General features: G+C 70.9%; 34 protein-coding genes and 2 pseudogenes. 19 read left to right on the forward strand and 17 right to left on the reverse strand.

The features are described 5' to 3' along the window. Positions 1-578 (reverse strand): cellulose-binding domain-containing protein (locus FYX01_RS03715; RefSeq protein WP_190394164.1); only part of this gene is annotated, 578 nt, incomplete at its 3' end. A 451-nt stretch (positions 579-1,029) separates the two neighbouring features. Between FYX01_RS03715 and FYX01_RS03720 the strand changes: the two genes are divergently transcribed. Then, positions 1,030-1,650, forward strand: a complete 621-nt coding sequence (locus FYX01_RS03720) for an FMN reductase (protein WP_150237560.1) — start codon at positions 1,030-1,032, stop codon at positions 1,648-1,650. Positions 1,651-1,712: 62 nt separating this feature from the next. On the opposite strand, the gene pdxA is transcribed toward FYX01_RS03720, so the two are convergent. Beyond that, entirely contained in the window at positions 1,713-2,735 is a 1,023-nt protein-coding gene (pdxA, locus tag FYX01_RS03725) for a 4-hydroxythreonine-4-phosphate dehydrogenase PdxA (protein WP_150237562.1), read from the reverse strand. A 212-nt stretch (positions 2,736-2,947) separates the two neighbouring features. Between pdxA and FYX01_RS03730 the strand changes: the two genes are divergently transcribed. Both FYX01_RS03730 and dhaL read left to right on the forward strand, forming a co-directional pair. Beyond that, a complete protein-coding gene (locus FYX01_RS03730) occupies positions 2,948-3,946 on the forward strand; it encodes a dihydroxyacetone kinase subunit DhaK (protein ID WP_150237564.1) in 999 nt (332 codons plus the stop codon). Between the two features lie 36 nt (positions 3,947-3,982). Continuing rightward, a complete protein-coding gene (gene dhaL / locus FYX01_RS03735; RefSeq protein WP_150237566.1) occupies positions 3,983-4,621 on the forward strand; it encodes a dihydroxyacetone kinase subunit DhaL in 639 nt (212 codons plus the stop codon). An 886-nt stretch (positions 4,622-5,507) separates the two neighbouring features. Here dhaL and FYX01_RS03740 read toward each other — a convergent pair. Continuing rightward, positions 5,508-6,029 (reverse strand): hypothetical protein, encoded by a 522-nt coding sequence (locus tag FYX01_RS03740; RefSeq protein ID WP_150237568.1) that lies wholly within the window; start codon positions 6,027-6,029, stop codon positions 5,508-5,510. A 36-nt stretch (positions 6,030-6,065) separates the two neighbouring features. On the opposite strand from FYX01_RS03740, the gene FYX01_RS03745 reads away from it, so the two are divergent. The 8 genes and pseudogenes from FYX01_RS03745 (at position 6,066) to FYX01_RS03775 (ending at position 23,127) form a co-directional block, all read left to right on the forward strand. After that, positions 6,066-6,443, forward strand: coding sequence for a hypothetical protein (locus FYX01_RS03745; RefSeq protein WP_150237570.1), 378 nt, complete (start codon positions 6,066-6,068; stop codon positions 6,441-6,443). 124 nt (positions 6,444-6,567) lie between these two features. Beyond that, positions 6,568-9,804, forward strand: a complete 3,237-nt coding sequence (locus FYX01_RS03750) for a DUF6603 domain-containing protein (protein WP_150237572.1) — start codon at positions 6,568-6,570, stop codon at positions 9,802-9,804. Beyond that, entirely contained in the window at positions 9,801-12,281 is a 2,481-nt protein-coding gene (locus FYX01_RS03755; RefSeq protein WP_150237574.1) for a hypothetical protein, read from the forward strand. The genes FYX01_RS03750 and FYX01_RS03755 overlap by 4 nt, the downstream gene beginning before the upstream one ends. Next, positions 12,278-16,087 (forward strand): hypothetical protein, encoded by a 3,810-nt coding sequence (locus FYX01_RS03760; RefSeq protein ID WP_150237576.1) that lies wholly within the window; start codon positions 12,278-12,280, stop codon positions 16,085-16,087. Before FYX01_RS03755 ends, FYX01_RS03760 begins: the two co-directional genes overlap by 4 nt. Then, positions 16,084-17,430, forward strand: coding sequence for a hypothetical protein (locus tag FYX01_RS03765; RefSeq protein WP_150237578.1), 1,347 nt, complete (start codon positions 16,084-16,086; stop codon positions 17,428-17,430). Before FYX01_RS03760 ends, FYX01_RS03765 begins: the two co-directional genes overlap by 4 nt. Before the next feature lie 419 nt (positions 17,431-17,849). Further along, complete coding sequence (locus FYX01_RS03770) at positions 17,850-19,355, forward strand: hypothetical protein (protein ID WP_150237580.1); 1,506 nt, start codon at positions 17,850-17,852, stop codon at positions 19,353-19,355. A 302-nt stretch (positions 19,356-19,657) separates the two neighbouring features. Further along, positions 19,658-19,756 (forward strand): annotated as a pseudogene (locus tag FYX01_RS27345) (IS982 family transposase); the annotation flags it as partial. A gap of 392 nt (positions 19,757-20,148) precedes the next feature. Beyond that, complete coding sequence (locus tag FYX01_RS03775; protein ID WP_223830295.1) at positions 20,149-23,127, forward strand: AfsR/SARP family transcriptional regulator; 2,979 nt, start codon at positions 20,149-20,151, stop codon at positions 23,125-23,127. Positions 23,128-23,152: 25 nt separating this feature from the next. Here FYX01_RS03775 and FYX01_RS03780 read toward each other — a convergent pair whose 3' ends face one another. From FYX01_RS03780 to FYX01_RS03800, 5 genes are all read right to left on the reverse strand, one after another. Then, entirely contained in the window at positions 23,153-24,427 is a 1,275-nt protein-coding gene (locus tag FYX01_RS03780; RefSeq protein WP_150237582.1) for a glutamate synthase-related protein, read from the reverse strand. After that, a complete protein-coding gene (locus FYX01_RS03785; RefSeq protein ID WP_223830296.1) occupies positions 24,424-25,437 on the reverse strand; it encodes an asparagine synthetase A in 1,014 nt (337 codons plus the stop codon). Before FYX01_RS03785 ends, FYX01_RS03780 begins: the two co-directional genes overlap by 4 nt. A 37-nt stretch (positions 25,438-25,474) precedes the next feature. Further along, positions 25,475-26,728, reverse strand: coding sequence for a methylaspartate mutase (locus tag FYX01_RS03790; RefSeq protein WP_150237584.1), 1,254 nt, complete (start codon positions 26,726-26,728; stop codon positions 25,475-25,477). Beyond that, positions 26,725-27,078, reverse strand: a complete 354-nt coding sequence (locus tag FYX01_RS03795) for a cobalamin B12-binding domain-containing protein (RefSeq protein ID WP_223830297.1) — start codon at positions 27,076-27,078, stop codon at positions 26,725-26,727. Before FYX01_RS03795 ends, FYX01_RS03790 begins: the two co-directional genes overlap by 4 nt. Before the next feature lie 206 nt (positions 27,079-27,284). Continuing rightward, positions 27,285-28,562, reverse strand: coding sequence for a helix-turn-helix domain-containing protein (locus FYX01_RS03800; protein ID WP_190394165.1), 1,278 nt, complete (start codon positions 28,560-28,562; stop codon positions 27,285-27,287). Between the two features lie 385 nt (positions 28,563-28,947). On the opposite strand from FYX01_RS03800, the gene FYX01_RS25990 reads away from it, so the two are divergent. Next, positions 28,948-29,097, forward strand: coding sequence for a hypothetical protein (locus tag FYX01_RS25990; protein WP_190394166.1), 150 nt, complete (start codon positions 28,948-28,950; stop codon positions 29,095-29,097). A gap of 110 nt (positions 29,098-29,207) precedes the next feature. Here the strand turns inward: FYX01_RS25990 and FYX01_RS03805 are convergent, their stop codons facing one another. The 7 genes from FYX01_RS03805 to FYX01_RS03835 form a co-directional block, all read right to left on the reverse strand. Then, positions 29,208-30,176 (reverse strand): zinc-binding dehydrogenase, encoded by a 969-nt coding sequence (locus FYX01_RS03805; protein ID WP_150237590.1) that lies wholly within the window; start codon positions 30,174-30,176, stop codon positions 29,208-29,210. A gap of 8 nt (positions 30,177-30,184) precedes the next feature. Then, entirely contained in the window at positions 30,185-31,225 is a 1,041-nt protein-coding gene (locus FYX01_RS03810; RefSeq protein WP_150237592.1) for a 3-oxoacyl-ACP synthase III family protein, read from the reverse strand. A 44-nt stretch (positions 31,226-31,269) separates the two neighbouring features. After that, positions 31,270-32,256, reverse strand: a complete 987-nt coding sequence (locus FYX01_RS03815) for an aspartyl/asparaginyl beta-hydroxylase domain-containing protein (protein WP_150237595.1) — start codon at positions 32,254-32,256, stop codon at positions 31,270-31,272. Between the two features lie 32 nt (positions 32,257-32,288). After that, positions 32,289-34,094 (reverse strand): non-ribosomal peptide synthetase, encoded by a 1,806-nt coding sequence (locus FYX01_RS03820; protein ID WP_150237597.1) that lies wholly within the window; start codon positions 34,092-34,094, stop codon positions 32,289-32,291. Then, positions 34,091-35,089 carry a TauD/TfdA family dioxygenase gene (locus FYX01_RS03825; RefSeq protein ID WP_223830298.1) on the reverse strand — a complete coding sequence of 333 codons (999 nt, stop codon included), beginning with the start codon at positions 35,087-35,089 and terminating at the stop codon, positions 34,091-34,093. Before FYX01_RS03825 ends, FYX01_RS03820 begins: the two co-directional genes overlap by 4 nt. A 75-nt stretch (positions 35,090-35,164) precedes the next feature. Then, positions 35,165-35,932: a thioesterase II family protein gene (locus tag FYX01_RS03830; RefSeq protein ID WP_223830299.1), complete on the reverse strand. Its 768-nt coding sequence runs from the start codon at positions 35,930-35,932 to the stop codon at positions 35,165-35,167. Between the two features lie 2 nt (positions 35,933-35,934). Beyond that, complete coding sequence (locus FYX01_RS03835) at positions 35,935-36,144, reverse strand: MbtH family protein (RefSeq protein ID WP_150237603.1); 210 nt, start codon at positions 36,142-36,144, stop codon at positions 35,935-35,937. A 246-nt stretch (positions 36,145-36,390) separates the two neighbouring features. Between FYX01_RS03835 and FYX01_RS03840 the strand changes: the two genes are divergently transcribed. The 4 genes from FYX01_RS03840 to FYX01_RS03855 all read left to right on the forward strand — a co-directional run bounded on the left by FYX01_RS03840 (position 36,391) and on the right by FYX01_RS03855 (position 48,616). Continuing rightward, the gene (locus FYX01_RS03840) at positions 36,391-45,288 is read left to right on the forward strand and encodes a non-ribosomal peptide synthetase (protein ID WP_150237605.1); all 8,898 of its coding nucleotides are present in this window, start codon (positions 36,391-36,393) and stop codon (positions 45,286-45,288) included. A 34-nt stretch (positions 45,289-45,322) separates the two neighbouring features. Then, complete coding sequence (gene gntD / locus FYX01_RS03845) at positions 45,323-46,342, forward strand: guanitoxin biosynthesis L-enduracididine beta-hydroxylase GntD (RefSeq protein WP_150237607.1); 1,020 nt, start codon at positions 45,323-45,325, stop codon at positions 46,340-46,342. Positions 46,343-46,387: 45 nt separating this feature from the next. Further along, complete coding sequence (locus FYX01_RS03850) at positions 46,388-47,128, forward strand: SDR family NAD(P)-dependent oxidoreductase (protein WP_150237609.1); 741 nt, start codon at positions 46,388-46,390, stop codon at positions 47,126-47,128. Between the two features lie 252 nt (positions 47,129-47,380). Beyond that, entirely contained in the window at positions 47,381-48,616 is a 1,236-nt protein-coding gene (locus tag FYX01_RS03855; RefSeq protein ID WP_150237611.1) for an MFS transporter, read from the forward strand. Positions 48,617-48,638: 22 nt separating this feature from the next. Here the strand turns inward: FYX01_RS03855 and FYX01_RS25995 are convergent, their stop codons facing one another. Further along, positions 48,639-49,034 (reverse strand): nuclear transport factor 2 family protein, encoded by a 396-nt coding sequence (locus FYX01_RS25995; RefSeq protein ID WP_190394167.1) that lies wholly within the window; start codon positions 49,032-49,034, stop codon positions 48,639-48,641. Positions 49,035-49,625: 591 nt separating this feature from the next. Between FYX01_RS25995 and FYX01_RS03865 the strand changes: the two are divergent. Both FYX01_RS03865 and FYX01_RS03870 read left to right on the forward strand, forming a co-directional pair. After that, positions 49,626-49,985 (forward strand): annotated as a pseudogene (locus FYX01_RS03865) (transposase); the annotation flags it as partial. Between the two features lie 431 nt (positions 49,986-50,416). Then, positions 50,417-52,027, forward strand: coding sequence for a BCCT family transporter (locus tag FYX01_RS03870; protein ID WP_150237615.1), 1,611 nt, complete (start codon positions 50,417-50,419; stop codon positions 52,025-52,027). Between the two features lie 140 nt (positions 52,028-52,167). Here the strand turns inward: FYX01_RS03870 and FYX01_RS03875 are convergent, their stop codons facing one another. Next, entirely contained in the window at positions 52,168-53,256 is a 1,089-nt protein-coding gene (locus tag FYX01_RS03875; RefSeq protein WP_150237617.1) for an LLM class flavin-dependent oxidoreductase, read from the reverse strand. A gap of 253 nt (positions 53,257-53,509) precedes the next feature. Between FYX01_RS03875 and FYX01_RS03880 the strand changes: the two genes are divergently transcribed. Beyond that, entirely contained in the window at positions 53,510-53,698 is a 189-nt protein-coding gene (locus FYX01_RS03880) for a hypothetical protein (protein ID WP_150237619.1), read from the forward strand. Positions 53,699-54,031: the final 333 nt, after the last annotated feature.

The following is a 54,031-nucleotide window of genomic DNA, read 5'->3' on the forward strand; positions in this document are numbered from 1 at the left end:
GCGGCGTTGGCCGACCAGATCGGGTTGACGTAGACGTCGGCGCCCACGTACGGGTTGTCCACCCGCTCACCCGGATCACCCGGATCGCCCGGGTCGCCCGGGTCACCGGGGTCGCCCGGGTCACCGGGGTCGCCGGGGTCGGTGTCGCCGGTGCAGGCCACACCGTTGAGGGTGAACTCGGTGGGGGCGGGGTTGCTTCCGGAGTAGGTGGCCTGGAAGCCGAACTCCGTGCTGGCGTTGGTGGCGAGGGCGGCGTTGTAGCCGGTGTCGGTGGCGGTCACGCTCTGCCCGGACTGGGAGACCGTGCCGTTCCAGGAGTTGGTGACCTGTTGATTACCGGCGTAGTCCCATTCCAGGGTCCAGCCGTCGACCGCGTCGCCGAGGTTGGTGATGCTCACGGCCGCGGTGAAGCCCGATCCCCAGTCGTTGACCTGGTAGTCGACCTCACAACCAGCAGCCGCACCGGCGGAGGCCGGTAGAGCGACGGCCAGGGCGGTGCCGACGATCAGGGCGGATGTCACGGCCAAGCCGCGCCGTGCACTCGGACGTCTGCCCGGTGCACGCAGGATTCTGTTCATCTCTTGCTTTCCTCATGGTGGGGGGTGTGCCAGAGGGCCAGAGTGTCGGGACATGAGAGGCGGTCACCGACTGACGTGTGGAATCCGTGGGGAGCGGGGGGTGTGGAGGTGCACGGGGCACGCGATCTCCAGGGCGTCGCGAGGGGATTCTCCGCTGGCTGGGAGCGCTCCCAGCTCAGAAGCGAAAGTGGGGTGCCGTAGGGGATGGACTAGATGCGCCGGTTGGCTGTACACGCTTCCGGATGTGATCCAGCTCATTCGGGAGCGCTCCCATGAGAGTAACCTCCCCCGGTTTCCGTGTAAACACCCCGTAAAGAACCGCATTCCCTACGGAGTGGAGCCCCGCCCCGCCGAGGATCCGTGGCCCCGGGAGCCGGAATAGCCCCGCTCCCGCACCCGTTCACTGGGATAGCTTAAATTACTTCTCAGGAAGCTTTTTCTAGGGGGACAGATGGCGACCCGCACACTGGTGACCGTCTCGGCGGGGCTGAGCACGCCGTCCTCGACCCGTCTGCTCGCCGACCGGCTCACCGCCGCCGCGGCACGCTCGCTGGAGGAGCGCGGGGAGGACGTGGAGATCCGTACCGTGGAGCTGCGCGAGGTGGCGCACGACATCGTCAACGCGATGGTCACCCGCGTGCCCACCGGTGAACTGCGCGCGGCGCTGGAGGACGTCTCCCGCGCCGACGCGGTCATCGCCGTCACCCCGGTGTTCAACGCCTCCTACAGCGGCCTGTTCAAGTCGTTCTTCGACGTGGTCGACTCCGAGGACATGGACGGCAAGCCGGTGCTGATCGGCGCGACCGGGGGCAGCCCGCGCCACTCGTTGGTGCTGGAGCACGCCCTGCGCCCGATGTTCGCCCACACCCGCTCGGTGGTCGCGCCCACCGGCGTGTACGCGGCCTCGGAGGACTGGGGCGCGGGAGAGGGCGGCGGCCGTGAACTCTCCGCGCGCATCGACCGCGCCGGGCGCCAGCTGGCGGCGCTGGTGGACGAGCGCGTCCCCGGAGCCGGTGACCCCTACGAGGAGCCCACCCCCTTCGCCGACCTGATGTCGGGCCTGGGCAGCTGACGCACGACGACGTCCCCGTGCGCGCGGCGCACGGGGACGTCGTCGTGCGCGGCTCCGGCCCGTCAGCTTCCGTACTCGGCGCGGACGCGGTCGGCGAAGCGGGCGAAGTCGGCTCCGTGCAGGAAGGCCGAGCGCATGGTGCCGTGCTCGGCCACTCCCCCGCCCGCGATGTCGAAGGCCGTGCCATGGTCCACCGACGTGCGCAGGATCGGCAGTCCCACCGTCACCGAGACCGTCCCGTCGAAGTCGAAGGTCTTGGCGGCGATGTGGCCCTGGTCGTGGTACTGGGACAGCACCCCGTCGTAGTGGCCGGTCAGCAGGCGGTGGAAGACCGAGTCCGCCGGGACCGGCCCCACCACGTCCGCACCCGAGGAGCGCACCCGCTCCACGGCGGGGGCCAGGTGGCGGATCTCCTCGTCGCCGAAAGCGCCGTTCTCCCCGCCGTGCGGGTTGATCGCCGCCACCGCCAGGGTCGGCTCGTCGTGGCCGAACACGCGCAGCGCGGTGAGCGCCTCGGTGATGGCCCCCACCTGCTGTTCCTCGTCGATCAGGTCCAGAGCGCCGCGCAGGGAGACGTGGCGGGTGGCGAAGAAGATCTTCCTGCCCCGCACCACGAACATGGTGTTCTGACGGATGGCGCCGGTCAGCTCACCGAGCATCTCGGTGTGGCCCAGGTGGCGGCTGCCCGCGGCCCAGACGGCCTCCTTGTTGATGGGCCCGGTGACGATCCCGTCGACGCGCCGCTCCATGGCCGCCCGCGTGGCGACCTCGATCGCGCGGACCGCGGCGGCCCCCGCCCGCGCGTCGACCCTCCCCCACTCCAGTCGGGTGTCGCCGAGCTCGCCGATGTCGAAGCAGTCGATCACCCCCTCCTGTTCGGGAGGCAGGTCCCAGCTCGTGGTGGCGCGCACCTCGGTGTCCAGGCCCAGGACGCCGACCGCGCGGCGCAGCACGGCGGGGTCGGCGACGACCACCCCGCGGGCCGGGGCGGTGGCGCCGACCTCGGCGAGGGTGCGCACGGTGATCTCCGGACCGATACCGACCGGGTCTCCGGCGGTGATGGCCAGGATCGGGCGTTCAGTCATGTTCTCTTCCTTGGTTCGGGATCCGCGCGGACATGCCTGGCAGCCTGTCGTGGACCATCGCATGCGTGGGCCATGGGACCCCCTTCCCAGGACCGGGGCGGCCACGCCCGGCAGTGGAAGGTCGGGACGGCGCTCCCCGGGACGTTTGGAGGGCGCGGCCCACGGCTATGAATGAGCCGCCGAACACCGTCGCCGGACCGCGGAGCGTGCCCTTGAGAAGACAGTTCCTGAACGAGCCGGGCGACGTCGTCTCCGAGGCGTTGGAGGGGTTCGCCGCGGCCTGGCCGCACCACGTGCGCCTCAACAGCGATCCCGACTACGTCGTCCGCGCCCGTCCGGCCACCGACAAGGTCGCGGTCGTCTCCGGCGGCGGTTCGGGGCACGAGCCCCTGCACACCGGCTTCGTGGGCACCGGCATGCTCGACGCCGCCGTGCCCGGAGCCGTCTTCGCCTCCCCCACCGCCGTGCAGATCAGAGCCGCGTCCATGGCCGCCGACACCGGCCGCGGCGTCCTGCACGTGGTCAAGAACTACACCGGCGACGTGCTCAACTTCCGCATCGCGGGCGAACTCCTGGCCGACGAGGGCGTGCGCAGCGACATCGTCCTGGTCGACGACGACCTGGCCACCGACACCGGCGACTCCGACGGTCCCGGGCGGCGCGGCACGGCGGCGGTCGTGGCGGTCGAGAAGGTCTGCGGTGCCGCGGCCGAGCGTGGCGCGGACCTGGAGGCACTGACCGCGCTCGGACGCAGGGTCGCGGCCCACAGCCGCACCCTGTCCGTGGCGCTGGCCGCGGGCGCCCACCCCGGGCAGGCCCAGCCCTCCTTCGAACTGCCCGGAGACGAGGTCGAGTTCGGGGTGGGCATCCACGGCGAGCGGGCCCGGGAGCGGCGCGCGTTCGGGCCCACCAGCGAGATCGTCCCCCAGATGGTGTCACCGCTGGTGGAGGCCCTGGAGTTGGTGCGCGGCGAGCGGGTGATCGCCATCGTCAACGGCCTGGGGGCCACCCACGACCTGGAGCTGTACGGCGTGTTCGGCGAGGTACGGCGGTTCCTCGGGGGCGCCGGGATCGACATCGCGCGTCCACTCGTGGGCTCCTACGTCACCTCCCTCGACATGGCGGGCTGCTCGGTCACCCTGGTACGTGCCGACGAGGAGGTCCTGGAGCTGTGGGACGCTCCCGCCGCCACCCCGGCGCTCACCTGGTAAACCCCGTCCACCACAGTCCGCACAGGAGTACCGGCCATGGCAGACCAACTCAGTCCCGCCCGCGTCGAACGGTGGGTCCACGGCTTCGTCGACGCGGTGGAGGAGTCGGGCGAGTACCTCACCGACCTGGACCGCCGTAGCGGCGACGGCGACTTCGGGACCAACATGGTCACCGCGCTGCGCCGCGTACGGGAGGCTTTGGCAGGCGCCGAACCGGCCGCGGCCGGGAGCCCCTTCCAGGTGATGGGCGAGACCTTCCTCGCCCACAGCGGCGGCACCAGCGGCCCGTTGTTCGGGATGTGGTTCCGCGACTTCGGCAAGGTGGGAGCCGACACCGGGGCCTTCACCCTGGCGATGCTGGCCGAGGCCACCGCGAACGGGTGGGCGACCGTGGCACGGCTGGGTTCGGCCGGGGTCGGGGACCGCACCATGGTCGACGCCATCGCCCCGGCGTCGGAGGCCCTGGACAGGGCGGTCGACGCCGGTTCCGGCCTGGCGGAGGGACTGCGGTCCGCCGCGGAGGCCGCGCGCGGGGGAGCCGAGGGCACCAGTGACCTCCTGGGCCGCCGGGGGCGCACCAGCTACGTGGGCGAGTCGGCTCTGGGCAGCCCGGACCCCGGCGCCGTGACCATCGCCCTGTTCTACCGGGCGGCGGAGAGGGCCGCCGCCGACTGACACCCGTGGGCGCGGGACGCCCTCGCTGTGACGGCCCCGCGCGCCGCGGCGCCGGCGCTGTCCCCTCTCACACGGGCACGCTTCCCGGCCCGTGGCACACCGGCCCCTGGGTCCTGGCCGTGAGCGGCCCGCTCACGGCCGCGTTCGTCGTGGCCGCGCTCGCCGCCCCGAGGCGGTCGGCACCGTCGTGAATGTGGCCTTCACCTGGCCCGCCCACTGGTTCGGCGCCTGGCGGCAACTCCTGGTGCCGGTCACCGGCGCCCGGCACGAGAGCGGTGGGCCCCGTCGCCTTGGAGCTTGACCGGACGCCGCCGACAGGGACCGCGGCGTGAGCACACGGTGGGGCCTCCTCGGACCAGGGGTGGGAGTGCCTCATCGTCGTTGACGTTGGCTGCGGAGATCGCACAGGTCAGCGACATCGAGCACACAGGACACCGATGAGCCGGTGCGGACGGACCCCGGAAGACACCAGAACGAACCGGCCCACCCCTGTCCGTGGTGATCCCGAAGGTCGGCGCCCGTGGCAGCCGGGCCCGAAGCCTCTGGCGCGGGGAACCCCTCCCCTCCGGTCACGTTCTGGTACACGACGACGCTGCTCGGCCCAACCGCACGACGACCGGGGCTACGGCCGCGGCCACCCGCGCCGATGACCGCGCGGAAGCGGAATCGCACACCGCCTGGACCGCAAGGGCGTGAACCCTCCCGACGGTTGGGGCGACACCGGTGGCAGGTCGAGCACACCATGGCCCGGCTGGCCGGATGCCGACGTCCGCGCCGCGGGCACGAACGCGAGGCCGACCACCTTCCGGCCCTCGCTGGTATCGCCTGCACGCTGATCCGTTACCGCAGACCCACCACACGAGATGGGCTCCCAGAACACGAAGTCTCAGGAGCGAAGCGGATGCACCTGGTATTTTCGGTTCCTCTCGGGGGTTTTCTGCCACTTATCCCGATTGGTGATCACCGCTTCACTACCACCCTCCTTCTTGACCCAGTCCCATTTTCCCCTGTCGAACTTGCAGTATTCCGGAGAGTTGATGTTGAGAATGGAAACAAGAGAATCCACCCCCTTGTTCATAATCTTCCTGTTGATCTTCCTCTTTTTTATCAGTGCGTTTTGGGCTTCGGCGATCGCTTGGTTCAGAGAAGAGTGGACCCTCACGAGGCGAACCCAGTCATCTTTCTTTTCAATAACGTACACAGCAACGTCCTCAAAACCTTCCCTGGCGTCATCCACCCGCTTGTCACCACTCGGCCCAGGAAAAACGTCAACCGCAGGGTAGCTGTACAGCATATTCGCGTCATCGAGCATCGGAGCGAAGTCCCTATTGTGCTTGTTCCCCAGTTCGACAATGCCAACACCCGGCTTGAAATAACATGGTTTGATGGCATCGGAGAATTCCTTCATCGCTTCACTCCGCGCCCTGGTGAAGACCACAGGGTGGTGAGCGACACGATCCGCGAGCGCAGTAATGATACGCGCACACTGAACAAAAAGCCCATTCCTCACCAGATGGTTCCAGAAGGATTCCAGGACATTCCAGGGGACGATATGGTGTTGCGAGAACGACACTCCCACGCCATGCTCGAGAAAAAGATCGTGATCCCTGAAATCAACCGAATCCTGCCATGTGATGGTACCTCGACCTGTGAATTGGATATCGAGCCCTGTCAACCCTACCCCCTCGAACGCCTTCCCTTCATACATACACGCCAACGACTGACTTCGCACCCGACTCGCCCCACCGCCACCCATGGGCAGCACACCCATAAAAAGGGAGAAAACACGATCTTCCCATCACATACGGAATGGCTCCCATGAAAGAAATTCCGCTGACCGAAAGATTGCCCCTCCCCGTACAGACACTCCTCGGTTCCCGGGATGTCACCTCCTCCTGGACCTCCGTGCGAACATCATCTGGTCGGGAGACCCCGGAGGGAGCGCGGTGACGGTCACCTACGGCACTCTGAAGAGCTGGCTCAATACGATCAAAACAGGCGACAGACTGGACCTATCACCCAACCAACACAAAGCGGTCAAAGAAATCCTCGACCTGGTTGAGTTCTCCTTCATCGAGGAGGCGGCCCATGCCGTTGCCAGCGTCATCACGGTCACACAGAAGACCGACCTCTCCATCACCGGGAAACTCGGAGCCGGAATCAGCATCACCGTGGCCTTCGTCCCGGAGGCCCCGGACCCGACTGAGGCGACAGCGATCACCGGTATCGCCCTGGCCATCTCCCTTGACACATCGCATCCCGTGTGGGGGGTCCTCACGGAGATCGGCCTGGAGTCCCCCAAGGTCCTCTTCATGGCGGAAAAGCTCCACGACGGGGCCTGGAAACGCCTGGCTGTCGAGCTCACCATCAAGACGGACCCGAAGATCCTCGTATCGTGCGAACTCGGGTTCAAGAAGAAAAAGCCGTCCAGCTATCGTTTCCACGTCAGTCGGGAGGACGGCACCCCCTTCTCCCTCATCGACACCATGGAAAAGCTGGGCGTGGTCGGCGTGGCCGATTTCGGCCCCCTCCTGCCGCATGCGAGCAGCTTCTGGCTGGACTACGCCCCGGGACGGAACGGCGCCGAGGTCGTCCTCACCCCCGACTCCACCGACGAGGAGGGTGAGGCACCCGCAGGCTTCAACTGGGGACTGGCCGTCCTTGCCAAGAACAACGGCAAACGTCCCCTGGTCCTCACGGCCAGTTTCCCGCTCGGTACCCTGGCCCGCCTCTCCCAACTCGACCTCCTCAAGGGTCAGGTCCCCAAGGACTCCGACCTCGCTCTGGACGCGGTGAACGTCGTCGCGGCCACCGCCCAGGTCCCCAAGGCCACACTGACCCAGGTCAACACAGTCCTCGCCTCCCAAGGCGCACCCCCCGTTCCCGACGCCCAGGACCTCGCCAAAGGGGTACGGGTCAGCCTGGACGTCACGATCGTCAAGGACAAACGCACACTCGTCGTTCTGGGCCGGAAGGAGGGTCGCGACTCCCCCTACGCGGTCGAAGCCGACGATGTCCGGCCACAGGCCGACGATCCCGCTCCCCAGCCCAAGGATCCCTCGTCCGCCGAGGTCCAACGCGCGCTCGGTCCACTGCACATCAACCGTGTGGGCGCCCGACTCGTCGTGCCCCGCGGCGGTTCCGGCGCCACCCGCGTGCTGTTGGAGATCGACGCCGCGCTGACCGCCGCCGGCTTCGAGCTACACGCCACCGGCCTGGCCATCGGCCTGACCATCACCAAGGACCCGCACATCACGATCGACCTGGCCGGACTGGGCGCGGGCTTCTCCCGCGGCCCGGTGACCGTCGCCGGAGCCATCGCCAAACGCGACCGTACGGGCTACGAGTACGCCTACGAGGGCCTGCTCCTGGTCCAGGCCACCAAGTGGGGCCTGCTCGCGGTGGGCTCCTACGCCCGGATCAAGGACATCGCCAACCGGCCCGGGTACACCTCCCTGTTCGTCTTCGGTGGCCTGGCAGGCAAGATCGCCGGTCCGCCCCCCGTGGTCTTCACCGGCCTGGCCCTGGGCATCGGCTACAACAGCAAGGTCCGGCTTCCCGAGGCCAGTGGTGTGCCGGAGTTCCCGTTCATCAAGGCCCTCGCCGACATGAGGGGCTTTGCAGGAGATCCGCCCGACCCCGTCTCGACCCTGGAGAAGATCACCGGGGGTTCGGGCGACCCCGGCGACGCCGTGGTGGTGCCCGAGCCCGGGAACCTGTGGTTCACCGCGGGGCTGGCCGCCACCATCGCCGAGACCGTCGCCGTCCAGGCCCTGCTGATCGCGCAGTTCGGCGCGGACGATTTCTCCATCGCGCTGCTGGGCGCCATGAGCGCTGACTTCCCGCCGCGAGCCAAGGACGCGTTGAAGGGGGAGGACGCGGAGACCGGTGCCAAGGCCGCGCCCACGGCAGACGAGCAGCCCCGGGTCGCCCACGTCGAGCTGGGCTTCCGTGCCCTGTACGAGCACGCCAAACGCCAACTCTCGCTCACCGCGGCGCTCTCGGACAACTCGTGGATCGTCCACCCTGACTGCAAGCTCACCGGCGGTGCCGCGCTCTATGTCTGGTTTCCCGGCAGCGTCCATTCCGGCGACTTCGTGGGCACCGTCGGCGGTTACCACCCCGACTACCACCCACCGACCCACTATCCGCAGCAGGTACCGCGTCTGGGCGTCAGCTGGGCGATCAGCTCGACGGTGAGTGTCAAGGGCGAACTCTACGTCGCCGTCACCCCCAAGGTCGGCATGGTCGGTGGTCGCCTGTCGGTCGACTTCGTCTCCGGTGGCCTGCGCGCCTGGCTGAACGCCGGGTTCGACGCCATCGTCTGGTGGGCGCCGCTCTACTTCGACCTGCGGATGTGGATCAGCATCGGTGCCAGCTACACGGCCACCGTGCTGGGGTGGGATGTGACGATCCGGGCCGAGGTCGGCGCCTACCTCACCGTCTGGGGGCCGCCGACCGGTGGCACCGCGCGGGTCGAGGTCGGCCCGTTCTCCAAGAGCATCGACTTCGGCGAACCCAGGAACATCCGGCGTGAACCGCTCTCGTGGACGGACTTCCGGGCCAGACAACTCCCGGCGGATCCGCTCGGCCTCAGCCCCGTGTGCGGCCTGCTCACCGACCCCGCCAAGTCCAGGGGCACCAAGAGCGGGCGCTGGGTGGTCAGTACGGACGGTTTCTCGTTCAGCACACGCAGCGCTCTGCCCGCCACGACCCTGACCTGCAACGGCACTGACCAGACTCCCCACGGCCAACCACAGTTGAAGGTCGGACCCATGAACAACGCGGCGGTGACCATCACTCAGGAGGTGAAGGTCACCAGCGGCGGAACCACGGTCAGCGGGTGGACCGCCGCAGCCCTCTCGGGCGGCTTCCCCATGGCCCTGTGGGCGGCCAACAGCGGCACCACCCACGCACCGCCGGGCAAGGACGAGGCCCAGACGGTGGGCTACGCGAGCGGCGCTCAGATCACCGCGCCGCCGCCCACGACCAAGGGTCAGGAACTCACCGCCGACGGCAAGGCCGTGCAATTCGAGGAGGTCACCGAGCAGGCCAACCCGCTGTCCCTGACCACCCCCGAACACAACGAGGACGCGACGTCACCCGAACCGGACAAGGACAAGGCACGTGCCGCCCTCAAGGACAAGCTCAAGCGACTGAATCTTCTGGTGGAGCCGGTGTGACCGAGACCAGGAACCTGACCTTCCTCGACAACCTCGTGCCGAAAGTGACGGCCGACGACTACACGATCAAGGTCACCCAGACACCCAGCGGCGGCGACATCCCCGACGGCACGAAGTTCGAGCTGGCCCAGGAGCTCACCGTCACCGGCCTGCGACTGCGCGCGGAGACCAACGAGATCCACGGGGTCTATCCACCCGCCGGCACCGCGGGACGGTTCGCCCAGTACCTGCCGCACGTGGCCCTGGAGCGGCGCGGGGTGCCGTGGGAACGCAAGATCGCCTCCAACGACGACGGCACGACACCGTGGCTCGGCATACTGCTCTTCGCTCCGGGAGAGCTTCCCCACGACCCCAAGGCGCTCGGCGCGACCGAGGACGGCACCGCCGAATCCCTGCTCCTCTCGGAGGGGAACGACGTCAGCCTGCCCGACTTCACCACGGTCTCGGCGCTGACGGCGGAGGAGAAACAGCAGACCATCGCCACGATCCAGGTACCCAAGGCGGTGTTCACCCGGATCACGCCCACCTCCGCGGAACTGCCCCTCCTCGCCCACATCCGCACCCCTCTCGGCACGGAGCAGGATGACACCGCACGTCGGAAGGCCGAGTACGCCTACGTACTGGCCAACCGCCTCCCCGATCCGCTGGGTGGGCGCTACGTGGCTCACCTGGTCTCGTTCGAGGGGCACAAGGCCCTCCTGGACGACCCGACGAAGGTCAAGGACCACGTGCGCCTGGTCTCGCTGCACCACTGGTCGTTCGTGTCCGCGCCGGTCGAGGCCGGGGCGGCCTACACCGAGCTACGCGCCAACCTCACCAGGGGTCCCGTGCGCCCACACTTGCTCCAGCACCCGGGACCCGACGGGTACGGCAACGTCCTCGACGACTACACCAAGCACATCCGCTATCTCATCGGGACCGGGCACGTCGCGCTGGGCCACGTGCGGGCCGCCCGCGCAGGGGACTACGCCTTCTACCGGGGGCCGTTGACCCCCTACCCCGTCGCCAGGGTCACTCACCACGACAGGTGGTGGGAGGCGGTCGAGGACAGCTTCGGGGTCAAGAGCCTGGGCCACCACACGGCCTGGGCCTTGGGGCGCGGCCTGGCCCTGGCCGACCAGGAGTTCGCGGACGCGCTCGCCCGCGCGGTCGACGTGCGCCACGCCGTGGTCCGCAACCTCGTGCAGATCGTCGGTGGTCGGCGGGCCGTGGCCGCGGAACTGGACCGGAGCACCCTCGACAGGCCCCTCACCGACCCGGTGGGTGAACTGCTGCCCCCGCCCGAACGGCTGCGCCTGCCGTTCGAGGAAGCGTTCGCCGGGGCAGCGGTGGACGGGTTCGGGGCCGACGGGACGGAGAACGCGCGTGCCCTGGACCGTGTGCTGGCCGGGGAGCCGCCACAGTTTCACGCCCACGCCGTCCTGGCGGGGGCGGAGGTCACCGGGTTGGCCGACGACGAGGAGGAACCCGGAATTGAGCTGATCCCGATGGTCCGGGCTGGCGACCTGACCTTCCCGGCCGCCACCCCGTCCGCGACCGAGACCATGGCCGAGCTGATGGACGACCCCCGGGTACTGCGGCGCTTCGCCGCCCACGTCCTCGGACACACTGCCCAGGGGGCATCGGCCGCCGGGGGCGAAGAAGCCGTCTCCGCCGACGCCGGTGGAACCGCGAACCCTCCGACAGCACCGGTGGCCGAGCCCACGCTCACCTCGTTCCTGAACGGTCTGCGCCTGCTCAAGCGCGTACCGTTCGACCATCTGGTCCCCGATGCCAAGGCGCTGCCACCGGAGAGTATGCGCTGGTTCAGGGTCGACCCCGACTGGCTCGACGCATTGGTGCACGGCGCACTGTGGGCCGGCATCTGCGGTTCGCACGACGAGGGGACCGTCAAGGAGCTGGTTTCGGCCTACCTCGCCGCCTCACCGCCCACCCCCAAGTCCGGGCTGCTCATCCGTTCACGGCTGGTGGCCGACTACCCGGAGTTCGGTGTGGAACCGTCCAAGGAACAGGTCCTCGGCCCTGGTCTCGACTCTCCCAAGGTGCTGCGCCGTGCCGCGCTCTCACCCGACATCCTGCTGGTGCTCTTCGACGGGGTGCCCAAGGAGGTCCACATCACCGAACCCGACCAGGGTCTGCATCTTGGTGTCGCCACGTACGGCGGCGCGGAGAAGCTCACCCTGCGCGCGCTGAAGAGGGTCGGCGAAAAGGCGGTCGGCGACGAGGTCCCGGACAACGGCGGGGCCAAGCACGTTCCGGTGGTGTTCCGGGCCAACAGCCGGGTGCTCGACCTCAAGGGGGCGGGCAACCTGCTCGGAGCCGTTTGGGCCGCCCTTGGCGTCTACAAGCCCTCCGGTCGTGCGGCCCTGTCGCCCGGTGAGTTCGGGCTCCAGCTCGTGCGCTCACCGGAGAAGGCCGTTCTGCGGCCCCCCGCCGCCCTGCACGGAGACCAGTACGACGAGGAAGCCCGCCCATGACCAACCACGCCCTGCTCGTTCCGGTGCGCGTGACCGCTCTGATGGTCAACCCGACGGTCCGGGCGAGTTCACCGGACAACCTGAGCCGATGGCGGCTGGACTTCTCCAGGCCCTTCCACCAGGGGCCGGAGCCGCATCCCGCCAGCAGTCCCCTCAGCAAGAAGGACGACCCGCCCGACGGGGTGGTGCTGCACTGGGAGCCCCCCGCGGCCCTGCGCGACACCGACCCCTTGCGCGACGGTAGCGGTCCGTTGCGCGTGCCCGACCGGTGGATGGTGGTGCGTTACGCCAAGCAGAACGGTGTGAGGCGGGCCAAGGGATGGTTGGTGCAGGGTGACTGTCTCCGCAAGGCGAAGGACATCCCCGACCAGAGCGACAACTCCCCCTTCGGCGAGATCATGGACCCGAGTTCGGCCACCCCCAGGATCGTGCAGTGGCGGATCGGGCGGCAGTGGGAGCTGACCGCGAGCATCGAGGAGCCCACGGAGCAGCTCCCGCTCACCGCGTTCGGCCCGGGTGTACCGACGTTTTCCGTGTACCAGCCTTACAACCTGGGTGTCTTCTCCATGCACGACGACCTGGCTGGGCTGAGCGAGGAGACCGACGGGATCGATCTCAGTTACCAGGTGTTCGGCTGGTACAGCAGTACGAGCGCCGACCCCCTGGGGCGGGCCACGGCCGCGGAAGCCAAGGAGTACGAGAAGCAGTTGCGTGCGCTGTTGGAGCGGCTGCGGTGGCGGCTTCCCGGCAAGGTACCGGGAAGGATGCGTTCGGTGCACGTCGGCAGTGTGCACGGCCTCACCTGGAGGAGGAACGGCCAGGGCGCGGGAGACGAGAAACCCCAGCGGGACGACAGGACACGCAGGTGGAAGAACCTGCACCTGGGTATGGGCGAGGGGTCGAGTGAGGGCCTGAGCGCACTCGCGCAGAGGATCCCCGGTGTTTGGCCCGGTGATCCCGCGAAGCGGGCCGAATACCAGGCCCGGCTACAGGCCCTGCAGTACGGACTGCTGAACAGGTACGACGCGCCGGACGGCCGGGCCGAGGTCGCGCAGAAGGCGCACGAGGCGCGGTTCGAACCGGCCCCTGGAGGTTATACCTGGGACTTCGTGAGCAAGCCGTCCGCGCAGGGAAAGCCGCTGCCGCCACCGAACCTCCCAGAGAAGCAGAAAGAGTGGCTGAGGCGGCTCAACACCGATCAGAAGGCCCACGACGAGGCCCGGCGCGAGGTGACCCGGCTCCAGCAGCGCCTGCGAGATCTGTGGGGGTACTACCAGCACGCCGGGTACCTCGGCACGAAGGGCGGCCCCTTCGGGAACGAGGGGGCGAAGAAGATGGCGAAGCTCGCCACCACGATCAAACCCCAGTTCGACCGGAACAACGCGTCGTCCCTTGCCTGTCGGATCAAGACGTGCCTGGACGACCTGACGAAGAAACGCGCGATCCTCCGGGAGACCGATGAGGCCAAACTCAAGGACGCGATCGCGAAGGAACTCGAGAAACTGAGGGAGGAGCTCGGGAACGACCCCGTCGGGGTGCTCACCCGGTTCCCCCGGCCACCCTTCCAGAACGCCTCCGAACCGGTGGTTCTGCTGCGGGGCACAGGCGCCCGGCGCCTGCTCCGTGACAAACCGGGGGAACTCACGTGCCGCCACGGCGACCAAACGGTCACGAAGCTGGAGGGTGCCGCGCCCGGCACCGTCGCTCCGAACGGGTTCGACAAGGTCGTGCAGCAGCCCGGTTGGAAGAACGTCATGCCCGACGGCCTGCACACCGCGCTGCTCACCGAGTTCACCAGCCTGGACGACCACCGCAGGCCCAAGGACTCCACGATGGTGACCTTCGCCGACAGCGGGACCGCGGTCGCGTGGTCGAAGACCGATGAACCGCGGGTGGCGGCCGTCCGGTTCCAGACCGAATGGTGGACACAGCCATGGACACCGCTGTACCTGGTCTGGACCGCCGACTACTACCCCGTGGCCTACGAGGACCAGCGCCCCGAGCACAGGGGTAAGCGGAACTGGAGGTTCGACGGTCAGCTCTACCTGTGGCGCGGGGAGGGTCACGTCGCCAAGAAGGGAGACCGGCCGCCCCTGCACACGACGAGCGGACGGATCCTGCTCTCCCCGCATGCCGTCCACAACCTCGCCGATCGCTACCAGCACCTCAAAGAGGCGACGAGGGGCCAGGACCAGGGTTTTTTGGAGTTCGTCTCGAAGATCCTGGAGAACTTCCAGGACACTTCGAAGGGCACCGACGTGATCTCGCAGGCTCTCGACGGGTTCACCGAGCAGCTCACCGGCCGGGAGTCACTGCTGCGGCCGGTTCCGCAGCATCTGGGGGAACTGCTCGACCACGACAGCGCCTACACCACCCGTGAGTTCGGGACCGGTAAGAAGCCCGTGCCCCCGAAGGACCCGGAGAACCCGGAGGACTGGATCGTCCCGTTGCCCAGCGAGGGGCTGCGCGCCGGACAGTTCTTCCTCTCCCGTCTGGCGATCGTCGACCGGTTCGGACGATGCTGCGTAGTGGACAAGGAAGACGGGATGGGGCGACCTGACCTGAAGGTCGACCTGACCCGTTCGGCCACGACCACACCGGACGACAAGGAACCCGGGAGCGGCATGGGGGACGCGACCGTGCTGGCCGACTGGCTGAACGTCGACTGGTCCAAGCGGGTGGTGCACCTGCGGCCCCGCTTCCCACAGCCGGCCCGGCTGAACTTCACCGCGTTGCTCCGCGGCTCGGAGAACGAGCCACCCGTACGACCGACCGACGGCGACCAGATCCGCGCCTGGGTGGTGCCCAACTACCTGGACCAGGGCCTCCTCTGCTACTCCCACAACGGTGTGCTGCTGGGCGAACTACGGGCGTCGGGCAGCAGCGTGGTGTGGGAGGACGCGGGCAGCGGCGTGACACCCGATCCCGTGCTGACCGGCTTCCTCACCGGGTTGACGAACAGGGGCGCCACCGCTCTGACGGCCTTCCTCAAGGCGGTGGACCTGGCCCGGCTGACCATCAGTCCCGACCGGCCCACCGCCGGCCACCCGGCGCTGCGCATGCTCGGCCGCCCCATGGCGCTGGTACGTGCCCGGCTGAGCCTGGAACCAGACGCGGGGCCCGTCGTCCCGATCAAGTACTCCCAGCTCATCGCCACCGACCCCCGCCCCCTCTACATGGACCACACCTGGCCGGTGTTGTTGGGTTCCAACGCGGCGTTCAACGACGGGCTGGTCGGCTACTTCAAGGAGAGCGAGTACGGGACGTTCTACGCGGTTGCGCCGCCGAAGGAGAAGGGCGGGTACGTGGCCGACCGCGACAACGGGTCCGGGCTCACACTGCGGCTCAAGCGGGACGAGTTCGTGAAGGTCTCTTTGCTGCTGGACCCGTGGACGTCGGTGCACGCGACGACGCACATCCTGCCCGCTGCACGGCTGCGGCTGGAGCCGGAGGCAGTGGCGGAAGCGCTCACTCGGATGGAGGCGCTGTTCCACATCGGACCGAACCTGGGCAGTAAGCGCCCGGTCACGGTCGAGTCGGGCAAGGGCGTGCAGGCCGAGACGAAGGCTTTTCCCCTGCCTCTGCCGAAGGTCGAACACGGCGAGTGGGCCTGGGTCCCGGCAGCCGACCGGAAGAACCCGGTACCGGTGTGCGACGACGACGGAACGGCCCGCCTGGCCCCCGAGGCACCAACGCACCTGCGCACGGGGCTGCTGTACCTCAAGCGCGGTCTCGTCAGCGACGGCACGGCCCCGGAAGCTGCCGGGGAGACGGGCACGACAGAACGGGAGAAGGGGCGTTCATGACGGACACGACGAGGGGGGCCTCAGAGGACGGCGACCGGAAGGTACCGACGAAGGCGTGGACTGACCCGGCCTTTCCCCCCGAACTGAGCGTGGCGGTGGGGACCGACCCCGCTCCTTTGGTGGCCTCACCCCTGAACGGGGAACCGAACCGCGCCGGACTCCGCGTCCTGGTAACCAACGTCGACGACGACAAAGCGGTCGGGGCCCACCAGATCCTCGTCCAGCTCAAGGTCACCGCCGACAACAGCCCCAAGGAAGATCTCCTCAGTGAGAGCTGGTCCAAACGCGGCGAGACCGTCACCCACGAACCCGGCACACGCACGCCCTCCTCCGACGACACCGGAGGGTACACCTTCACCTACTTCGGGACGGACTCCGAGAAACCGTTCAAGCCCGGGGACTCGATCGCGCTCTTTGTTCACGATATCCCCGTCAGCGCCCAGGACGGAGCGACCGTTGTCGCTGTCGGCATCCAAGCCGGAGCGAAGAGCCAGCCCGTCTGGAAACGCGTCCCTCTGGGCAAGTTCCCGACCGGCTACTACCTGAGGGACCTGCGCGCAGACGTCAACCCGGTGGAATACAAAGAGCAGGCGGTCCTCACCTGGGTGGCGCCGCCGATCGACGGCATCGAATACACCCTGTACGCGAACGGCGCCCAGGTCCCCCTGAAACAGGGAAAACCGCAGCCAGCGAAGACCAACCCGCTCACCACCGACACCACCTTCGAACTGGTGCCCTCCTGGGCGACCGACGTTCGGCACAGACAACGGCTCCTGGTGCGCGTGTTGAACGGTGATATCTCGGCGAACAATGCGACGGTGAAGAGCACCTTCACCTCCGGCACCACAGGCGGCAAAAAAGATCCGGGCACCTTCGTCCTGAACTCCGGAAGCACAGAAGTATTCGACAGGGAGAAACACGATCTCATATATTTCGGCTACTCCAGCGACGGGGCCACGGGAGACAGAGAAGATTACTTCGGTGAGGTCGTCATCCCCTGGAAGGACCTCAGGACGAGCGGACTGCTTATCGGCACAGCACACCTGAACCGGTCTTCCAACCCGGAAGCGCGCGTCTGCATATGGGCCCACCATGAGGAGTGGAATGGAGCGACGGTCTCCGCCGCTGGCAACAACCAAGGCCCCACCCTCGCGACGTTCACCCTGCCGGTACTGCCTGGGAGGCCATTGACTATCGGCGTCCAAGCTTGGAGCGCAGGTTACTACAAATGGTGGACGACGTTCAGATGGCTACCTTTCGGCAAGGGTGGAAAAATCAAGGGATCCCCCTTCACCTTCACCAGGAAGAAAATACCAGAAGAACTCATCTGGCGTGTTGTATAAGTTGATAGCGGATTGTGGCCAGCGATTTTTCCGCAACCGGGCACCGAGCGGGTGAGAACCCCTGTTCGGGGCACCGCTGCCCCGAACAGGGACCGTGCACGTGCCGGACGACAAGTACCCCGAAGGGCTCTTTCCGCGTTCTCAGCCCCGGGCGCGGCGATCGAAAGCGCGGGCCGGGACGAAAGCTTTCCCCTCGCCTCTGCCGGAGGTCGAACACGGCGAGTGGGCCTGGGTCCCGGCAGCCGGCCGGAAGAACCCGGTACCGGTGTGCGACGACGACGGAACGGCCCGCCTGGCCCCCGAGGCACCAACGCACCTGTGCACGGGGCTGTCATGCCCCAAGCGCGACCTTGTCCGTGAGAACACGGATTCACCCTCTCTCCCGAACGCACGGAAACGACGAAGCAGAAAGAACGACCATGACGAACGCACCGGAAGAGAAATCGAAAGGGACCAAGGGGATCAGCCGGACTGACGCGAGCTTTCCCGGCGAGCTGAGTGTAGTGGTGGGAACCGACCCGTCACCGCTGGTGGCCTCACCCCGGAACCAGGAGCCAAACCGCGCCGCGCTCCGTGTCCTGGTGACGAACGTGAACAACGATTCCTCGGCCAAGGCGTACAAGATCATGATTCAGCTCAAGGTCGCCGACGACAACAACCCCAGCGCTGAACTCCTCAGCGAGAGCTGGTCCAAACGCGGGAAGGACATCACCCGCCAACCCGACACGCGAACGCCTTCCTCCGACAACACAGGAGGGTACGCGTTCACCTACTCCGGCGGAGAAGACGAAAATCCCTTCAAACCCGGTGAATCGGTCGCTCTCTTCATCGACGGCATCCCCGTCAGCGCCCAGGAGGGGGCGACCGCGGTCGCGGTCGGCGTCCAGGCCGACCAGAACGACGAACCCGCCTGGAAAATCGTTCCCCTCGGCAAGTTCCCCACCGGCTACTACCTGAAGGAACTCCGAGCGGACGACAACCCGGTGGACTACAAGGAGCAGGCGATCCTCACCTGGCTCGCTCCACCGATCGAAGGGATCGAGTACAAGCTCTACGCGAACGGCAGCGAGCTCCCCCTCGACAAGAACCATCCGCAGCCCGTGCACACCCCTCCGCTCACCACCGACACCACCTTCGAACTGGTGCCCTCCTGGGCGACCGACGTCCGACACAAGCAACGGCTGCTCGTTCGCGTGCTGAACGGTGACCTCACCACCCACAACGTGACCGTCAACGGGAACCTCGACGTCACCGGGAAAACCAATGCCCAGGGGGATCTCACAGTGCGGTACGGGGGCTCGACGAAGCTCAACACCTCCGGTGTCAGCGACGTGGAGTTCCCACGGGGGCTGACCTCCAGGAAGCGGCTCGACGCCAACGAGGGCATCCTGGTGAAGAACGGCGACGACGTCAAGATCACCACCACGGAGGGGACAGACGTCAAGTTCCCGCAGGGTCTGCGTGCGGACAGGCAGATCTACTCGACGGGGGACCTCGCGGCGAACGGCAGGGTCCTCATCGGGTACTCGGCCAACTACGACGGTATGTCACCGGGCGACATCTGGGTGATGAACAAGGCCACGATCGGATACAACGCCTCTCTCGACCTTCGGGGGAATCTGGTCAGCAACGTCAGCACCTACGACAAACCTACTTCGTTCAATGCGGGATGCGCGGGCATCCTGATCGGCTGGATCCAAGTCAGCCACGATACGGGGAAAGCCGCGAGCGCCGAGCTCAAGGCCACCGTGAAGCCCCCCGGGATGAGTTCCTTCGACATCACCGCGTGGGTGGACGACGACGGCAACGCGGGCAGTTTCAGCGTCCCTCTCAACAGGGGCACGGGCGTCACCTTCTCCGTCTGGAAGAGCAGCAACCTCGATTCCTCATGCGTCCACAAAGCTTTCTGGCTTCCCTTCGCCTGACACCCTCGCCGTGTCCGCCCCGAGTGAGTACGGGGGCGGACACGGCGCCGCACGAGCCGTCTCCTTCACAAGGAGAGCGATGACGTCAGAGGGTGCGTCAGGGTAAGGTCTTCGCTCCCGTTTCGGTGGTGATGAGCGACGGCCTCACCGCAGGGGACGCGATACCTGATCGGCGGCGTCCTGCTCACCCGGATCGCGCAACCGCCGGTGGAGACGGAGCATATTCGCCCTGCCTGGGACGTACCGCTGCCGTGCCGCGCGTTCCAAGGTGATCAGCGTGCCGGCCGGGATGACCGGTTCCGGGGCACATACTGATCCGCCCCGGGTTCAAGAGCGAACGCGAGCCTGCGGTGAAGGTGTTCCCGGGCTGGTTGCGTCAGCGGATCGAGGCGGTGATCTGGAGAGCCTCTGGTGAACAGTGAGGATGAGGGAGAGCCGCTCGGTGTGGGTCTGACTTCCTAAAAAACCGACGCATCTGACGGTGCTGCCCTGGCGGGAACCCGCCGGCTCTCACCGAGCGGCTCCCCAAGCGGTCCCGGCACGAAACACCTGAACAGTTACTCGATGCTGATGTCGAAGGGTCCCTTGCCCGCGCAACTCCGAATGTAGTAAGGGGAAAGGGATTTCCTCGCAGGATTTCGAGAGGGGTTCCAGAGAAAGTGGAGGTCTGCCACTTGATATCGGGAAAATTCGTTGCTTTGATGGAAAGCATTCGATGGAACCCCCGACCGGACCGTCTCGGTCCTGTGAGTAGGAGGCGGGCATCAGTACTTCTCATGTCTGGCCCGAAGGCATGGGGGAGCCTACCTTCAGGGTCCTGGGCCCTCTCCAGGTCCGGTCCCACGAGGCCCGGGTGCCGATTCCCCCGGGACGCCAGCAGGTGGTGCTCTCCGCCCTGCTGCTGGAAGTCGGCAAGGTCGTCTCCACCGACTACCTCATCGACGCCATCTGGGACGAGGATCCCCCCGACACCGCCCGGACCCAGGTGCAGATCTGCGTGTCCAAGCTGCGCAAGCGGCTCGCGCCCGCCGGGGTGGACCTCCTGACGCGCGTGTCCGGCTACATCATCGAGGTCGACCCCGGGAGGATCGATGCCGGACACGCCGAACGGCTGTCCGGCCGGGCCCACGCCGCCAGGCGGGACGGCGACACGGAGCGGGCCTCCGCCCTGTGCCGCGAGGCGACCCGTCTGTGGAGCGGCCCCGTCCTGAGCGGGGTGCCCAGCCGCCTCCTCGCCACGAAGGCCGCGCGGCTGGAGGAGAAGCGCGTCAACCTCGTCGAGACCTACCTCGACCTCGACCTCGGTCTGGGCCGCCACCAGGAGCTCGTCGGCGAGATCTCCGAACTGGTCAAGGAGCACCCCCTGCGCGAGCGCCTGCGCGGGCAGCTCATGCTCGCCCTCTTCCGCTCGGGGCGTCGCGCCGAGGCCCTGGAGTCCTACCGCAGGGGACGTGAACTCCTCCTGGAGGAACTGGGCCTGGACCCCGGGGAGGAACTCCGCGCCCTGGAACACGCCATCCTCAACGACGACAGCTCCCTGCGCCTGGAACCCTCCGCGCCGCCGTCGTTCCCGTCCCGGGCCTCCCCGGACGGCCACGACGGCGCGGACCGGGATGAGCCGGCCGCCGCGATGAGGGAACGGGCCCGTCCGAGCCAGCTGCCCGCCGACAGCGCCGACTTCGTGGGCCGGTCCGAGTGGATCGACGCCATCGAGTCGACCCTCACCACCACCGGCCCGGCCGTGGGCGTCGCGCTGATCGTCGGCCAGCCCGGCATCGGCAAGAGCAGCCTGGCGGTGCACGCCGGACACCGGCTGGGCGCGCACCGGTTCCCCGACGGGCAGCTCTACTGCGACCTGCGCGGCAGTCGGCGCGAGCCCGCCGACACGGCCGAGGTGCTGGGGCGCTTCCTGCGCGCTCTGGGCATCCCGGGCCAGGGCCTGCCGGAATCCACGGACGAACGCGCCGAGCTCTACCGCAGCCTCATGTCCGCCCGGAAGGTCCTGGTCGTCCTCGACGACGCCGCGTCGGAGCGGCAGGTGGCGGCGCTGCTCCCCGGAAGCCCCGGGTGCGGGGTCATCGTCACCAGCCGGGCACGGCTCACCGGCATCCCCGGAGCACGGGTCATCGGCCTCGACGTCCTGGGCGAGGACCAGGCGGTCGACCTGCTGCGTCGGGTCCTGGGACCGGAGCGGGTCGACGCCGAACCCGCGGCGGTCTCCGCGCTGGTCGCCTCCGTGGGGATGCTGCCCCTCGCGCTGCGCATCATCGCGGCCCGCCTGGGCGCGCGCGAGCACTGGTCGCTGGCCTCCATGGTGGACCGTCTGGCGGACGAGCGGCACCGGTTGGACGAGCTGGCCCACGGCGAGCTCACTGTGCGCGCCAGCATCTCGCTGACCCACGACGGGCTCCACGAGACGAGCCGCCGTCTCCTCGCCCTGATGACTTTGGCCGACGGCCCCCACCAGCCGGGGTGGGTCGCCGGCGCACTCCTCGGAGACGACGGGCCCTCCTCCCTGGACCTGCTGGAGCCCTTGGTGGACACCCAGATGATGGAGGTGACGGGAGTCGACGCCCAGGGGGAGCCGCGCTACCGCTTCCACGAGGTCATCAGGCTCTTCGCCAAGGAGCGCCTCGCCGAAGTGCCCGCCCGCGTCGGTGCCGAGGCGACCGCCCGCCTCGTCGGCGGGTGGCTCATGATGGTCGACGAGGCCAACCGGCGGGTCCAGGGCGGCGACTACCTCTTCCTGCACGGCAGCGCGCCCCGGTGGCAGCTGCCCCCGCGGGCGGTCTCCACGGCCCTGGCCCAGCCGATGGCCTGGCTGGAGGGCGAGCAGGCCAACATCACCGCCGCCGTCGACCTGGCGGCGGAGGCGGGGCTCGACGAGCTGTGCTGGGACCTGGCCGGCGCCCTGCGCCCGCACTTCAACCGCCGGGGGTGGCTGGACCAGTGGGAGGCCACCACCGAACGGGCCCTGGCCCTCGCCCGGGAGCGGAAGAACCAGGCGGGCATCGCCGCCCTCAGCTTCTCCCTGGGCTCGCTCAACCTGGACCGCCGCCGGTACGCGGAGTCCGGCCGCTGGATGACCCGGGCCCTGGTGGGCTTCGCCGAGCTCGGGGACGAGCTGGGCAAGGCCATGTGCCACCGTGAACTGGCCCAGCTGGCGCAGCTCGACGGCGACGACGAGGGGGCGCTGGACTTCTGCGCCCGGGCGTTCCGCGGCTTCCAGCTGGTGGAGGACACCGCCGGCCTGGGGCGCACACTGCTCCTGAGCGGGCACGTGCACACCCGTGCGGGGCACGTCGAACGGGGCATGAAGGAGCTGGACCGGGCGCTGCGCCACATGGACGAGGTCGGGGACCCGCGGGACCGGGCCCAGGTGCTGCGGCGCATCGGACAGTCCCACCTCCAGCGGGGTGAGCACCGTGAGGCGCTGCGCAGGCTCACCGAGGCATTCGACCTCGTCCGAGGCCTCGGCGACCCGATCGGCGAGGGCTACCTGCTCCACGACCTCGGCCAGGTCCACGGTCTGCTCGGCCTGCACCAGCAGGCGTGCTCGTTCCTGCGCAGGTCCCTGGCGGTGCGCGAGCAGATCCTCGACCGCAGGGGCGCGGCGAAGAGCGGCGTGGCCCTGGCCCGCCAGCTGCTCGAACTGGGGGAGCAGGACCAGGCGGCCGAGCTCACCCAGTTCTCCGCCAGGGTCCTGGACGAGCTCAGGAGCGAGGACAGGCGGGCCGAGCCCACGGACTTCCTGGCCTCGTCCTGCCCGTAGCGCTCCCGGTCCCGTCATCCCCCTCTCAGGGCTCCGACAGCACGGTCGCGGCGGGGGCGTCCGCGGTGCCGGGCAGCAGGACGTCGTCGGGGGAAAGCGCGGCGGTCGAGTACCTCCCGAGCGCGCTGACCAGCAGACGGGCCTCCATGGCCAGGGCCTCGACCAAGCGCACCAGGCCCTGCTCGGAGTCCTCGTCTACCGCGACCAGCGCCGCCCGGCCCAGGCCGACCGCCCTGGCACCCAGGGCGAGGGCGACCACGGCGCGACCGGCCTCCCACATCCGCCCCGAGACGAGCAGGCATCCCCCGGGGGAGCCGATCCGGCGCAGGCACTCGCCCAGGGGCAGGCCCACCCTGCTCAGGAAGACCGACGGGGCCCAGCCCGTCCCGCCCTCGGCCCCGTCGACGGTGACCGAGTCCGCACCGGCCGCCCAGGCGACCCGGACCACCTGGGCGATGTCCCGGCCTGGCGGCAGCTTCGCCCAGACCCGGGCCCGGGGGAAGTTGTTACGCATGAACCGGATCTGCTGGTGGAGGATCTCCTCGGTGAAGGTACCCGGGCTGGAGCTGCGCAGACACAGCCCGCCCTCACCGCCCAGGGACGCGCTCACGTCGTAGCGGTCCGCGAGCCTTCCCCCGGCGTCGTCACCGACCATCGTCATGCCGCCGAGCCCGGGCTTCCCTCCCTGACCGACCTTGAGCTCGAACCCCAGGCGGCCGGACTCCACCAGGCGCGTCACCGCGGGGTCGGAGTAGACCTGGTTCCACACCTCGGCGTCGGCGTCCTCCGTGCTCTGCTGCACGACGACGCCGCCGACGCCGTCGGGGACCTGCGCCTCGTAAGCCTCCAGCCTGCGCAGGACGGAGGCGTCGGCGCGGTACCCGCTCACCGGGGCGACGTTCTCGCCGATGACCATGGGTACACCGAGCCGCCCGGCCTGGCCTGCCGCGGCGAGCGCGAGACCGGAGCCGACCTGGGTGGAGCCGAAGGCCGACACGTACAGGGGCAGGGCTGAGGCGAACCCGCCGATGTCGGTGCGCAGGTCCACGTCGGCGAAGAGGGGCTCCCGGCCCAGGTCGATGAGCTTCTCCAGCCGCTCGGGCATGAACACCGGCGGCACGAGCCGGGCGCCCTCCAGCGGGTCGTCGGCCGGGTACCCGGTCCCGGCCGTGGGCTCCGCGCCGGCGCCGGTCACGGTGGCGCCGTAGTCGGCGTCGGGAGGGAAGAGGGCGGCGGGGCCGCGTCGGGCTCGCTCCCGGACGGCCTCCTCCGGGAAGCCGCCCGCGTGCAGGTTCCTCACGGGGTCACCACCCCGGGGAGCTTGGGGTAGGCGCTGACCTGCCACAGGGAGTCCAGCCCGGTCAGGTAGCGGGTGACCCTCTCCAGTCCCATGCCGAACCCGGCGCTGGAGGGGATGCCCCGGCGCACCTCCTCCAGGTACCAGTCGTACTTTCGGGGGTTCTCGCCGCTCTCCCGGATGCCGATGACGATCGACCGGTGGTCGGAACGGCGTTCGCCGCCGCTGACCAGCTCCCCGTAGCCGCCGTGGGCCAGGAGGTCGAAGTTGCGCAGGGTGCCCGGCCGCTCCGGGTCCTCCCGGTCGTAGAAACCGCGCGAGCCCTTGGGGTAGTCGGTGACGAAGAAGGGGCGGTCGGCCTTGTGCGAGACGAGCGCCTCGCCCTCCCAGTCGATCTCGGAGCCGCCGTCCTGGGCGTGGCCCATCCCCGTGAGGGTCTCCACGACCTCGGCGTGCGAACGCCTCTCCCACCCGCCCCGGAGCAGCTCCTGGAAGAAGACGGGGTCCCGGCCCAGCGCGCGGAGGATGTCGGGCAGGTTCTCGACGACCCGGCGGACCACGTGCACGAGCAGATCGGCGGCCACGGCCATCGCCCCGTTCCGGTCGGCCCCGGCGATCTCCACATCGATCTGGTGGAACTCGAAGAGGTGGCGGCCGGTGGAGGCGGTCTCCGGCGGCTCCGCGCGTACGTTCGGCGCCACGTAGAAGAGCTTGGGGAAGGCGTTCAGCGACACCTGCTTGTAGAGGATGGCGCTGGTCATGAGCTTGTAGCGGTGGCCGTAGAAGTCCACGTCCAGTTGTTTGGCGCCGCGGCCGCCGGGGTCGGTGACCGGTCCGGTCAGCGGCGGGAGGAGTTCGGTGAACCCCTCACCGCGCAGGTGTTCGCGGGCTGCGGCGAGCACCTCCTGCTGGACGAGCATCGCGTTCCTGGTCCGCGGGGAGGTGAGGTGTTCGCCGAGCGGTGGGATCACCGGGGTGTCCGGTCCGGCGGCGCGGTCGTGTTCCTCGTGCACGGTCTTCTCCGTTTCCGGTGGTGGTCGGGGCGCGGCCTCAGGAGGCCGTGTCGTAACGTTGTTCGACGTGGTGGAGCATGGCGAGCAGGGTGTCCGCGGTGAGCTCTCCCCGGGACAGGCGCCTCGGCCCGTGCGCGATCGGCATGTCGCCGACGGTCAGCCACTGCAGGCGGCCGTCGTCGATACGGCTGCGCGCACGGCCCTGGTTGGCGGGGTGCAGGCAGAAGGGGATGTCCAGCAGGCCCCGTTCGAAGGCCTCGGGCAGGGCCCGTCCGACATCGGTGTCCAGGTCCAGGACGGCCTCGACGAGCGCTCGGGCCTCGGTGTAGGTCTCGCTGTCGGTCGGGTCCGCCGCGGACGCGGGCCGGGTTGCCTGGAGCGCGGCCGCGCGCGCGGTCCTCTCCAGGGCGCGGACGTTCTCCTCGACGGTGGGGATGCGGTGTGCCTCGGCCTCAGTCTTGACGATGATCCGGGCTGCGCCTGACCGGACGGCGGTGCGGGCGGCCTGCTCCATGAGGCGGGCGGCGCCCGCGGCGGTGCGCGGGTAGACGCCCATGTAGGCGTAGAACACCAGGTGCCACTGGGCGTCGGGGAGGAACTCGGCGGCCAGGCTCCGCAGGGCGAGCACCGCCTCCTCGTCCTGGGTCGGGCAGGTCTGCTGGGCGTAGCTCAGGGAGATGCTCCGGATGCCGTGCTGACGGAAGAAGAGCCCCTCCAGCAGGCTGATCGCGACGAGCAGGCCTGGCGGGCAGAGCTGCCCGAGCATGCAGCCGCCGAAGCTCTCGATGTGCGGGTTGGCCGTCTCGCCCATCTCCGCGAGGAGCTCGGTGCTGCGCACCCAGCAGTCCACGGCCTCGCGCAGGGGCGTGCGGCTGTAGGGCAGGCAGTAGGACACCGGACCGCCTTCGGTCGCCTCGAGGTCCAACCCGACCAGGGTCCGGAAGATGTCCTCGGGGAGCGAGGAGCCGTGGCGGACCTGGACGGGGAACGACGCGTCGCGCACGCCCCGCAGGAGGTCCGCGGTCTCGGCGTCGGGACGGGCCACGATGGGGTAGCCGTTGAGCTTCACCCCGTTCGCCAGGGCGCAGCGCGCCGCCTCGTGGTCGCCTGTGCGGGTGTAGCTGTCCAGGGTGAGGGTCCCGACGGTGAGCGCCTCGGCCTCCTTGGTGCGGACCAGGCCGTGCCGCATGCGCTCCAGGTCCCCGAACCCCATCCGGGGCTGGACGACGAGCCGCCCGGTGCGCTCTGCCTCGGCGACGAAGTCTCCGAACGTCACCGCGGCGGCGCTCACGCGGAGACCCTGAGGCCGCAGACCTCGACGAACGACCGGAAGGCGGGCAGCTCGTCGTCGCCGAACACCGCGTCGAAGCCCGCGTTGAGCAGCCTGCGGGTGAACCCGACGTCCCGGACGCCGTCCACGCTGAGCTTGCCGCCGATGACCATGCAGAGGTGTTCGAGGCCCGCGACGGAGCGCACGTGGCTAGCGATGCGCAGCCCGTCGTTGAAGCCGTGCCCGTTGACGCTGCTCACCACGAGCAGGTCGGGCTCGTGCCGCAGACACTCCTCTGCCAGGAGCTTCTCCGGGACACAGGCCCCGAGGTTGACCACGTCGTGGCCCATCTCCTCGAGGAGGAGCTGCATGTACACGAGGTTCCAGGTGTGGGAGTCCGACACCGTGCTCGAGACGACGGACGTCGGTCTCTTCCTCGGGGGCGTGCTGTTCGGCATTTCGTCAACCTCAATCGGGGCGGGAGATCGGCCGTCCCCGGCCTGCGCGCAGGAGGAACGGGTTCGGTCGTCAGTGGAGTGGTGGAGGGCGCCGCCGCGGTGGCCGCTGCACGGGGCGCTCACCGCGTGGGCACCGCGGCCGCTTGCAGGGCGCGCACCAGGTTGAGGGCGCGGAACCGCAGGGCGCCCGGTCCGGTGTCGCGGAGCACCAGCCCGCGTATGAGCAGGTCGTTCAGCGCGCGGCCGCTCTCGGCCGGGGAGAGCCCGCTGGCCTGGGCCAGCCCGTCGGCGTCCTCGCCGTCGGGGGAGGCGCAGAGGAAGCCGAGCAGAGCCCTCTCCGCCGGGGAGGAGTCCTCCAGCACCGTGTCGGAGAAGCAGCCCTCGCGGCCGACGCCCCCTCCCGGTAACGGGATCAGGAAGGGGAGGGGGTCGTCGCGCAGGTAGGAGAGCAGGGTCTCCTGGTCGTACACGGCCAGCCAGGAGGCGACCGCGCTGAGCGCCCCGGGCAGTCCGTCGAGGATGCGGCAGATCTCCGTCACGTCCGCGGACGGGGGCTCGTCTTCGGCCCGGTCCGGGTCCGTGTGCGCCAGGAAGGCCCTGGAGGCGTGGTCCGCGTCGAGCGGTCCGATCGGAACGACCCGCTCCGCCGGGTGCCCCAGGGGCCGCCGCCCGGTCGCGAGGACACGCAGTCCGGGACAGCCGGCCAGGAGTCGGTCGAACGCGCCCCGGTCGGCGGCTCCGTACCGGGGCACGTCCAGAAGCAGCAGCGCCGGCTGGTCCCCGACCGCGAGCGCCAGGGCGTCGAGCCCCGGCGATGCCTGGTCCGCGGACGCGGGGGCGAACAGCTCACGGGGAACCGTGCGCAGGACCTCGCCGAGTCCGCCCGTCCGGTGGGAGCCGGAGGCCGCGAAGTCCTGCCGGTGGTCCCCCGCCCCCAGGACCGGGACCCGTGCCATGCCGTGGACGCGTTCGGCGACCACCAGGGCCAGGCGGCTCTTGCCCGCGCCCGGGGCCCCGGTCACGCTGAGGACGCGCCGCCCGGCGGCAACGAGCTGCTGGACGAGGTCCTCCACCTCGCGGCCGCGTCCCACGAAGGGGGGCGACTCCGAGGGCGGCGCCGCCCCGACCATGTCGCCGACGCGGGAACGGGCCGCCCGGGCGGTGCGGTCGGCGACCGCCACGAGGTGCGACCGCTCCGCGTCGTCTAGGCGCAGCGCGTCCGCGAGGAGGTCGACCGTGGCCCTGCGGGGCCGGCGCGCCCTGCCCTGTTCCAGGTCCCGGATCGCCCGGACGCTGATCGTGGAGAAGTCGGCCACCTGTTTCTGCGTGCGCCCCTTGCGCAGGCGGTGCTCCCGGAGCACGTCCCCGAAGTCCTGGCTGGTCTCCCTGGTCAGCATCGCCGGATCCTTCCGCAGTGGTGGAGTTCCCATAGAGAGGATCATGTGGACTGCGGCTATCCCGGCAGTATTGCTCCGCTTATCACCGGCCCGTCCCCGCTCCCGCACCGCCGGGGGAGGCGCCGTCGGCCAGGCACCGCTCGGTCTCCGCCGCACCGGGTCCGCGGCGCAACGGACGAACCGTCCGTCGCGGGGTCCCGCCTCCCCGCGGCGCAAGCGCAACGGTGGCGGACGGCCCGGGCCGCGTGCGCGTCGTCCCCGACCGTCCCGGAGGGCACGGACCCGGTCCGCGGATAGAACGGTGATAGCGACAGGGCCGATGCCGTGATGGCGCGACTCCCTAACGTGACGGAGGTCAGCAGGAACAAGGAACTGGGAGACTCACATGCGCTTCGTCCGGACCCTCGCCGCCCCCGCCGTCGCCTCCCTGAGCGTCCTCACCGGGACCGCCGCCCGCGCCGGTGAGACCGACAGCCCGGCGGCGGTCCTCCAGAGCGTCGAGCAGGACGGCGGCAACTGGGACGAGTACGAGTAGGGGCCCGGTACTCCCCCACCCCCTCCCTCGGACCGGCCCGTCCCGCGCAGGCCGGTCGCGGTGCGCCGTCCCCGCCCCGGCACCCGGCGGTGGAAGGGGTTTGCACGTCCTCACGGGCGCACCACGATCTTGCCGAGCATGTCCCCCAGCTCCACGCTGGCGAGCGCGCTGCGCGTCTCCCGCAAGGACAGGACCCGGTCCACCACGGGGAGCACCTTCTCCCGCTCGCAGAACCGGAGCAGAGCGCTCAGCTGGTCGCGTGTGCCGAGCGTCGAACCCACGATGCTGATCTGGCGGTAGAAGAGCCGGGCCAGGTCCACCGGGGGCATGGTGCCGGTCGTGGCGCCGGCCACGACGACCCGCCCGCCGGGACGCACCGAGCGCAGCGAGTGGTCGAACGTCGCGGCGCCGACGGTCTCGATGACGGCGTCGACGCGTTCGGGCAGCCGTGCCCCGGGCTCGAACGCGTCGTCGACCCCGAGGGAGCGCGCCCACTCGCGGCGCGCCCCGCTCCGGCTCGTCGCCCACACCCGGTGCCCTGCCGCGGACGCGAGCTGGATGGCCGCTGTGGCGACCCCTCCGCCCACACCCTGCACCAGGACCGTGGAGCCCGGGTCGAGCCCGGCGTTCTCGAAGAGCATCCGGTACGCCGTGAGCCAGGCCCCCGCGAGGCAGGACGCCTCCTCGACGGGGATCGAGGGCGGCAGGGGGACGACGTTCTGCGCGGGGACGGTCACGAACTCCGCGAACGTCCCGTCGTACTCCTGCGACAGCATCCCCATGCGCGGGTCGAGTGTCGGGTCGCCCCTCCCCGCCGCCGCGTCCGCGACGACGGGGTAGACGACCACGTCGTTGCCGTCCTCGTCCACACCCGCCGCCTCCACGCCCAGCACGACCGGGTACCGCTCGGGGGCCAGTCCCACCCCCTTGAGGATCCAGAGGTCGTGGTGGTTCACGGCCGCCGCCCGGACCCTGACCCTGGTCCACCCCTCGGGGGGCTCCGGGTCAGGGCGTTCGACGAGTCGGAGTGCGGACAGCGGGTCCTCGGGGCAGGGGTGCGCTGCGATCGCGGCCAGCATGACGCCCCCTATCCGTAGCGGATCACGAGTGACCCGCAGATGAATCCGGCGCCGATGCCGGAGACGACGAACACGTCGTCGCGCTGGATCTTCTTGGCCATGACGACCTCGTGCAGGACGGTGAACACCGACGCGGCCGAGGTGTTGCCGAGCCAGTCGACGGTCACGCACGCGCGGTGGCGTTCGGCGCCCAGGGTGTCGAGGACGTGCTCGACGATGTTGCGGTTCGCCTGGTGGAGGACGAAGTGCCGCACGTCGTCCAGGTCGACACCGGCGCGTGCCACGGCGCTGCGGATCGACCGCGGGAGCATGTCGGTCGCGCGCTTCCACACGGCCTTGCCGTCCATCCGGAGGTAGTGCTCCCCCCGGTCGACGGTGTCGCCCGACGCGGGCAGGGCCGATCCTCCGGCCCTGATCTCGACGCTGTGGTCCAGCGCCGTCTCGAAGTCCCACGCGAGAATGCCGTATCCGGGCACGTCGCTGCGCCCGAGCACCACGGCGCCGGCCGCGTCGCCGAAGAACACGCGCGTCGTGCGGTCGGCCGGGTCGGTGATGCGCGACATGACGTCCGCGCCGATGACGAGCACGTGGCGGATCTCCGGCGACCGCAGCAGGCTGGCGCCGGTGTGCAGGGCGAGGACACCTCCCGCGCAGGCACCCTGGTTCAGGTCTAGGGGCAGGGCGCGGTGCGCCCCGATGGCGTCCATGACCAGTAGCGCGGTCGAGGGGATCGGCTGGTCGGGCGTCATCGTGGCGACCACGACAGCGTCCAGGTCGGCGGGGGTCAGTCCGCTCGACCGGAGCGCCTGCTGCGCCGCCTCGACGCACAGGTCCGAGGTCGTGCGCTCCGGTTCCAGGAAGCGGCGCTCCCGGATCCCGGTCCTCGATCGGATCCAGGCGTCGTTGGTGTCGAGGCCGGCCGTCAGGGCGTCGTTGCCCACGACCGTGGGGGGAACGCCGATGCCCGTTCCCAGAACGGTGTGCGACAGGGCCGGGTCCGGCGGTGCGAAGGCGGGCGAGGGTGCGTGCAGCGGTTCTGCGATGCTCATGGGTCCACTCGTTCGTCGTGTCCGATGGGTGTCGGCTGGGTCCCCTAGGCCACTGCCGTGGGGATGCGGGAGTCTCCCCTGCGGGTCTCCTCCGCGACGCGGCTGCCGTAGCGGACACGGAACCCCGCGGTGAGTCCGCCGTCGACCGGGTGGATGTGTACCGTGCGCTCGGTCGTCCAGCCGGCGGTCCGGAACAGGCCGCCCCCCACGTGCACGAGGGCGATCGCGTCGGCGCCCTCGACGTCGAGCAGCAGGCGGTCACCGTCCCGGCGCAGCTGCGCGGGCAGGTCGGGCGCGCCTCCGGCGATCAGCGCCTCGGGGCCGTCGCCCTGCAGGAACGCCGCCGGCACGCCCACGCGGCCGGTGCAGGCGTCCAGGTCCTCGGAGGACAGCGGGACCACGTCGGGGTTCAGGAGCACCTCGGTCCAGCGGATGTCGTTGCGGAACTCTTCGGGGAACAGGTCCAGGAGCGCGCGGTTGACGTAGCAGTCCACGACCAGGTGCACGCGGTTGGTCGTCCCACGGTTGTACACCGAGTGGGGCAGGGAGAAGTCGCCGTACCAGAAGGTGCCGGGCTGCCACTGCTGCTTCTGGCCGTCGATGACGGAGGCGGCCCGGTCGTTGGTCAGGATCGGCACGTGGAGCCGTACCCAACCCGCTCCGGGTCCGTAGGGGTAGTCGCGGTGCTCGTCGACCTCCGCGCCCGGCGCCAGCACCATCAGGCGGGCGGTGCGCAGGGTGGTCGGCAGGCTGTCGAGGATCGACGCCATGTACGGCGTCTCGCGGATCCAGGGCGTGTCGGCGTACTCGACCGTTCCGGGACCGCCGGGGTCCGTGCGCTCGGGGTCGCCCCCCGGGCTGCGCAGCGGCAGCACGCGCCAGTCGACGGTGGTGGCCGCCGTGACCCGGCTGCGATCGAAGGTGCGCTGGGCCTTGAACTGGCTCGTGCCGACCGCTTCGAGCTCCGCCTCGAGGCGCTGGACGTCGAAGCTTCCGGGCAGGCGGACGACGGCGGATGGGCTGCTGGTCATGGTGCTCTCCGTTCGTGGGGGCGGTCGGCGGTCTAGACGTATTCGGGTGCGGGCTCCGTGCGCTCGGCGGCGTCGGCGAGCTCCTGGATGCGGTCGGCGAGGTCCCGCAGCACGGGGTGGCGGTAGACGAGCCTGGTCGGGACGGTGACGCCGAGTTCGTGTTTGACGCGGGCCACGAGGCGCAGGGCGACGAGGGAGTGGCCGCCCAGGGTGAAGAAGCTGTCCGTGGCGGCGACGCCCTCGGTGCCGAGCACGTCGCTCCAGCACTCCGCGATGAGGCGTTCGAGCGGTGTGGCGGGGGCGTCGCCGGGCTCGCCGGGCTCGGCGGCTGCCGCCGCTGCCGCTGCCGGCGCCGGCAGCGCCCGCTCGTCGACCTTCCCGCTCGGGGTGAGCGGCAGGGAGTCCAGGACGACGACGGTCGGCACCATCACCTTCGGCAGGAGGGACGCGGCGTGCGCGCGCACGTCCTCCGACACGAGCGGGCCTGCCGAGGGGGTGCAGTACGCCGCGAGGCCGCGGCCGCCCGGAAGGCCGTCGCGGACGGTGACGACGGCCCGGGCCACGCCGGGGCAGTCGCCGAGGGCCGCCTCGACCTCCTCGAGCTCGACGCGGTGTCCGCGCAGCTTCACCTGGCGGTCCGTGCGCCCGAGGTACTCCAGCGCACCGTCGGCAGCGCGGCGGACCCGGTCCCCGGTGCGGTACATGCGGGTCCCGTCCGCGGCGAAGGGGTCGCAGACGAACCTGCTCGCGCTCTGGCCGGGGCGGCCCACGTAGCCGACCGCCACCCCGTCGCCGGCCAGGTAGAGCTCGCCCTCCTGCCCGTCGTCCACGGGTCGCAGGTCGCCGTCCAGGACGTGGGCGCGCGTACCGGGCAGCGGCGTGCCGATCCGCGGCGACTCCCCGACCACCGGCGCGGTGGTCGCGTCGACCGTGCACTCCGTCGGGCCGTACATGTTGTGCGCCTCGACGCTGCCCGCGCGCCGGAGCGCGGCGAGGTCCCGCCACAGCGCCGGGGTGAGGGACTCCCCTCCGATGAGCAGGCGCAGCGGCGCCGTGCGGGCGGACCGCGCGACGGCGGGGCCCAGGAACTGCCAGTGGGAGGGGGTGGCGTCCAGGTCGGTCACGCCGGTGCGGTCCAGGTGTGCGGCCAGCGCCTCCGGATCGGTGCGCATGTCCTCGCCCAGGACGACGATCGTGTCCCCTCGGCAGACGCGGACCCACTGCTGGACCGAGGCGTCGAAGGAGGCGGCCGCGTTGCAGGCGACGACGCGCGGTTCGGGCGCGTACAGCCCGCGGCTCTCCAGTGCCCGGACCAGGTGGGTGACGGACCCGTGCGTGACGAGCACGCCCTTGGGTCGGCCGGTCGAGCCGGACGTGTGGATGACGTAGGCCGGGTCACCTGGCGCGGTCGGCGGCCACGGGCGCGGGTCCCGGGAGGGGGAGGCGTCCCGCGGGTCGAGCACCAGGACCCTGCCGGGCCAGACCTCCCCGTCCGCGTCCCGGCCGAGGACGACGCGCACGCCGCACTCCTCGACGATGACGGCACGCCGAGAGGGCGGGTGGGCGGGGTCGAGTGGCACGTAGGCCGCACCGGCGCGCCAGATGGCGAGGAGCGCCACGGGCAGGTCGGCGGACCTGGGCACCGCGACCCCGACGACCGCTCCCGGGGTCACCCCGTGCTCGCGCAGGTCGGCCGCGACGGCGGCCGAGCGCGCGTCGAGCTCGGCGAAGGTCAGGCTGCCGTCGGGGGCTGCGACGGCGGTGGCGTCGGGACGCTCCCGGACCGCTGCGGCGAACCGCGCGGCGAGGTCGGGGGCGGTGGACCGTTCGGCGCTCATACGGCGATCTCCCTCGTCCTGCCGGGAGCCGGTGCGACGGTGGGCGCACAGGACTCCACGTGCAGGGGCTCGCCCATCGCGACCGCGATCCTGCGGTCCCCCCGGAACGGGTCCCGGCCGTGGGTGGAGAGGACGTTGTCGACGATGAGCAGGTCGCCGGGGGCCCACCGGCGCCGGACGGTCGCCTTCTCGTAGGCCCGGTTGAGCTCGCGGACGTCGTCGGGGCTCAGCGGGGTGCCGTCCCCGAGGCTGGTGTTGAACGGCAGGCCCTGCGGTCCGGCCTCCGAGACCAGGACGTCGCGCACCTCGGGGTCCAGCGACCACTCGTTCCAGAACGCGGCGTGGTTGAACCACACCTCCTGCCCGGTCCTGGGGTGGGTGACGACGGCCGACCGGAGCTGGCTCGTGCGCAGGTCGTCCTCGCCCGTCCACTGGTAGCCGATGCGGTTCTCGTCGCAGTACCGCTCGACCTGTGCCTTCTCGGTGGTCGCGAAGGCCTCGCGCCAGCCGAGCGAGATGCAGTCGGAGTAGGTGCGCTCGAGCAGCCACCCGTGTTCGCGGAAGCGCCGCACGAGGTGCTCGGGCAGGTGCGCGAGGACCTCGCGGCAGTCGGCGACGGGGGTCGCGCCGCCCTCCTCGGGGGCCTCCAGGCAGCAGAAGAGCAGCAGGCCCGGGAACGTCAGGGTGTAGCTGTTCTCGTTGTGCATGCGGATGGCCTGGGCCGGGGGCAGGTCCGTCGACGAGAAGACGTCGTTGCCGAACGCGCTGCGCGGCGTCGCCTTCTCCTTGTACCCGGCGCGTTCGTCGACGAGCGCGTCCCGCACCGTCGCGAAGTCCTCGGTGTCCTCGATCGGCAGTCCGCTCAGGGACAGGGCGCCGTGGCGGTCCAGCAGCGAGCGCAGGGCGGGCCGCGCCTCCTGGAGCCAGGCGCAAGCGTCGGCGAGACCGGTGAGGGCCGGGGCCCGCAGCGTGGCGGGCCTGCCCGGTTCGATCACGGGTCGCAGTGGGTCAGTGGGTCCGGGTACGTGGGGCGTCATGGTTACTCGCTTCGGTCCGGGGATGGAGGAGGGTCAGTCGGCGACAGTGGCCGGCAGCCGGAAGTGGCGGGGTAGGGACTGCCAGATCTCTTCGGTGTAGAAGTGGCCGCCCGGCAGCTCGTCGACGTGGCAGCGGCCGGCGGTGACGGCGGCCCACTGCTCGGCCACGCCCGGGTCGATGACCTCGTCCCGGGCTCCGTGCAGGACCTGCACGTCCACACCCGTGCGCAGGCCGTGTTCGGGCCGATAGGTGTCGCGCACGCCGATGTCGGCGCGCATGAGTTCGAGGGACATCTCGCGCAGGTCGGGGTCGCCGAGCACGTACTCGGGCAGAGAGCCGGTCGTGCGCATCCAGGAGAGGAGGCGGTGGTCGGTGTCGTCGTCCCTCGGGAACCTGTCGCGCTCGGTCAGGCCCCGGTTCGGGGCGTTGCAGGACGACACGATGAGCCGGTCCGGGGCGGTCGGCCCCCGGTGCTCGATCCGGGTGGTGACGCTGTAGGCCATCCACCCGCCCATGCTGTGTCCGAAGAGGACGTAGGGGCGGTCGACCACCGAGAGCACGGTCTCGGTCGTGTCGTCCACGAGCTCGTCCCAGGAGCCGGCGAACGGTTCGCAGAAGCGCCCCTCACGGCCCGGGTAGCACACGAGGGCCAGGTCGGTGTCGTCGTCGACCCAGTCGGTCCAGCGGCGGTAGGCGCCGGTTCCGCCGCCGCAGAAGCCGAGGCAGACGAGGACGCGGTCGGCGTCGTGGCGTCCGAGCGGCCGGATGACCCGGGGGTCCTGGCGCGATGTCGGATGCACGGTCATCCCACGTGTCCGGTCTCGCGGGGCGCACCGAGCCGCAGGCCGTCCCAGTTCTCCTCGACGTAGCGTAGGCAGGCCTCACGGGAGTCGGGGCCGAAGGCCCGCTCCCAGCCGGCCGGGCGGTCGAGGCGGGCCGGCCACAGGGAGTGCTGCCCCTCGTCGTTCACGAAAACCACGAATTCACCGTTGGGGTCGTCGAACGGATTCATTGGTCCTTCCCTTGTTCGAGCGGGTCGGGTGATTTCCGAATGTAGGGAACGGCCGCCGACCGCAAGGGCAGTTTCCACGGCAGGTCGGCGGCAGATGCGCTGCGGGGCAGTGGGGCCGGGCAAGGAATTCTGCCGTCCTTCTGCCGCCCGAACCGCCTTTCGCGGTTATTCGAGGATGGTTGTGTGGCGATGCGGAAAAACCCCGAAGCGAGCGAATGAACCACGGAGAGGCTGCCAGTGGAGAACGTGGCGCGTGACGACAAGCAGGAAGGTGCGGTGCGGCTGACCGGCGCTCAGACGGGCGCGTGGTTCGCCACCCAGCTCGCCGAGCCCGACGCGCTCATGCTCTGCGAGCACCTCGAGGTGCACGGACCCGTCCGGGTGGACCGCTTCGAGCAGGCGATCGCGCGGGCAGGGGCCGACGCCCCCACCCTCGGTGCGCGCTTCGCGACCGACGACCGGGGCGCCCCCGTCCAGGTACTGCCCACCGGGCCGGCACCGCGGTTCCGCGTCGTCGACCTGCGGGCCGAGTCCGATCCGCGGACCGCGGCGGAGGCGTGGATGCGGGCCGACCGCGCCCGGCCGGTCGGTCTCACGGAGGAGGGCCTCAGCGCCGAGGTCCTGCTGGTCCTCGCGGACGACCACCACTACTGGTACCGGCGGTTCCACCAGATCGTCATGGACGGCTACGGGCACGCGCTCTTCGTGCGCCGTGTCGCCGACGTCTACAACGCCCTGTGCGCCGACGAGCCCGTCCCGGCGTCCCCGTTCGGCACCCTGGACGACCTGCTCCATGAGGAGCGGGCCTACCTCGACTCCGAGGAGGCGCGGCAGGACCGCCGCTTCTGGGCGGAGCGGTTCGCGGACCGGCCCGCGCCGACCACGCTCGGCCGACCGACGGCGAGCGCGCCCATCAGCGCCCTGCGCCGGATCGAGAGCCTCACCCCGGAGGACCTGGAGCGGCTGCGCGGACTCGCCGCGGACCTCGGGGTCCGCTGGACCCGCCTCGCGATCGCCCTGGTCGTGCTCTTCGTGCACCGCGCGACCGGCGACGACGACGTCGTGCTCAGCCTGCCGGTCACCGGACGGGTGGACGACGCCGCCAGGCGCACCCCCGCCATGATGTCCAAGGTCCTGCCGCTACGGGTCCGAGTCGACGCCACGACCACCCTGGGCGAACTGGTGGAGTGCACCACGGCCGAACTCGCGGCCGTCCTGCGCCACCAGCGCACACCTGCGGCGGAGGTGCGGGGCCACCTCGACCTGCCCGGCGAGGGGACCTCCTTCTTCGGCCCGCTCGTCAACATCATGCGCTGGGAACAGAACGTGGAGCTGGACGGGGTCCCGACCACCCTGCGCCACTTCAACGTCGGGCGCGTGGAGGACGTGCAGTTCGTCTTCGACAGCCGCAACGCCCGGGCGGGGCTCGACGTGATCGTCGAGGCGAACCCCGACGCCTGCGACGACGGCGAACTGGCCGCCTTCGCCACGATGCTCCGGACGGTCATGGCGCACGTCCTCGCCGCCGGCCCGCACACGCGTGTGGGCGATATCCCCCTCCTCTCCCGTGAGGACGAGCACGCCCTGCTCACCGCGTGGAGTCCCCCGCCGCTCGACGAGCGGGTCCCCGCCGGCATCCCGGACGCGTTCGCCGCCCAGGCGGACCGGAGCCCCGGCGCCGTGGCAGTGGTGCACGGCAGCGAGAGCCTGACCTACCGCGAACTCGACCGGCGCTCGAACCGTCTGGCCCACCACCTGCGCTCCCTCGGCGCCGGCAGGGGCTCGGTGGTCGCGATCCAGCTCGACCGCGGCGTGGACCTGGTCACCGCCGTCCTCGCCTCGGCCAAGGCCGGGGCCGCCTACACGCTCCTCGACACCGCGTTCCCGCGGGCCCGCAGGAGGGCCGTGATCGCCGACGTCGGCGCGTGCGCGGTCCTGACCCGCACCGGGGAGGACGACGGGCTCGGCACGGCCGCCGACGCGCGGGGGCTTCCCCCTGTCGTCGACCTCGACACCGTCGCCGTTACGCTGCGGACCCTGCCCGGCACCCCGCCAGAGGTGGACGTGGCCCCCCACGACACCGCCTGCGTGATGTACACGTCCGGATCCACCGGGATCCCCAAGGGAGTGGCCGCCCCGCACCGCGCGGTGGTGGGCACCTTCGTGGGCCAGGACTACCTCGGCTTCGCCGCCGACGACGTCTACCTGCAGTCCTCTCCCGTGTCCTGGGACGCGTTCGCGCTGGAGCTCTTCGGGGCGCTGTTCCACGGCGGGACGTGTGTCCTGCCGACCGGGCCCCACACGGACATCGACGAGATCGCCGCGCTCGTCCACCGCCACGGCGTCAACGTGCTGCAGCTCTCCGCCAGCCTGTTCAACACGCTGCTCGACGAGCGCCCCGACGTGTTCGCCGCGCTGAGGACAGCCATGACCGCTGGCGAGACCGCCTCGGTCGCGCACGTCGCCCGCGCCCGCGAGCAGTACCCGCACCTGGCCCTGCGCAACGGCTACGGGCCGGTCGAGAGCATGGGTTTCACCACCTGCCACGCGGTCGGGGAGCCGACCGCCGCCGACCGGCGGTCGGTGCCGATCGGCACCCCGATCGCGGGCAAACGCGCCTACGTGCTCGACGCCGAGCTGCGCCCGGTGCCGACGGGCATCGTGGGCGAGGTGTACGTGGCCGGCGACGGGCTCGCGTCCGGCTACCTCAACCAGCCGGGACTGACGGCGGAACGGTTCGTCGCCGACCCCCACGGCCCCTCCGGCTCCCGTATGTACCGCACCGGCGACCTCGCGCGCCGCCGTGCGGACGGCACCCTCGACTACGTCGGGCGCCGGGACGGCCAGGTCAAGATCCGCGGGTTCCGCGTCGAACCCGTCGAGGTCGAGACGGCCGTGGCGCTCCACCCCGCCGTGGCCCAGGTCCGCGTCCTGGCCCGTCCCGTCCCCGGAGGCGGCAACCGGCTGGTCGCCTACGTCGTCGCCCGGGACGGCGCCGACGCGGACCGCGACTCGCTGCGGGCCCACACCGCGGACCGCCTGCCCGACCACCTGGTCCCCGGCGCGTTCGTGCTCCTGGACGCCCTTCCCATGACGCACAACGGCAAGCTCGACCACCGCGCGCTTCCGGAAGCGGTGTTCGAGGCATCCTCGCGTGCCCCCCGTTCGCTCCGGGAGGAGGTGCTGTGCGGGCTGTTCGCCGAGGTCCTGGGCATCGACCGGATCGGCGTCGACGACAACTTCTTCGACGCCGGCGGCCACTCGCTGCTGGCGACGCGGCTGGTGAGCCGGGTGCGGTCGGTACTCGGTGTGGAGCTGGGGATCCGGCAGCTGTTCGGATCGCCGACTGTCGGAGGGCTGGTGGAGCAGTTGGAGGAGGGCACGCGGCGTCCGGCCCTGGAGCCGGTGGAGCGGTCGGGACTGCTGCCGGTGTCCTTCGCCCAGTACCGGCTGTGGTTCATGCGGCAGTGGGAGGGGCCGAGCACGACCTACAACGTGCCCGTGGCGGTCCGGCTGACCGGTGGAGTCGACGCGAACGCGCTGACCGCCGCTGTGGAAGACGTGGTCGCACGGCACGAGAGCCTGCGCACGGTCTTCCCCACGGTCGAGGGAGATCCACGCCAGCGTGTGATGGACCCGCCGCCGGGCGCGTCCCTGGTACGGGTGGTGCACTGCGCCCCGGAACGCGCGGACGCCGTCCTGGACGAGGCCGCGGAGTACTGCTTCGACCTGGCGTGCGAGCCGCCGGTGCGGGTGACGCTCTGTGTGACCTCGCCGACGGAGGCGGTGCTGCTGGTGGTCCTGCACCACATCACCACCGACGGATGGTCCCTGGGCCCTCTGGGCCGGGACCTGGGCGAGGCGTACGCCGCACGCCGCGCGGGCCGCGCACCCGGGCGCGCTCCGCTGGCCGTGCAGTACGGCGACTACGCCGTGTGGCAGCGGGCCCTGCTCGGCGCAGCGGAGGACGAGGACTCGGTGACGACGCGCCAGACGGCGTTCTGGCGCGGTGCGCTGAAGGGCGTGGCGGACGAGGTCGCCTTGCCGCTGGACCGCCCCCGGCCGCCGGTGGCCAGCCATCGCGGGTCGGTGGTGCAGGTGTCCTTGGACGCGAACGTGCACGGGCGGCTGCTCGCCCTGGCCCGGGAACGCGGAGTGACGCTCTTCATGGTCCTGCAGGCCGGGCTGGCCGCGTTGCTGACCCGCACGGGCGGCGGCGAGGACATCCCCATCGGCACGGCCGTGGCGGGGCGGAACGACGAGGCGTTGGACGATCTCGTCGGCTTCTTCGTGAACACGCTGGTGCTGCGGACCGACACCTCCGGCCGGCCCTCCTTCACCACCCTGCTGGACCGGGTACGGGAGACCGACCTGGACGCGTTCGCGCACCAGGACCTGCCCTTCGACCACGTGGTGGAGGCCCTCAACCCTCCGCGCCACCCGGCCCGGCACCCGCTGTTCCAGGTGATGCTCGTGCTGCAGAACACGGAAGGAGACACGTGGTCCCTCCCGGGACTGGAGGTCACCGACCACCCCCTCGACTACCGCGTCGCAAAATTCGACCTGTCGGTACGCGCCGAGGAGCACCATCACGCCGACGGCCGTCCCGCGGGCATCACGGCCTCCGTCGACTACAGCACCGACCTGTTCGACCACGACACGGTCGCGGCCCTGGGCGAGCAGTTCGCGCTGCTCCTCCGGGCCATGGCCGAGGACCCCGACCAGGCCATCACGGACCTGGCGTTCGAGCCGGACGGGGACCCCGGCAAGGCCGTCGCCGCCGTGGACCCCGCTGCGATCGCACCCGGCGAGAGGCGGGAGGCCGTCCCGGCGCGTGCGGAGACGGACTTCGAGGCCGCCCCGCGCGTTCCCCGCTCACCGCGCGAGGAGGTGCTGTGCGGGCTGTTCGCCGAGGTCCTGGAGGTGGACCGCGTTGGCGTCGACGACAACTTCTTCGCCCTCGGGGGCTACTCGCTGCTGGCGACGCGGCTGGTGAGCCGGGTGCGGTCGGTACTCGGTGTGGAGCTGGGGATCCGGCAGCTGTTCGGGGCACCAACGGTGGCCGGATTGGCGGAGCTCCTGGACGAGGCGCCGACCAGTCCTGGGTCCGTTTCCACGGAAGGCCAGGATGGGGCGCCGCGGCGTCCGGCCCTGGAGCCGGTGGAGCGGTCGGGACTGCTGCCGGTGTCCTTCGCCCAGTACCGGCTGTGGTTCATGCGGCAGTGGGAGGGGCCGAGCACGACCTACAACGTGCCCGTGGCGGTCCGGCTGACCGGTGGAGTCGACGCGAACGCGCTGACCGCCGCTGTGGAAGACGTGGTCGCACGGCACGAGAGCCTGCGCACGGTCTTCCCCACGGTCGAGGGAGATCCACGCCAGCGTGTGATGGACCCGCCGCCGGGCGCGTCCCTGGTACGGGTGGTGCACTGCGCCCCGGAACGCGCGGACGCCGTCCTGGACGAGGCCGCGGAGTACTGCTTCGACCTGGCGTGCGAGCCGCCGGTGCGGGTGACGCTCTGTGTGACCTCGCCGACGGAGGCGGTGCTGCTGGTGGTCCTGCACCACATCACCACCGACGGATGGTCCCTGGGCCCTCTGGGCCGGGACCTGGGCGAGGCGTACGCCGCACGCCGCGCGGGCCGCGCACCCGGGCGCGCTCCGCTGGCCGTGCAGTACGGCGACTACGCCGTGTGGCAGCGGGCCCTGCTCGGCGCAGCGGAGGACGAGGACTCGGTGACGACGCGCCAGACGGCGTTCTGGCGCGGTGCGCTGAAGGGCGTGGCGGACGAGGTCGCCTTGCCGCTGGACCGCCCCCGGCCGCCGGTGGCCAGCCATCGCGGGTCGGTGGTGCAGGTGTCCTTGGACGCGAACGTGCACGGGCGGCTGCTCGCCCTGGCCCGGGAACGCGGAGTGACGCTCTTCATGGTCCTGCAGGCCGGGCTGGCCGCGTTGCTGACCCGCACGGGCGGCGGCGAGGACATCCCCATCGGCACGGCCGTGGCGGGGCGGAACGACGAGGCGTTGGACGATCTCGTCGGCTTCTTCGTGAACACGCTGGTGCTGCGGACCGACACCTCCGGCCGGCCCTCCTTCACCACCCTGCTGGACCGGGTACGGGAGACCGACCTGGACGCGTTCGCGCACCAGGACCTGCCCTTCGACCACGTGGTGGAGGCCCTCAACCCTCCGCGCCACCCGGCCCGGCACCCGCTGTTCCAGGTGATGCTCGTGCTGCAGAACACGGAAGGAGACACGTGGTCCCTCCCGGGACTGGAGGTCACCGACCACCCCCTCGACTACCGCGTGGCGGAGTTCGACCTCTTCTTCGGGGTCCGGGAAGACCGTGGCGCCGACGGCGGCCCGGCGGGGGTGACGGCCTCCGTCGACTACAGCACCGACCTGTTCGACCACGACACGGTCGCGGCCCTGGGCGAGCAGTTCGCGCTGCTCCTCCGGGCCATGGCCGAGGACCCCGACCAGGCCATCACGGACCCCGTGCTCGTGCCCCCGGACGAGGAGGCAGCACTGCTCGCGGCGGGTCGCGGCGCCGGGCCCTGGGACGGCACGGGACGGCGGTTCGTCCACGAGGTGTTCGAGGACCGGGTGCGCAGCGCCCCCGACTCCGTGGCGGTCGTCGACGGGGACGGCCCGCGCACCTTCGCCGATCTCAACGACTGGGCCAACACCATCGCCTGGCAGCTGATCGAGCGGGGGATCGGTCCCGACCGGAGGGTGGCGATCCTGGCTCCGCGCTCGGCCGCGGCGGTCGCCGCCTGGCTCGGCGTCCACAAGGCCGGTGCCGCGCACGTCCCGGTCGACCCCGCCTACCCGCCCGAGCGCATCGCGCTCCTGCTCCAGGACGCCGGCGCGGCCGTCACTCTGACCACGTCCGGCCTGGCACGCGACCTTCGGCTCCCGCACCCCGCCGACCTTCTGCTCCTCGACGGACCCGGCGACGCGTCCCCGGAGCGCGGCACCGAGACCGCGGTCCGGCCCGGCGACCCCACCGACGCGGACCGGGTCGCCGACCTGGCACCGGAGCACCAGGCGTACGTGATCTACACATCCGGTTCCACCGGCCGCCCCAAGGGCGTCGTCGTCGAGCACCGGAACCTGCGCAATCTGCTGCACGGGCACGAGAACGGCGTCTTCGCGGAGCATCGGAAGGCCCTCGCCGAGGACCCCGACCGGCGCGGACGCGGACCGCTCGGACGGGTGGCCATCACCGCGTCCCTGTCCTTCGACGGCTCCTGGATGGGGCTGCTCGCCCTCGTCGCCGGGGCCGAACTGCACCTGCTCGCCGAGGAGGTGCGCCAGGACCCCGCGCGAGTCGCCGCCTACCTGGAGGCCCACGGGATCGACCTGCTCGACACGACCCCGACCTACGCCCAGGAACTCCTCGGACTCGGCCTGCTCGACGGTGCCGCGCCGAGGACCCTCTGCCTCGGCGGCGAGGCGGTCCCCGCCTCCCTCTGGCAGCGCCTGCGCGAGGCTCCGGGCACCGCGGCCCACAACTTCTACGGTCCGACCGAGTGCACGGTCGAGACCACCCGCTGCGCGATCGGCCCCGTGGACGCGCCGGCCCTCGGGAACGCCGTCGCCGGAGCACGCCTGTCGGTCCTGGACCACGACCTGCGCCCGGCCCCCGTCAGTGTTCCCGGAGAGCTGTACGTCTCTGGGGCCGGTGTGGCCCAGGGGTACACGGGACGGCCCGCACTGACGTCGACCCGTTTCGTCGCCGACCCCTACGGCCCTCCCGGCTCCCGGATGTACCGCACCGGCGACCTGGTCCGCCGCCGGCGCGACGGCGCGCTCGAGTTCCTCGGCCGGGCCGACGAGCAGGTCAAGATCCGGGGTGTGCGCATCGAACCGGGAGAGGTCGCGGCGGTCCTGGAACGCGAACCGGGGGTCTCCCAGGCCGCCGTCGTCGTCCGCGGCGAGGCCGAGCACCGGCGCCTCGTGGCCTACGTGGTCCCCACCTCGGGCGGCGCCTGCGACGGCGACGCCCTGCGCCTGCGCACCGCCGGGGTCCTCCCCGCACCCCTCGTGCCCGCCGCTGTCGTCCCCGTCGACGCGCTGCCGCGCACCCCCAACGGCAAACTCGACCACCGGGCCCTGCCCGAACCGGCCGTGGAGGAGACAGCCGCGGGCCCGGAGCCAGCCACCGACCTCGAACGCCGGGTCTGCGCCCTGTTCGCCCGCGTGCTCGGAGTCGAACGGGTGGGGATGGCCGACGAATTCTTCGCCCGCGGCGGCACCTCCCTGCTCGCGGCGCGGCTCACCGCCCGGATCACCCGGGACCTCGGCCGCGATGTCGGCGTCCCGATGGTGTTCGCCCACCCGACCCCCGGCGCGCTCGCCCGGGCGCTCGAGGACGGCGACACCGATCCGGGCACCGAGGTCCTGGTCACCCTGAGTCCCGGCACGGAGCGGGAACCGCTGTTCTGCGTGCACCCGGTCACCGGCCTGAGCTGGTGCTACTCCGGCCTGGCCCGCGCACTGGAGGGCGACCGGCCGGTGTACGGGCTGCAGACCCCCAGCGTGCGGGCGGACACGCCGCCCTTCGCCGACTTCGACGAGATGGTCGACACCTACGTCGCCCACGTGCGCGGCGTCCAGCCGAGCGGCCCCTACCATCTGCTCGGCTGGTCCCTCGGAGGTACGGTCGCCCACGCCGTCGCCCGCCGCCTCCGCGACGCCGGCGAGGAGGTCGCCCTCCTCGCCCTGCTCGACGCCCGCCCGCCCGGAACCGGCGAATCCGGCACGCCCGCCCCGACACGGGACCAGGTCGCCGACCTCCTCGACCACGAGGGAGGGGGCTTCACCCCGGACGCGGCGCTGATCGACTCCCTCACACGGGCCGCCGACCACAACGTCGCGCTGCTGGAGACCGCGGAACCGGGCGTCTTCGACGGCGACATCCTCGTCCTCCCTGCCGTGGGCGGTCCGCGGCCGTCGGCCGGGGACGCGACCGACTGGGCGCCCCACACCGGCGGCCGGATCGAGCGCCACCCCGTCGACTGCGCCCACGAGGACATGACCCTGCCCGACGCCGTGTCCCGCGTAGCCCCGGTGCTCGACCGGGCGCTGCGGCACCCGGACCCGGCGGGCACCGCCGGGCCCCGGGCGAGCACGAACCCCTGACAGGCACGAACCCCTGGAAGAAACGGTGAACACCATGCCGACGGACGACATCGCTGTGCACTACCACCTGACGCCCGCCGAGGTCGAGGAGATCGAGGCGGCCCTGGGCGGGGTGGACCCCGACGAGGTCCAGCCCACGGACCCCGCGTTCTACGAGCGCCACTGGGCGCTCTACGCCTCCCTGCCCCAGCGGCTCCGCCTGTTCATCGAGCGGTTCCGCCGCACGGAGGAGGCCACGGCGTGCTTCGTCCACGGATTCCCCGTGGACGCCGACGCGGTCGGTCCGACGCCCCAGCACTGGAGGACTGCGGACGGGCGGCCCACCCGTGCGCAGGAAGTCTTCATGGCGATGTGCGCCCTGGCGCTCGGGGAGCCCTTCACCTGGTCCACGCTCCAGGAGGGGAGGATGATCCAGAACATCTTCCCGGTCCAGGGCGACGAGCTGCGCCAGAGCGGCCACGGCAGCGAGGCCCTGCTGGAGTTCCACACCGAGGACGGGTTCCACCCCGGTCGCGCCGACTACCTGATGCTGTTCGGGATCCGCAACCACGACGCGGTCCCGACGATCCTGTCCTCGGTCCGCGACGTGAAGCTGGATGCCGGGACCGCCCGAGTGCTCTCCGAGCCGCGCTTCCTGATCATGCCCGACGACGAGCACGTGCGGCAGCTCCAGACGCACCACCCGGACCACCCCGCTCTGGAGCGCGTGCTCGACATGCAGCAGCGCCCGGAGCCCGTCCCCGTGCTGTTCGGCGGGGACGCGGACCCGTACCTGCGCATCGACCGGCCGTTCATGCGCTGCGTCGGCGAGGACCCCGTCGCCGAACAGGCGCTCGACACCCTCATGGAGGAGCTGGAACGCGTCCAGCACTCGGTCGTAGTCGAGCCCGGGACGCTGATGGTGGTGGACAACTACCTGGCCGTCCACGGCCGCAAGCCCTTCCGCAGCCGCTACGACGGCACCGACCGCTGGCTGAAGCGGATGATCGTGAGCCGCGACGTCCGCAAGTCGGCGATGAACCGCATGCCCGAGAGCCGTCGGGTCCTGGCCTGACCGAGGCGCCCCCAGCGGGCCCACTGCCGAAGGGAGCACACACCCGTGCGTACCGTAGTCGTGACTGGAGCCTCCAGCGGTATCGGACTGGCGACCGCCCGGCGGTTCGCCGCCGCCGGCGACCACGTCGTGAACCTGGACGTCGACAAACCCGTCGAGCCCCTGCCGCGGATCCCGTGGACGGAGGTGGACGTCGCGGACTGGTCCGCCGTCGCCGCCGCGCTGGAGGAGGTGGACAGGGACCGGGGCGGCCTCGACGTCGTCGTCGCCAACGCGGGCATCAGCATCCGCCACGGCGTCCTCGACATCACCGAGGCCGAGGCCCGCCGTGTGTGCGAGGTCAACCTCCTCGGCGTTCTGGGAACCTGGGTCGCCGCGACCAGGATCATGGCCCGAGGTGAAGGCCGGGGAGTACTCCTCGCCACCGCGTCGGTCAACGGCCTGCGCGGTTACCCCAACTACGCGGACTACAACGCCACCAAGGCCGGCATCGCCTCGCTGTGCAAGACGTTCGCGATGGAGCTGAGCCCCCGGATCCGGACCGCGTGCGTGAGCCCCGGCGCGGTGATGACGCCGATGCAGATGGCCGAGTACTCCGACGAGATGTTCGCCGAGACCAACGCGAGCATCCCGGCCGGACGGCACGCGGCCCCGGAGGAGATCGCCGACGCGTTCTTCTACCTGGCCTCGAAGGAGGCCTCCTTCCTCACCGGACACGAACTCGTCGTGGACGGCGGCGAGACCGTCGGCGCCACGACGACCCGGTGGGGCGGAGCCTGGACCTGAGAAAGGCCCGCCACGGAGGACGTGTCGCCCCCGGGACGGAGTCGGTAGGGTGCCTGCGACGGTCGGCACCGCGACCCTGCGTCACCAGAGAACCCCCGCCCCCATCCCGTCGCGGGCGCACACCGCCCGCGTCCATCGTCGGCCTGCCGTCGCGCGGCGGTGGTCCCACGAGCGCACCGGCGCTCCGTGGTTCCACCGCCCGCCCGCTCCGGCGCGGTCCGGGAGACCGACAGAAGGAGAAGGTAAGCCAGGATGAGCACCACACCGTTGGGCGCGCGCTTCCGCCGGGTCTGGGTCGCGACGGCCTCGGGGAACTTCGGCGACGGCATCCTGCTCGTCGGGTTCCCGCTGCTCGCGGTCGAACTGACCAGGTCGCCGCTGCTCGTGTCGCTGGTCTCCACCCTCGCGACCCTGCCGTGGCTGGTGGTCGCGCTCTACGCCGGCGCCCTCGCCGACCGCCTGGACCGGCGGCGGATCATCCTCGCCGCCGCCTGGTTCCGCGTCGCCGCGCTGGTCGTGCTCGTCGTGCTCGCACTCGCCGGGCTCACCGACCTCACGGTCCTCTACGTCGCCGTGCTGGTCCTGGGCACACTCGAGGTCTTCGCGGACACGACGACCCAGTCCCTCCTGCCGATGACCGTGGACCGGGAGCGCCTCGGCGCAGCCAACGGGCGGGTGATCGCCGCCCAGCGCGTCGCCAACGACTTCCTCGGCGGACCCGTCGCCGGTGCCCTCGTCGCCGCGAGCACGGTGGCGTTCTTCGGCGTCCCGGTGCTGCTGTACGCGATGACCGGGATCCTTATGCTCACCCTGCGCGGGCGGTACCGGGTCAGCAGGCCCTCGGAGGCCAAGATCCGCACCGACATCGCCGAGGGCATCCGCTACCTCGGGGCGCACCGCGTCCTGCGCGCCCTGGCTGTCCTCGCGGGGATGCTGAACTTCTCCACGTCGGCCTACCTCGCCGTGTTCGTCCTCTGGGCGGTCGGCGACGCGTCGGTCATGCGGTTGGACCCGCCCGTCTACGGTGCGCTGTTCGCCGCGCTCGCCGCCGGCGGCGTCGCCGGGGCGCTCGGCGTGGAGTGGCTGTCCGGCCTGCTCGGCGAGGTGCGGGTCCTGCTCGCGGGCGCCGCGGTCAGCAGCCTGCTGCTGCTCCTGCCCGTGGTGTTCCCCGTCGCCGCGGTGGCCTTCCCCGCCTTCGTCGCGGTGGGCTTCGGCGCCACACTGACCAACGTCACGCTCGTGTCGCTGCGCCAGCGCCTGATCCGCGAGGAGCTCCTCGGCCGGGTGAACGCCACCTACCGCCTGATCGGGATGGGCACCATGCCCCTCGGCGCCGCGGTGGGCGGGGCGGTCGGCAGCCTGCTGAGCCTGGAGGCGGTGTTCGGCGGCGCCGTCGTCGTGGCTCTGCTCGCGACGGCGTTCACGATGCGCAAGGTGACCGCCGAGGAGGTCCGCCGGGCCGAGGAGGAGGCGCTGGCGGCCGAGTGACCCCGCCGACCGGTCCGGGTTGTCAGCGGGGGTGATCCTGGTGGCCGAGGAAGCGCTGCTGCTCCAGGATCATCCCGTGCTCGTCCACACGGAAGACGTCGGCGAAGTCCTCGAGGGACGTGCCGGTGTCCAGGACACCGAGGGCCACGACGGTCGACTCGTCGCCGAACACCTTGCGCAGGACGTGCGTGCGGTCGTCACCGAGTGCGGAGCGCTGGACCTCCTCGGTCGCGCTGGTTCCCCGCACCGGCTCCAGGCCTGGGTAGGTGGTGCGCACGTTCTCCGCGAGGAAGGAGGCGTAACCGTCGAAGTCCCGTTTGTTGAGGTAGTGGTACGTGAGGTGGACATGGTCGACAGCGGCCGCGTTGACCGACGAGCCCCCCGGCACGGAGTTCCCTGTCCCGTTGTGCCTGCTCACTGCAATGGCTTCCTTTCCGGCGCGCTGGGCGTCGCAGGTCTTCGCGTGAGCACGCGGGGCTTCCGCGCGCTCCTGGGTGTCGATCGTGGGCCAGGCCGGTATGCGCGCGCTATCACCCCGCCAATCCCTCCCCGTGACGCCGACGAGCCCGATGCCGGTGCCGAGCACAGGCGTGCACCTGTGTCCTGTCGGCATCCCTGAGCGCAGCCCGACGGTCCCGGCCTCGCGCATCAGCCGATCCACCCGTTCGTGGCTGGCCTCATAGCCCTTCTCACGCAGCTCAGCGGTAGTCCACGGCTCCCCGGAGGCCGGGTCCTGCCTATGGAACGGCCTCGACCAGTTCCGCATCGCGCGCGGCGCGCCCAGCGCGTGCGGTCCGTCCCTTCTTCCAGGCGTAGAAGGAGGAGCGTGCCAACGCGAGGCGTCCTGCGGGAGGCCGGTCGGGCGTTGGCGTGGGTAGTGCGGGGCATCGAGGGCCTCCTGGTGGCCGGTGGGACGTCACAATCCACACCGATACCGGAGACCCTCTTCGTGTGTGTCAGGCGGGGCGGGTGTTACCAACCTCCATGGTCAGTACAGCTAGGCTTCGGGGCCGGTTCGACCTGCTGGCGGCGGCTGGACGAGTGGCAGCAGGCCGGCGTGTGGGAGGAGCTGCGACAGGTGCTGTTGGACCGGTTGCGGGCAGCGGACCAGCTGGACTTCTCGCGTGCCACGGTCGACGCCTCGCATGTGCAGGCCAAGAGGGGGCGAAGCCACCCAGAGGTCGGGCCGAGTCCGACTGACCGAGGTCGGCCGGGCTCCAAGCACCACGTGCTCACCGACACCCGCGGTACTCCGTTGCGCGTGTCGCTGACCGGCGGCGACCGCCACGACGTGACCCAGCTCCTTCCTCTGGTCGACGCTGTTGCCCGGGTGCGGGGCAAGCCAGGGCGCCCGAGGCACGCGGTGCGGCGTGCGGCCACGGCCCCTGCCACGGAGGCGGGGCGGAGGCCGCGCGCGGCCGTGCTTCCCCTCACAGACACCGGCGCCCAGCCCCGAGTGTGGCGGAGAACGCCTGGTCAGACGCCCGTGTCGCCCCCGTCGCGCTGCTATTCCCGACGTCACAGCCGCTGAGCTGTGACGGCAGGAATGACGGGATGCCGCCGCCGCGTTGACCACCGCGGGGACCGGAGGTCTTCTCCCTCGTTCCCTTCCGCCGCCGCGACGGCGGCGCCGGCGGGGTTCGCCTCTGACGTCCCCGCCTGTTCCCATGCTCTCCCGCCCGACAGCCGCCACCGCGGACATCCGTCCCGTCGGCCGCCACGCACACAGCGCATGGGTCTTTTCGATGCTGACCGGCACGTCCCGGTCGGTGCCTCCACACGAGGAGCACCCTCTTCTTCATGTTCTCCACTCTGCGCTCACGCGTGCCCGAGCCAGGCAGACGCACCGACCCCTGGGTCCTCGGCGTGAGCGGTCTGCTCATGGCCGCCTTCGTCGCCTCCGCGCTCGCCGCGCCGAAGGCGGTCGGCGCCGCCGTGGACGTGGCCTTCACCTGGTCCGCGCGCTGGTTCGGCGCCTACTGGCAACTCCTCATGCTGGCCATCTTCGTCATCATCACCGTCCTGGCGTTCTCCCGCTACGGCAGGGTCCGCATGGGCGGCTCCGAGGCCCCCGGCTTCAGTCGGTTCTCCTGGATCGCGATGATCACCACCACCCTGCTGGCCGCGGGAGGGGTGTTCTGGGCGGCGGCCGAGCCCATCGCCCACTACGCCTCCCCGCCGCCGCAGTACGCCGACCAGGTCGGCGGCGGAGCCGAGGGCGCGGCGATCGCGATGGCGCAGAGCTTCGTCCACTGGGGCTTCATCGGCTGGGCGGTCGGCGGTTCGCTGGCCACCCTGGTCATGATGCGCGGGGTCGAGAAGGGCATGCCGCTGCGTCCGCGCACCCTGCTGTGGCCGGTCATGGGCGAGCGCGTGCGCACGCACTGGATCGGCGCGGTCGTCGACGTCAGCTGCGTGCTCGCCGTGGTCGCCGGGACCGTGGGCCCCATCGGCTTCCTCGGCCTCCAGATCTCCTACATCTCCAGCGCGCTGTTCGGGCTGCCGAACACCTACGCCACCCAGGTCCTGATCATCGTGGGCCTGACCGTCGTGGCCGCGGTGTCGGTGCTGAGCGGCATCAAGCGGGGCATCCAGACGCTGAGCCGGGCCAACGTGTGGGTGGCGCTGGTCCTCATCCTGGCCATCGTCGGCATGGCGTCGCTGCCCTTCGTGGCGGACCTCTACCTGCGGTCCGCCGTGGTGCAGGTGCAGGAGTTCCTGCCCATGGCCCTGTACCGGGGCGACGAGCAGTGGCTCGGCTACTGGACCCTGTTCTTCTTCGGCTGGTTCCTCGGCTTCGGGCCCATGATGGCGATCTTCTTCGCCCGTATCTCCAAGGGCCGCACCGTACGCGACATCTACGTCGGGGCGACGGTGATGCCCACGGTGGTGACCACGATCTGGTTCACCGCGCTGGGCGGTACCGGCATCTGGCTCGAACAGCGCGACCCGGGGGCGATCACGGCTCCCTACGCCGAGGACGGCCTTCCCGCAGCGGCGCTGTCCATCCTGGAGGCGCTGCCGATGACCGCGGTGCTCGGCGTGCTCATGGTGATCGTCGCGCTGATCTTCCTCGCGTCCACGCTCGACTCGATGTCCTACGCCATCGCGGCCTCCAGCATGCACGAGGGAGAGCCCTCCGGGCTCGTCCGCGCGTTCTGGTGCGGGGGGATGGGCCTGGCCGCCATCGCCCTGCTCGTGGTGGGAGACGGCGGGATCCAGGCGTTGCAGTCCTTCATCGTGGTGACCGCGGTCCCCGTGGGGCTGGTCATGCTGCCGACGCTGTGGACCACGCCTCGGCTGCTGCACACCATGGCCGTCGAACAGGGCATCGTCGCCGTGCCCCGGTCCTCCGGCGAGCACGCCGGGGACGAGAGCCCGGCGCGGCGGGTCGGGGAGCCGGTCGGCTAGGTCGTGCTTTCCGGGGGTTCCGCTCCCCCGTGCGCCCCGCGGTGCTCCTTCGACCGGACGGACACCGCGGGGCGGACCACGTGAAACGAGAGAGGGGACCCGAGCCGTGCTCGGGTCCCCTGTCTCGTTCGCGGGCCGGGTCAGGCACCCGGGGCGGCCCGCCTGGCCGCCAGCATCGAGGCGTGGGTGGGCGCGTCGGGGACGTGCGCGGGCCGCCCTGCGGCGAACTCCTTGCGCAGCACCGGTACGACCTCCTCGCCGAGCAGGTCCAGCTGCTCCAGGACGGTCTTGAGCGGCAGGCCCGCGTGGTCCATGAGGAAGAGCTGGCGCTGGTAGTCGCCGAACATCTCACGGAAGGTCAGCGTGCGGTCGATGACCTCCTGCGGGCTGCCGACGGTCAGCGGCGTCTCGCGGGTGAACTCCTCCAGGGAGGGGCCGCCTCCGTAGACCGGCGCGTTGTCGAAGTAGGGCCTGAACTCCCTGACCGCGTCCTGGGAGTTCTTTCGCATGAACACCTGCCCGCCCAGGCCGACGACGGCCTGGTCGGCCTTGCCGTGGCCGTAGTGCTCGAAGCGGCGGCGGTACAGGGAGATGAGCTTCTTGGTGTGGGTGGCGGGCCAGAAGATGTTGTTGTGGAAGAAGCCGTCACCGTAGTAGGCGGCCTGCTCGGCGATCTCCGGGCTGCGGATGGAACCGTGCCAGACGAAGGGCGGCACGCCGTCCAGGGGGCGCGGGGTGGAGGTGAAGCCCTGCAGCGGGGTGCGGAACTTGCCCTCCCAGTCCACCACGTCCTCGCGCCAGAGCCGGTGCACCAGGTTGTAGTTCTCCAGGGCCAGCGGGATGCCCTGGCGGATGTCCTGTCCGAACCAGGGGTAGACGGGGCCGGTGTTGCCGCGGCCCATCATCAGGTCCACCCGGCCGTCGGCCAGGTGCTGGAGCATGGAGAAGTCCTCGGCGATCTTGACCGGGTCGTTGGTGGTGATCAGGGTCGTGGCCGTGGACAGGACGAGCCTCTCGGTACGGGCCGCGATGTAGCCGAGCATGGTGGTCGGCGAGGACGCCACGAACGGCGGGTTGTGGTGCTCGCCGCTGGCGAAGACGTCCAGCCCGACCTCCTCGGCCTTGAGCGCGATGGTGACCATCGCCTTGATCCGCTCGGCCTCGGTCGGTGTACGTCCGGTGGTGGGGTCGGTGGTCACGTCACTCACCGAGAAGATTCCGAACTGCATGGCCAGCTCCCCCTAAGTAGCTTCCAAAGAAGTATTTTCCGATTAAACTATCATGGCGAACGCCCGGCGTTCATCCCCTGTTCCTTCCCCTCACACGCCGCTTCGAGGGGCAGCGTTCATCCACAGGCACTCTCCGTATCTGTCAAATGTCACCATCCCCTGGTATTCCTGGGAATGCTGGCACCGGAACGGTCACCGGGTGTCACGGCGACCGGCACGGCTGAGTACGTGAGCACACGCGAAGGAGGAGGGCGTGCACCCCGACCCACGCGCCCGCAACCTCATGGCCACCACCCTCGATCCCCGACGACACCTTCCCCACCAGGACCGAGACCGGACCGACCGCGAGCCCGTGGTGCTCGCCGACGCCCTCGGCGACGTCATGACAGCCCTCACCGAGGTCGACCCGGACCTGCTGGTCGTCCACAGGTCCGAGGCCTGATCCACCGCGACCGGCACTTCCCGGCGGACGCCCACGACTTCGGGAGCGGGCGTCCGCCGACCCGCCGCACGGGGTACCTGGACACGAGACCCGCGGCCACACGAGACCGCGTGACGCACCCCTCACCGTCGCGTGGCGGGCTCCGCTCCCGTACGATCCCCGCCGCGTGGTCCCCGTTGGGGACGGGAGGGAAGACGGTCCGCCCAGGCCCAGGCAGGCGCGGCGGCCGCTCCCGTCGGCGCGCGTCCCCGACCGTGGCGGGCCCCCCGGCCCGGGGGGCCCCCCCGGGGGGGGTTTCACCCCCCCGGGAACCCTTGAACGGGCGGGCTGTTG

This window comes from Nocardiopsis quinghaiensis (assembly GCF_008638365.1).
Lineage (GTDB): Bacteria > Actinomycetota > Actinomycetes > Streptosporangiales > Streptosporangiaceae > Nocardiopsis > Nocardiopsis quinghaiensis.

Coding starts and splice junctions, on each gene's coding strand:
- FYX01_RS03720 (WP_150237560.1), top strand. CDS start 1,030: ATGGCGACCCGCACACTGGTGACCGTCTCGGCGGGGCTGAGCACGCCG.
- pdxA (WP_150237562.1), bottom strand. CDS start 2,735: ATGACTGAACGCCCGATCCTGGCCATCACCGCCGGAGACCCGGTCGGT.
- dhaL (WP_150237566.1), top strand. CDS start 3,983: ATGGCAGACCAACTCAGTCCCGCCCGCGTCGAACGGTGGGTCCACGGC.
- FYX01_RS03740 (WP_150237568.1), bottom strand. CDS start 6,029: ATGAAGGAATTCTCCGATGCCATCAAACCATGTTATTTCAAGCCGGGT.
- FYX01_RS03760 (WP_150237576.1), top strand. CDS start 12,278: ATGACCAACCACGCCCTGCTCGTTCCGGTGCGCGTGACCGCTCTGATG.
- FYX01_RS03765 (WP_150237578.1), top strand. CDS start 16,084: ATGACGGACACGACGAGGGGGGCCTCAGAGGACGGCGACCGGAAGGTA.
- FYX01_RS03770 (WP_150237580.1), top strand. CDS start 17,850: ATGACGAACGCACCGGAAGAGAAATCGAAAGGGACCAAGGGGATCAGC.
- FYX01_RS03775 (WP_223830295.1), top strand. CDS start 20,149: ATGGGGGAGCCTACCTTCAGGGTCCTGGGCCCTCTCCAGGTCCGGTCC.
- FYX01_RS03795 (WP_223830297.1), bottom strand. CDS start 27,078: ATGCAGCTCCTCCTCGAGGAGATGGGCCACGACGTGGTCAACCTCGGG.
- FYX01_RS03800 (WP_190394165.1), bottom strand. CDS start 28,562: ATGCTGACCAGGGAGACCAGCCAGGACTTCGGGGACGTGCTCCGGGAG.
- FYX01_RS25990 (WP_190394166.1), top strand. CDS start 28,948: ATGCGCTTCGTCCGGACCCTCGCCGCCCCCGCCGTCGCCTCCCTGAGC.
- FYX01_RS03805 (WP_150237590.1), bottom strand. CDS start 30,176: ATGCTGGCCGCGATCGCAGCGCACCCCTGCCCCGAGGACCCGCTGTCC.
- FYX01_RS03810 (WP_150237592.1), bottom strand. CDS start 31,225: ATGAGCATCGCAGAACCGCTGCACGCACCCTCGCCCGCCTTCGCACCG.
- FYX01_RS03815 (WP_150237595.1), bottom strand. CDS start 32,256: ATGACCAGCAGCCCATCCGCCGTCGTCCGCCTGCCCGGAAGCTTCGAC.
- FYX01_RS03820 (WP_150237597.1), bottom strand. CDS start 34,094: ATGAGCGCCGAACGGTCCACCGCCCCCGACCTCGCCGCGCGGTTCGCC.
- FYX01_RS03835 (WP_150237603.1), bottom strand. CDS start 36,144: ATGAATCCGTTCGACGACCCCAACGGTGAATTCGTGGTTTTCGTGAAC.
- gntD (WP_150237607.1), top strand. CDS start 45,323: ATGCCGACGGACGACATCGCTGTGCACTACCACCTGACGCCCGCCGAG.
- FYX01_RS03855 (WP_150237611.1), top strand. CDS start 47,381: ATGAGCACCACACCGTTGGGCGCGCGCTTCCGCCGGGTCTGGGTCGCG.
- FYX01_RS03870 (WP_150237615.1), top strand. CDS start 50,417: ATGTTCTCCACTCTGCGCTCACGCGTGCCCGAGCCAGGCAGACGCACC.
- FYX01_RS03875 (WP_150237617.1), bottom strand. CDS start 53,256: ATGCAGTTCGGAATCTTCTCGGTGAGTGACGTGACCACCGACCCCACC.